Source organism: Virgibacillus sp. 6R, from assembly GCF_001895305.1.
Classification (GTDB): domain Bacteria; phylum Bacillota; class Bacilli; order Bacillales; family Amphibacillaceae; genus Virgibacillus; species Virgibacillus pantothenticus.
Genome location: NZ_CP017762.1, coordinates 3,344,218 through 3,401,888, shown reverse-complemented (window position 1 = coordinate 3,401,888; position 57,671 = coordinate 3,344,218). Strand labels below are relative to the sequence as shown.

Annotated in this window: 48 protein-coding genes, 1 pseudogene and 3 CRISPR repeat arrays; of the genes and pseudogenes, 5 read left to right on the top strand and 44 right to left on the bottom strand. The window is 35.1% G+C overall.

Going from position 1 to position 57,671, the window contains the following annotated elements; all coding sequences use genetic code 11:
• Nucleotides 1-15: 15 nt before the first annotated feature.
• The 28 genes and pseudogenes from BKP57_RS15485 to BKP57_RS15355 form a co-directional block, all read right to left on the bottom strand.
• Nucleotides 16-1,104 carry an NAD/NADP octopine/nopaline dehydrogenase family protein gene (locus tag BKP57_RS15485; protein ID WP_050351223.1) on the bottom strand — a complete coding sequence of 363 codons (1,089 nt, stop codon included), beginning with the start codon at nt 1,102-1,104 and terminating at the stop codon, nt 16-18.
• Between the two features lie 422 nt (nt 1,105-1,526).
• Nucleotides 1,527-1,691, bottom strand: coding sequence for a hypothetical protein (locus BKP57_RS15480; protein ID WP_175609437.1), 165 nt, complete (start codon nt 1,689-1,691; stop codon nt 1,527-1,529).
• A gap of 866 nt (nt 1,692-2,557) precedes the next feature.
• The gene (locus BKP57_RS15475; protein ID WP_399479486.1) at nt 2,558-3,166 is read right to left on the bottom strand and encodes a DUF2798 domain-containing protein; all 609 of its coding nucleotides are present in this window, start codon (nt 3,164-3,166) and stop codon (nt 2,558-2,560) included.
• A gap of 518 nt (nt 3,167-3,684) precedes the next feature.
• Entirely contained in the window at nt 3,685-4,929 is a 1,245-nt protein-coding gene (locus BKP57_RS15470) for an HAD-IIA family hydrolase (RefSeq protein ID WP_050351225.1), read from the bottom strand.
• Between the two features lie 75 nt (nt 4,930-5,004).
• On the bottom strand, nt 5,005-5,769 hold the full coding sequence (locus BKP57_RS15465) for a class I SAM-dependent methyltransferase (protein ID WP_050351226.1): 765 nt from the start codon (nt 5,767-5,769) through the stop codon (nt 5,005-5,007).
• A gap of 33 nt (nt 5,770-5,802) precedes the next feature.
• Complete coding sequence (locus tag BKP57_RS15460; RefSeq protein WP_050351227.1) at nt 5,803-6,801, bottom strand: thymidylate synthase; 999 nt, start codon at nt 6,799-6,801, stop codon at nt 5,803-5,805.
• Nucleotides 6,802-7,269: a nucleoside 2-deoxyribosyltransferase gene (locus tag BKP57_RS15455; RefSeq protein ID WP_050351228.1), complete on the bottom strand. Its 468-nt coding sequence runs from the start codon at nt 7,267-7,269 to the stop codon at nt 6,802-6,804.
• 677 nt (nt 7,270-7,946) lie between these two features.
• Complete coding sequence (locus tag BKP57_RS15450; RefSeq protein ID WP_050351229.1) at nt 7,947-9,131, bottom strand: saccharopine dehydrogenase family protein; 1,185 nt, start codon at nt 9,129-9,131, stop codon at nt 7,947-7,949.
• 16 nt (nt 9,132-9,147) lie between these two features.
• Nucleotides 9,148-10,560, bottom strand: coding sequence for a Na+/H+ antiporter NhaC family protein (locus tag BKP57_RS15445; RefSeq protein WP_050351230.1), 1,413 nt, complete (start codon nt 10,558-10,560; stop codon nt 9,148-9,150).
• Between the two features lie 489 nt (nt 10,561-11,049).
• Nucleotides 11,050-12,768 (bottom strand): methyl-accepting chemotaxis protein, encoded by a 1,719-nt coding sequence (locus tag BKP57_RS15440; RefSeq protein ID WP_072741908.1) that lies wholly within the window; start codon nt 12,766-12,768, stop codon nt 11,050-11,052.
• 507 nt (nt 12,769-13,275) lie between these two features.
• Nucleotides 13,276-13,473 (bottom strand): annotated as a pseudogene (locus tag BKP57_RS15435) (PhzF family phenazine biosynthesis protein); the annotation flags it as partial.
• 206 nt (nt 13,474-13,679) lie between these two features.
• Complete coding sequence (locus BKP57_RS15430) at nt 13,680-14,729, bottom strand: serine hydrolase domain-containing protein (RefSeq protein WP_072741907.1); 1,050 nt, start codon at nt 14,727-14,729, stop codon at nt 13,680-13,682.
• Nucleotides 14,695-15,696 (bottom strand): GNAT family N-acetyltransferase, encoded by a 1,002-nt coding sequence (locus tag BKP57_RS15425; RefSeq protein WP_050351234.1) that lies wholly within the window; start codon nt 15,694-15,696, stop codon nt 14,695-14,697. Before BKP57_RS15425 ends, BKP57_RS15430 begins: the two co-directional genes overlap by 35 nt.
• Before the next feature lie 247 nt (nt 15,697-15,943).
• Nucleotides 15,944-16,123, bottom strand: a complete 180-nt coding sequence (locus BKP57_RS15420; protein ID WP_050351235.1) for a hypothetical protein — start codon at nt 16,121-16,123, stop codon at nt 15,944-15,946.
• A 316-nt stretch (nt 16,124-16,439) separates the two neighbouring features.
• Nucleotides 16,440-17,297: a MurR/RpiR family transcriptional regulator gene (locus BKP57_RS15415; RefSeq protein ID WP_050351236.1), complete on the bottom strand. Its 858-nt coding sequence runs from the start codon at nt 17,295-17,297 to the stop codon at nt 16,440-16,442.
• A 254-nt stretch (nt 17,298-17,551) separates the two neighbouring features.
• On the bottom strand, nt 17,552-17,770 hold the full coding sequence (locus tag BKP57_RS22940) for a hypothetical protein (RefSeq protein ID WP_232231191.1): 219 nt from the start codon (nt 17,768-17,770) through the stop codon (nt 17,552-17,554).
• Nucleotides 17,771-17,911: 141 nt separating this feature from the next.
• A complete protein-coding gene (locus tag BKP57_RS22935; protein WP_325999588.1) occupies nt 17,912-17,992 on the bottom strand; it encodes a hypothetical protein in 81 nt (26 codons plus the stop codon).
• Nucleotides 17,993-18,543: 551 nt separating this feature from the next.
• Nucleotides 18,544-18,753 (bottom strand): hypothetical protein, encoded by a 210-nt coding sequence (locus BKP57_RS22930; RefSeq protein WP_128743360.1) that lies wholly within the window; start codon nt 18,751-18,753, stop codon nt 18,544-18,546.
• A gap of 369 nt (nt 18,754-19,122) precedes the next feature.
• On the bottom strand, nt 19,123-20,271 hold the full coding sequence (locus BKP57_RS15400; protein ID WP_072741906.1) for an exo-beta-N-acetylmuramidase NamZ family protein: 1,149 nt from the start codon (nt 20,269-20,271) through the stop codon (nt 19,123-19,125).
• Nucleotides 20,272-21,134: 863 nt separating this feature from the next.
• Complete coding sequence (locus tag BKP57_RS15395; RefSeq protein WP_072741905.1) at nt 21,135-22,274, bottom strand: hypothetical protein; 1,140 nt, start codon at nt 22,272-22,274, stop codon at nt 21,135-21,137.
• 11 nt (nt 22,275-22,285) lie between these two features.
• Nucleotides 22,286-23,542, bottom strand: a complete 1,257-nt coding sequence (locus BKP57_RS15390; protein ID WP_050351241.1) for an ABC transporter permease — start codon at nt 23,540-23,542, stop codon at nt 22,286-22,288.
• Complete coding sequence (locus BKP57_RS15385; protein WP_072741904.1) at nt 23,542-24,423, bottom strand: ABC transporter ATP-binding protein; 882 nt, start codon at nt 24,421-24,423, stop codon at nt 23,542-23,544. Before BKP57_RS15385 ends, BKP57_RS15390 begins: the two co-directional genes overlap by 1 nt.
• Nucleotides 24,424-25,182 carry a hypothetical protein gene (locus BKP57_RS15380; protein WP_050351243.1) on the bottom strand — a complete coding sequence of 253 codons (759 nt, stop codon included), beginning with the start codon at nt 25,180-25,182 and terminating at the stop codon, nt 24,424-24,426.
• Complete coding sequence (locus tag BKP57_RS15375; protein ID WP_232231188.1) at nt 25,179-25,742, bottom strand: RNA polymerase sigma factor; 564 nt, start codon at nt 25,740-25,742, stop codon at nt 25,179-25,181. Before BKP57_RS15375 ends, BKP57_RS15380 begins: the two co-directional genes overlap by 4 nt.
• Before the next feature lie 1,196 nt (nt 25,743-26,938).
• Entirely contained in the window at nt 26,939-28,327 is a 1,389-nt protein-coding gene (gene ltrA / locus BKP57_RS15370) for a group II intron reverse transcriptase/maturase (RefSeq protein WP_072740903.1), read from the bottom strand.
• A 494-nt stretch (nt 28,328-28,821) separates the two neighbouring features.
• Nucleotides 28,822-30,225: a PTS transporter subunit EIIC gene (locus tag BKP57_RS15365; protein WP_050351244.1), complete on the bottom strand. Its 1,404-nt coding sequence runs from the start codon at nt 30,223-30,225 to the stop codon at nt 28,822-28,824.
• A gap of 4 nt (nt 30,226-30,229) precedes the next feature.
• Nucleotides 30,230-30,973, bottom strand: a complete 744-nt coding sequence (gene chbG / locus BKP57_RS15360; RefSeq protein WP_050351245.1) for a chitin disaccharide deacetylase — start codon at nt 30,971-30,973, stop codon at nt 30,230-30,232.
• A 203-nt stretch (nt 30,974-31,176) separates the two neighbouring features.
• Nucleotides 31,177-32,502 carry a 6-phospho-alpha-glucosidase gene (locus BKP57_RS15355; RefSeq protein ID WP_072741903.1) on the bottom strand — a complete coding sequence of 442 codons (1,326 nt, stop codon included), beginning with the start codon at nt 32,500-32,502 and terminating at the stop codon, nt 31,177-31,179.
• Nucleotides 32,503-32,660: 158 nt separating this feature from the next.
• Between BKP57_RS15355 and BKP57_RS15350 the strand changes: the two genes are divergently transcribed.
• Entirely contained in the window at nt 32,661-33,380 is a 720-nt protein-coding gene (locus BKP57_RS15350) for a GntR family transcriptional regulator (protein ID WP_050351247.1), read from the top strand.
• Between the two features lie 268 nt (nt 33,381-33,648).
• A CRISPR array of direct repeats spans nt 33,649-34,085; the repeat unit is 33 nt; unit sequence GTCGCACCTTGTATAGGTGCGTGGATTGAAATT.
• 303 nt (nt 34,086-34,388) lie between these two features.
• On the opposite strand, the gene BKP57_RS15345 is transcribed toward BKP57_RS15350, so the two are convergent.
• From BKP57_RS15345 to BKP57_RS15290, 12 genes are all read right to left on the bottom strand, one after another.
• Nucleotides 34,389-35,573: a MalY/PatB family protein gene (locus BKP57_RS15345; RefSeq protein ID WP_072741902.1), complete on the bottom strand. Its 1,185-nt coding sequence runs from the start codon at nt 35,571-35,573 to the stop codon at nt 34,389-34,391.
• A gap of 21 nt (nt 35,574-35,594) precedes the next feature.
• Entirely contained in the window at nt 35,595-36,605 is a 1,011-nt protein-coding gene (locus BKP57_RS15340) for a PTS fructose transporter subunit IIC (RefSeq protein ID WP_072741901.1), read from the bottom strand.
• A gap of 15 nt (nt 36,606-36,620) precedes the next feature.
• Nucleotides 36,621-36,929, bottom strand: a complete 309-nt coding sequence (locus tag BKP57_RS15335) for a PTS fructose transporter subunit IIB (protein ID WP_072741900.1) — start codon at nt 36,927-36,929, stop codon at nt 36,621-36,623.
• Nucleotides 36,926-37,393 (bottom strand): PTS sugar transporter subunit IIA, encoded by a 468-nt coding sequence (locus BKP57_RS15330; RefSeq protein WP_072741899.1) that lies wholly within the window; start codon nt 37,391-37,393, stop codon nt 36,926-36,928. Before BKP57_RS15330 ends, BKP57_RS15335 begins: the two co-directional genes overlap by 4 nt.
• Nucleotides 37,394-37,399: 6 nt before the next feature.
• Entirely contained in the window at nt 37,400-39,352 is a 1,953-nt protein-coding gene (locus BKP57_RS15325; RefSeq protein WP_156875351.1) for a BglG family transcription antiterminator, read from the bottom strand.
• Nucleotides 39,353-39,856: 504 nt separating this feature from the next.
• A CRISPR array of direct repeats spans nt 39,857-40,223; the repeat unit is 32 nt; unit sequence GTCGCACCTTATATAGGTGCGTGGATTGAAAT.
• Nucleotides 40,224-41,136: 913 nt separating this feature from the next.
• Nucleotides 41,137-41,805: a transaldolase family protein gene (locus tag BKP57_RS15320; RefSeq protein ID WP_072741897.1), complete on the bottom strand. Its 669-nt coding sequence runs from the start codon at nt 41,803-41,805 to the stop codon at nt 41,137-41,139.
• Nucleotides 41,806-41,986: 181 nt separating this feature from the next.
• Nucleotides 41,987-42,352 carry a PTS glucitol/sorbitol transporter subunit IIA gene (locus tag BKP57_RS15315; RefSeq protein ID WP_083547287.1) on the bottom strand — a complete coding sequence of 122 codons (366 nt, stop codon included), beginning with the start codon at nt 42,350-42,352 and terminating at the stop codon, nt 41,987-41,989.
• Nucleotides 42,353-42,445: 93 nt separating this feature from the next.
• Nucleotides 42,446-43,444 carry a PTS glucitol/sorbitol transporter subunit IIB gene (gene srlE, locus BKP57_RS15310; RefSeq protein WP_072741896.1) on the bottom strand — a complete coding sequence of 333 codons (999 nt, stop codon included), beginning with the start codon at nt 43,442-43,444 and terminating at the stop codon, nt 42,446-42,448.
• A gap of 15 nt (nt 43,445-43,459) precedes the next feature.
• Nucleotides 43,460-44,005, bottom strand: coding sequence for a PTS glucitol/sorbitol transporter subunit IIC (gene srlA, locus BKP57_RS15305; protein ID WP_072741895.1), 546 nt, complete (start codon nt 44,003-44,005; stop codon nt 43,460-43,462).
• A 25-nt stretch (nt 44,006-44,030) separates the two neighbouring features.
• Nucleotides 44,031-44,456, bottom strand: coding sequence for a transcriptional regulator GutM (locus BKP57_RS15300; RefSeq protein ID WP_072741894.1), 426 nt, complete (start codon nt 44,454-44,456; stop codon nt 44,031-44,033).
• 80 nt (nt 44,457-44,536) lie between these two features.
• A complete protein-coding gene (locus tag BKP57_RS15295) occupies nt 44,537-46,474 on the bottom strand; it encodes a BglG family transcription antiterminator (RefSeq protein WP_072741893.1) in 1,938 nt (645 codons plus the stop codon).
• 81 nt (nt 46,475-46,555) lie between these two features.
• On the bottom strand, nt 46,556-47,356 hold the full coding sequence (locus tag BKP57_RS15290; protein WP_072741892.1) for an SDR family oxidoreductase: 801 nt from the start codon (nt 47,354-47,356) through the stop codon (nt 46,556-46,558).
• Between the two features lie 491 nt (nt 47,357-47,847).
• Nucleotides 47,848-48,344: direct repeats of the CRISPR family, unit length 32 nt; unit sequence GTCGCACCTTATATAGGTGCGTGGATTGAAAT.
• 147 nt (nt 48,345-48,491) lie between these two features.
• Here BKP57_RS15290 and BKP57_RS15285 point away from each other — a divergent pair.
• The 3 genes from BKP57_RS15285 to BKP57_RS15275 all read left to right on the top strand — a co-directional run bounded on the left by BKP57_RS15285 (nt 48,492) and on the right by BKP57_RS15275 (nt 51,015).
• Nucleotides 48,492-49,622, top strand: coding sequence for a serine hydrolase (locus tag BKP57_RS15285; protein ID WP_072741891.1), 1,131 nt, complete (start codon nt 48,492-48,494; stop codon nt 49,620-49,622).
• 773 nt (nt 49,623-50,395) lie between these two features.
• Nucleotides 50,396-50,677, top strand: coding sequence for a hypothetical protein (locus BKP57_RS22530; RefSeq protein ID WP_139325383.1), 282 nt, complete (start codon nt 50,396-50,398; stop codon nt 50,675-50,677).
• Between the two features lie 140 nt (nt 50,678-50,817).
• The gene (locus BKP57_RS15275) at nt 50,818-51,015 is read left to right on the top strand and encodes a hypothetical protein (RefSeq protein ID WP_050351254.1); all 198 of its coding nucleotides are present in this window, start codon (nt 50,818-50,820) and stop codon (nt 51,013-51,015) included.
• A 275-nt stretch (nt 51,016-51,290) separates the two neighbouring features.
• Here the strand turns inward: BKP57_RS15275 and BKP57_RS15270 are convergent, their stop codons facing one another.
• The 3 genes from BKP57_RS15270 to BKP57_RS15260 form a co-directional block, all read right to left on the bottom strand.
• Nucleotides 51,291-52,625 carry a CitMHS family transporter gene (locus BKP57_RS15270; RefSeq protein WP_072741890.1) on the bottom strand — a complete coding sequence of 445 codons (1,335 nt, stop codon included), beginning with the start codon at nt 52,623-52,625 and terminating at the stop codon, nt 51,291-51,293.
• A gap of 182 nt (nt 52,626-52,807) precedes the next feature.
• Complete coding sequence (locus tag BKP57_RS15265; RefSeq protein ID WP_050351256.1) at nt 52,808-53,539, bottom strand: response regulator; 732 nt, start codon at nt 53,537-53,539, stop codon at nt 52,808-52,810.
• A gap of 13 nt (nt 53,540-53,552) precedes the next feature.
• Entirely contained in the window at nt 53,553-55,181 is a 1,629-nt protein-coding gene (locus tag BKP57_RS15260; RefSeq protein WP_072741889.1) for an ATP-binding protein, read from the bottom strand.
• A gap of 333 nt (nt 55,182-55,514) precedes the next feature.
• Here BKP57_RS15260 and BKP57_RS15255 point away from each other — a divergent pair, with 333 nt between their 5' ends.
• The gene (locus BKP57_RS15255) at nt 55,515-55,958 is read left to right on the top strand and encodes a hypothetical protein (RefSeq protein ID WP_198034999.1); all 444 of its coding nucleotides are present in this window, start codon (nt 55,515-55,517) and stop codon (nt 55,956-55,958) included.
• 794 nt (nt 55,959-56,752) lie between these two features.
• Here the strand turns inward: BKP57_RS15255 and BKP57_RS15250 are convergent.
• A complete protein-coding gene (locus BKP57_RS15250; protein WP_050351259.1) occupies nt 56,753-57,631 on the bottom strand; it encodes an SMP-30/gluconolactonase/LRE family protein in 879 nt (292 codons plus the stop codon).
• Nucleotides 57,632-57,671 lie beyond the last annotated feature (40 nt).

Here is a 57,671-nt window from a genome sequence, read left to right as displayed (position 1 = left end):
AGCATAAAAAACTTTCTATGCTTCGGCTACCTTTTGCTTTCTGTCCTCTAGTATTTTTTCTATATTTTTCTTTCCTAAACGTTCAGGAGTTCTACCATTCTTGCGCATATCCATTTCTAAAGCAGCGGAAGCAATTTCAATTAAGGCAGTACAAACCGGTGTTTTTATACCCAACTGTTTCGCTATCGATTCGAGCATAACTAATCCTTCTGGTACATCTTCTGTGATATATCTAGATCTTACGGAAACAGGACCTTTAGACCTATTCGGCATCATTGCGTACTTAAAAAATACTTCCTTAGCATCCAATGTATCGTCTAAGGAATTTCGGTATTTACATGCTTCCACATATGAAATTCTTTCAAAACCAAGTTTCTCCAATACATTCATTTTCTCTTCATCTAATTTTTCTAGAATATTCCACACACTAGGGGTAAAGACTTCATAATACATGACATAATCCCCGTTTGTTTTTTCAATACGTGGGATACTCATTATTGCACCTACTGTATGAACAATTAAATTAGGATTATGCAAAGCTGCCTCTACAGTGGATGATAAATATTTAAATGGATATCCTAAATTATCAAGTTTGTTTCGTGCAATAGATAAATTCTCATTTGGATATACCCCTAGAGGGTTTCTTACATTTCTAAACCCAACATTGATAACACCAGGCTCAATAATGCGACAATCAATAAATGAACTTTGTGCTTCTACAATCGTTATATTATGCTTGATGCCATGTTTAAGCATATAAGCAGTGGAAAAATATCCAGGGTTAAAAAGAATAATTTGTTCGTCTTGAATATAATCCTTCATTTTGCGTATTAAATCCTCATGGTACGTCGTTTGAATGTAAACAATGATAATCTCTGCTTTTGATAGCTCTGATAAGTCTTTTGTTATCTTATTTATTCTTGTCGTTTTTGTTACTTCATTTTCTCTTAATGTAATTTTACCGTTGTTTTTTAGTAGATAATTAAAATTTTCATTATGCATGGAATTAGAAGTTTTAATCAGAGTTACGTCATGACCTTTAATCGATAAATCACCTGCGACTGCACATCCTGCATGTCCTGCACCTAAAATTGCTATTTTCATAATTATATTCCACCTTTTCTGTTAATTGATAACCTCTTTCTATTCCGTTTTTGGCTGTAAAATTAACTATTCGGCGTCATTTTTTATGAATTATCTGAATTAAAATATTAGTTCATCCCCCCTTTTGCAAGTAATATTACTTTACGCCTGCTTTCTATTATACCATTAAACTGTTTCTTTTAAAGGTTACCTGATATAGAACACCACTTATTCATGCTTTTATATGTCTAAATGAGTGCATTTTATCTTGTTCCGTTCTGAAATAAATAAACAAATTTAGACAGTTTTTGGGAATAACTATAATTATAAAGTGAACCTTCAATTAGGGGGCATTCTTCCCTCCTGATTGTTAGTACTGTATTGGGATACGTAAATCAACGAACGTTCGTAAAAGATTTTATGATATTTGTGAACTAAAATTTTTAATAATTATTGGAGGTTATAATCCGTTCTGCATAGTTTTTCTTCTCATCATAAAATGTCGAAGAAAGGATATTTCCTTCAATTAGACGAATCGAATCAAACCATACTGTCCCAGCATTATTTCCTTTAAACGTTGGGTAAATTTCAACAGATTGGACAGCCATTGCAGGATGTATATAAACAGCCGCACGGTTCCACTCCTGTGTGCCGAGAGGAAACATGGCTTGTTTGTCTTCTGACGTTCCAATTGGTTAATCCATTCTCAAACACGCTGTTTAAGATCGGATTATACGATGACGACACATCTGCTTTCTCTAACTGGATGCGATCAAACCATGCTTCACCAGATGCCGTCGGATGGTTGTGGTCAATTTCTAAATATAATCTGACCTTTATTCACATTCGACGCCGTAATGGCCGCCAAAGCACTAGGAGCACTTCATTTAATCAATTCATCTACCATTTCCTATGTTTGAGCCAATACGAATGGGCAGATTTTAGAGATACAAATCCGGGGTAAAGATGCACACTTCTATTATCTTTTGCGAGAAAACTGATCTTGTGTACTAACACGTGCATATCCAAATTTCAACAAGAATCTCCCCCTTTTTAATATCCTAACTATACCAAAAAGGGGTTTGTAATAAATATATTGGTATTTAGATTTTGGTTATATTTTTGGTTATCTATTTTAAGTAGTTTTTGAGGTTTTTGTTACTTTTCAATTGTTTTGTCGTTTTTTGTCATGGAAAAAGACGTATAGAAAGGGTACCACAAACATTTGTACGCTAAGCAAATTTTCAACCTAAAAGGCCGATTCCCTAAATTCTTAAGGATTCGTTTTTTTGATTTGCCTAGTTAAACAATCGCTCCCTATTATTGAAGAACAGGCATCTTTTATTAACTGGTTTAGTGAAATAAATCCAATAAGAAGAAAAAAGCCGACTACAATTGCAAACAGCTTTTTCCTTCTAATGAAATATTAGATCTCCACAATTTATGAGCTTAATTTTTAGTAAAATGTTACATTTTAGTTTTCTATATTCAATCCTATATCCACCCTATTCGATTTAATATACTTAGTAAATATATAACGCACTAGTGGTCCCATAATAATGATCTGTAAAGGTAATGCCACAATCAAATTTTTACCAAAAACTGCAAAATAATCTGCAACCACTGAGTTGAAAGTAAAACCATTATGAATATAGGTTGAAGCTAATCCGTAAATAGACATAAAAAACGCCATTCCTAAAACCATGCATATTGATATGGCTAGGACTGTATAGCGTTTTTTAGTTGTATTTACAGTTAATTTCAATGCTATCTTTTTAGCATTTGGCCCAACCATAAACATATCAAGTATAAAAGCAATGACAAACCCAATAAAAAAATCAGATATTCCTTCGATAAAAGTCATTTTCCCGATTGTTCCATTAAGGTAAAAATTATATATAGTCATAACTAATACCATCCCAAAACACATTATTAAACCAAATTGTAAACTTTCTTTCTTAGTTGTTGGCAATTTCATCATCCCTTCTTTTTTTCCTACCTTTGTAGTATAGGGATAGTAAGAACCTTCTCGTAAGTGAACAATTTGTGAACATTTTATGAACAAAGATTTTGAATGATTCATTTATTTTAGCCTTACCTTTTCTCAACAAAACTGCACTCTAGCTCCACCCCAACATTTGACATAGAACCAATATTAACGCATCAATGACCTAAAGGCCTCTGAAGGAAGCGGGCATTTTGGTTCTGTTCTCTCGCACTTAGACTTGTTGCTGTACAGATCCTGAAATGTCAGTCTTACAGCACCTTATATATGGGATAAAAGTTATTTACCATCATTGACTATCCATACCTTTTTTCTTAAAAATAAGGAATATATCCAAATGCCATATAATTTCTATGTAAATAGTTGAACATGGAACATTCTTAGTATCTTGTTTCAATGATATTAGTAAAGTATAGTTTATGAAAAGAACTGTAATGAGACTGGCATAGCATAATAAAACCGCTTGGCAACAAAACCAAACGGCATTTTCAAGTACAAGCTCCTAAAAAATAATTGAACAAATAAATAGCATACTTATTTGAGCTTTGATCCTCTGATAAAAACATCGCGTGTTATTTCATATTTTATAAGCCCTACTACCGAATATAGGAGACATTTTGTTGTATGATGGCATCTTTAATCCACTTTGGATGCATACGAAGGAGGTCGTCTGGTAAATCGTTTATATTAAAGTAACTGACATCTAAAGTTTCTTCATTTTCCCTGACTAAATTCCCTCCAATTACTTCGCATTCAAAGCAATTCGTAATAAATTGACTCACTTTTCCATTAGGATATGAAAAAACTTGCAACTCGGGATCAGAATAAACTCCTATTAATCGATTTACTTTAACTTCCACCCCCGTTTCTTCACGAATTTCCCTAATAATTGCTTCTTCCACCGTTTCACCTGGTTCAACATGTCCAGATGGTACACCCCACAGCCCATTGTCTGCTCGTTTCATCAATAGCACACGCTGGTCGCTATCAAATATTATTCCTGCTACGCCAGCTTTAATCGCTTCAGGCCAAGCAAAGGTTGGAGAGGCCCAATTTTTCATAGCGATGCTTGGATCAAAAAGACCTTTTAAATTCGATATTGTAGCATCTGGATTACGAAAATCTTTTGCTGATGGAAATGCTTTAACATGTTGATTTGATACTAAAATAGCTGGTATCCCTGCCTGATGCGCACCTAAAATATCCGTGTAAGGATTATCGCCGACCATAACAGCTTTTAACGAAACATCAAAATCCTCAAGCGCTTTTTTAAACATATATGGGTATGGTTTTCCAACAATAAATGGTCTTTTATCTGTCGACACCCGAATTGCTTCTACAATCGCTCCAACTGCTGGCAAAGGTCCATTCGGCGTAGGGAATGTTCTATCTGGATTGGTTGCAACAAATTTTGCTCCCCTATGAATAAGTCCTGCGGCTTTTTGAATATCATAAAAAGACAGATCATCGTTCCATCCGATCACAACTGCTTCCACATCTGTTCGAGCTTCTGTATAAATATTAACCTGTTCGCATTCCCACTTTAAATTTTCATCACCCAAAACAAGTGCGGATTTTATGTTTTCACTTTCTAAATATTGTGCTGTCAACCAGGAAGATGTGATTACTTCCTCTTCCCTTGCTTCTATCCCCAGACTAGTTAATTTCCTTACCGTTTTTTCTTTTGTTGTACATGGATCATTAGTCAAAAATCGAATTCTCTTCTTTGCTTGCCGAAGTCGCTTAAGCGATTCCATTGCGCCGTAAAGCGGCTCTGAACCTATATAAATAACCCCATCCAAATCAAATAAAAATACATCAAACTCGTCAGCTATCGTCATTATTCCTCCCCCTTAGAACAGTTAGTAGAATTTAGTTATTAACCATTCTAATAGAAAAAGTAAATAATTTCACTACTACTTCACTAGTTTAATAGATTTATATATAACAAAAGGTGGAAATTCCCATTCACTTTTCCAATGATGATCATGATGCTTTTCTTGAATTATTTTTAATTCATCTTCAGGGATATCTTTCAACGTCGGTTCGAGTTGTTCTATTTCTTGGAAGCCTGCTTCAGTTAAAAGTTCCTCGTACACTGACTTCGGCCAATGGAAATCATGTAAGACAAGATCCTCCTGATCATTTATATGTAACCATTCTTGTCGTGCTTCACCACTCATGTATGTTTTTCCTTTTATACCATTTCGAAACGTTGAAAATTCGATTCCCGTAGAGTCAGGATTTGTATCTAATATAACAAAGGGAGAATGAGGGGCTAAAACCCGGTAAATCTCCTTCATCATCCGTAAAATTTGTTCTTTTTTTTCGGTATTAATAAATACGTAACATGCCATAGCTCCGTCTACTGAATTGTCTTTGAGAAAGGAAAGGTTATCATTTTTTATAAGATGATAGTTTATATTTGGATGGCTCCGCTTTTTAGATGCTATGTTAATCATTTCTTTAGACTCGTCCACAGCCAAAACATGCACACCCGTTTTTTTAGCCAATCGATACGACACTTTTCCTGGACCACAACCATAGTCAAGAACCCTTGTTATCTTTGGGTTTGATAGAAATGTTTGAAAAACAAACCGAAAACCTAATGTTTGTTCAAGTATATCATTATAAGCCTCAAATTTATTCGCAATCATTTCTGTTTTAAAAGAAGTCTTCATACTCATACCTCGCTATCATTATAATTGATTTATTTACTTGCTTTGTCGAAGCAGGGGCCACTTGTTATCTACTAAATGCTGGTAAACTGGCCACAAATGATGGTATAGAGAAAAATCAATTGGTCTTTTATAGGCTATATATTGGTACAAGCTAAAAAGTAATAAAACCTGTTTCCAATATTCGGGGAGGTCCAGCTGTTCGATTTCACTGCTAGTCATACGTATTTGGTCTTTTCTTAACAAGGCTTCATATTTTAATACACTCTCTATCGAAGACCAGTTATTTACACATGGCATTTTGGGGAACTCATACATTGCTTTCTTATGCTTTGATATAGAATTAGCTTCTTGAAGCACTTTATCAGTCCAATTGTCATCTGGTTGATAAATGTGGATAGAACCAACATTATGAAAAAATTCTCCTATTTCTAAATCGAGTTCCCTTGCCATTAATTCTTGAATAAATGTAAAGGAAAAAATATCACTTACTATTCCACGAAACGCATCATTTGCACGCATATATGAAGCCATATACAGTTTGCCTTCTCTTACAAAAAACTGCAATCCTAATGTACAAGAAATATCCATGTTATTTTCTATTACTAGCTCTGTTGCATCAAAAATCTGTATAAACGCTCTTTTGGAATCGGGATCTTTATTTGTCAACAACTCTTTCATTTGGCTCCATTGATTTATTTTGGCATTACCAAACTCAAAAATTTTCGGTCCATATGCTGTACCTGTTAATGTTTTTCCATTCATAGAATATTCGTGCATTTTCTTGTTATAATAGCCGATAAAATCAAGGCTGTTGTCACCTGATAAATACCATAAAACTTCAGCAAAATTAAAAACAATATTTGTTTTTCTACTAGGTAAATAGCAAACTCTTTCTATTGGATTTTGAATAGTCAAGTGATAATTTAGTTTCTCACGACTTTTATTTCCACGTGGCGCATTATAAAATTGTGGCTTGTGATATACATCATCAAGCGTTTCTATATACGCCTCATGGAAGTTGTTAAATCGCATTTATTTCATCCCCCATTTAAACTGCAAGTGCAATTGTTCAAGTTTATCTAAATAATCTTTTTCTTTTTGAAAATAGATAAAAGTTACATTAGCCACAGTTCCAAGGCCTTGGATCAAAAACGCATAGTCTTCTCCTTCTTCTAATAGCAAAATGATAGGTTTCTGTAGAGCGGATGCCCAGCCAATTTCAATATGGGTACCCGGAGAAGGCGGAGTTCCTGGAAAGGCGACAAAAAGATCACAGGTACGAATTTCTTCAAAATCAATTGCTGTACATTCATCAGGCGTCATAAACTCTTTTCCCCATTCCTCACGCTTATGAGCATTATGAACAGCAAATCCTTTCTCCTCAAAAAAAGTGATAAGCTTTAGCAGCTTTTGCTTTTCACCATGATTCATTTCTCCCGTTTTTGGATGAACAAGACTTTTAAATGGACCTGCAAGAAATACTTTTTTACGTTGACTCATTTTTTCACCCCTTAAAATAAACACCTCAATCAAAAGCAATTATTGCTTTACATCCACTTTTCCTATACTGACATATATTAATCATGTTCAAAAAATGAAAGACTTTAATCCCTTCTCAAGCTTTCCAGAACAGCGCCCCTCAGAGTATTTTTTACACTATAGGAAAGCATAAAATGACGAGGACGGTACATGCTTCCGTCATTTTTTGTCTTGCTTCTTTCATTCATTCCTTTGCTTTTGCTAGTCGCTCAAGTCCTAAATATAGAAATCGAATAGTTCAGTACCGCAACCATTACATTTAACTTTTAATCGTAAAAAATATCTGTGGACTATAGGCTTTTAAAACATGATATGAATTTGCGCTATTATTTTTTTTGGGAGCTTTCACTTGAAGGTTGTGCCGTTTGATTGATGTTTTATTTTGCTATTAATTATAGGTCTGCATGTATCCTCTCCATCTTAATAGTAGGGACAATAAGATTATTTTTTTACTGACTAGGTTTTATCCCAGTTTTTGTTTATAGAACCATTTGATTTTCGATTCAATTCAACCTACCTCAAATTAGCCTCATTTTAAATGAATACTCTCAACTGTTGATTTGATCGCTTCATTGTTTGGCACCTATTTCCGTCCTATGAAGGAATAGCTGCTGGACTAATATATTAATGAAAATATATTAAGTACCATTCCAGATGTTCTTCTGTTCATTAATTTTTATTCCTCTCTTTTCTATCGCTTTAATAAACATTTCATATGGGATATCTGTTGTAGGGGAGAGCACACCCGGCTTTGTGATTGTTTTATTTCCTACCATTTGTGCTACGATACTAGCTGTGTATCCAACTGTCTTATTCATAGCAAATAGTCCAGTTTCCAAGTCCCTTTCATCTACCATTTCATAGATGAGCTCAACACTCTTGCCATTTTTCTTACCTCTTATTATATTTTTCATTAACACAAGGTCTTTTTCATTTCTTTTATACTGAAGGCGAGGTTCCAAATGTTTTAGTAAAAATTCATAGGGGGTTACATCACAGTCAAGCCCTGGAACAGGATCTGTTGTCAAAAACCCTAATTGAACCATACTACGCCAAAATGAAGCATGCCCAGCCCATCTTATTGTTCTGCGTTCCGTATTTATTAATTCTTTTTCAATTCCTAGTAAGCTTGCAAACTGAATGGCATCTCCGTTTGGTATCGTCTCTAAATCTGATCGCTCTCCTATAGTTATAGTCTCTACCCATTCTTGGTCATGCTGATGGCTAACCGGAATATCAATAACCTTTCTATCTCTTAACATGCATGCTTTACGCTGATACGACATTAGTGTGCTATTAAAGTTCCAGCTAATTTTATAACGTAAAGGGTTATAGGACGCCTCTGGTTCAGGAATGCCTCCACAGTAAGAATATAATTCATGTACTTCATCTAGCTGACTAACTCCATAACCGCATAAGACTAAATCAATTCCTGGATCTAAGCCAGCCTCCGGCATAATAGTTACTTGATTTTCCAGAGCTTTCTCGTAGGTCTCTTTAGAAATCCCATTAGCATAGGAGCAATTCACCATCGGTATTCCAAATTCGACAGCTGCTTTTGCGATTGTATCATTGAATTGTTTTGGTAACAGATCAATAACTACATCAGCCCCCTCTCTAAATAATGATGCTACATTTTGTTCAGAAGTAATGTCTACTTTTCTGTAAAACATCTTTTGTATAGCAAGGTGATCTCGAAATTGATTTACTCCGGCGAAATTAACATCCGCACACACTATCTCCGTCACATCATCACTTTTTCCTAAATCTTGTAAAGCTGCTCTTCCTTGTAACCCAGATCCCCCTAATACAATAACCTTCATTTTATAACCTCCCACCCTATAATCCTAATAATCCTAGTGTTAAATAGATGACCAATCCAATAATCCCTACTAATACAGCATAAGGAATTTGTGTCCTTACATGATCAATATGATCTACCGCAGCACCTGTCGACGCTAAAATAGTAGTATCAGATAGTGGTGAACAATGATCACCAAATACTCCACCACCAGCAACTGCTGCAATTGTAGATAAAACAATCATATCGATCTCCCCTCCCGAAAAACCAATGGCAAGTGGTACTGCTAGTGGAATCATAATGCCGAATGTTCCCCACGACGTACCTGTAGAAAAGGCGATAACTGCTGCTAATAAAAATGTGATAGCTGGTAGTAATCCTGGATTTAACCAAGCTTCTGTAATTTGAATCAAGTAAGTAGCTGTTCCCATTTGTTCACTTAATGCATTAATGGTGTATGCAAAAACTAGTATCATTACAGCAGGCATAATTCCTTTAATGCCGTTAAGTGCTGTGTCCATAATATCTTTGGTTGGAATTCCTTGAAACCGCATGATGATTCCTAAAAATACAGTCGCAGCTAAGAAAGCCTCCATTGTTTTAGCTGAACCGAGCCCGATATAAGTACCAAGTGCAATTGTAATAATAATCAGGACTGGTAAAAAGAAATTCCATCTAATACTAAGCAATTTGTTTTTAAAATACGGATCAATATTCGTTAATTCCTTTGATATTAATGGTGTTGATCCGTCACGTATTAATTTCCCCTCCTGTTGTGCACGTAGTTCAGCTTTTCGCATTGGCCCAAAATCCTTAATAATTCCAGAAGCGATAAGCCCTACTAACACTACAGACAATACAGCATAGAAGTTAAATGGGATTGATTTAGTAAATACAGCTAGCGCATCGGTTTCATTTTGAATGGGGCCTAGACCAATTAACAGACCAGAGATAAATACAGCCCACCCAGTTATTGGAACAATAACACTTACTGGTGCTGATGTGGAATCGCAAATATATGCCAGCTTTTCACGCGACATTTTTACTTTATCTGTAACTTTACGCATTGTAGTTCCAACAAATACTGGACTAAAGTAATCACTAAAAAAAACGAAAAGCCCCATAAACCACGTTGATATTTCAATTCGCTTTCTTGATCTTTGTCTTCTACCGATGATTTCGGAAAAACTTTGAATCGCTCCTGTCCGTTGAAAAAATGCAATTAGTATCCCAATAAATATTTCTAGAAGAAAAATCCAAGAAAAACCTTCGTTACCTAAAGCCTGCTTCATTAGATTAGGAAATCCTAATAACCCCTCTCCCGCTAAAAACACCCCAATCACACAAGCAATTCCTAACGATAAGATTGTATCCCTTGTCCAAAAAGCGAGTACAATTGCAATTAGCGGCGGTAATACAGACACGAACCCCAAGGTTGCAACTCCATGCATTTGAACATCCCCTCATAAAGAAAGCGTTTACATTTATATATGATAATATCCTGCATTTAGAACAATGATTTGTTTTTCTTTACAGATTTTTTTGCGTTATCACAGATTGACCCAGAACTTAAAAGGAGTACGTATTCATAATATATTGTAAAGGGTTCAAAAAATATCAACAACCCCCGGCTACAACTATCTCAACCAAACCAGCAGAACTCGAGGTAATAGCGTTGAAATCGGGGGTGGAGTTTCTAGAGCCTCCTAAATGGAGTAAAAATGACGAAAACACAGGTGTTCTCGTCATTTTTAAGTGGCAACAAATAGAGAGTTCTTCTTAATCTATATTAATAGAATTTGGGTTAGAACAAAAAAGTAGTTGACCGAAATCAGGTGCTTGTTGCTCGGTTCTAACAAGTTGTTGTACGATTTTCATATACCTGGCTCAGTGCTAACAGGTTGTTGTGCGATTTTTATATGTGTCTCACTCATTCGCACTTATAACTTAAATTTACGTACAAGCTCATTTAAATTCTCTGCCAAGGCTGCTAACTCCGCAGAACTATTAGAAACTTCCTCCATGGAACTACTTGCTTGTTGAGCAGAAGCAGCGGTTTGTTCAATACCGGCAGCTGATTCTTCCGCTACGGCTGCAATTTCCTTTATAGATGCATCCATTTCTTTCCCGCTTGCTGAGATTGAAGCTAGGTTACTCGTAACCGTTTGAATCTTCACAACCATATCTTGTACTGCCTTTTGGATATCATTAAAGGCTTCTCCAGTTGTTTGAATCTGATTTGTCCCTTTTTCCACCTCTACATAGCCCTCTCGCAAGGATTTAGTAACCTGACTAGATTCGCTTTGTATATTTGCCACAATAGTTGTGATGTCTGATACAGAGAAGGATACTTGCTCTGCTAACTTTCTAACCTCATTCGCAACAACTGCAAAACCTTTGCCTTGTTCTCCAGCACGGGCAGCTTCGATGGCGGCATTTAATGCTAACAGATTCGTTTGTTCAGCAATATCTTTAATAACTTCAACTAATTTTGAAATCTCCTGTGATTGTATATCAAGCCCTTTCACTTTTTCCACTGCATTTTTAACAATTTGATTAATATCACTCATTTGTTGAACAGATGCTCCCATAAGTGTATTCCCCTCATCTGTCATCCCAAGTACGCTATTAGAATAATCGTGAACTGCTTTTCCATTTACACTCGCCTCATCTACTTTAGAAGAGAAAGTATCCATCACTGATGATAAATCGCTAGCATTATTCGCCTGTACTTCAGATCCAGTGGATAATTCCTGCATTGTTGAAGCAATTTGCTCTGTCCCTGATCGGACTTCACTTGCAGACTGTGTTAATTCCTCACTATGACTACTTACTGTTTGAGAAACTTCATGAACTTGATAAATAATATCTCGAAGATTTTGACTCATCGTATTTATGGACGAAGCTAAATGACCAATTTCGTCTTTTCCATGATAATCAATTGTTCCTACAGCAAGATTTCCATTAGCAATTTGATCACTTGCTTGCACCACTTTATTAAGGTTATGGGATATCGTCTTACTAATAACAATAATTAAAATTACCCCAAAGATAACCGAAGCAGCCATCGATCCCAGTAATACATAAATGGTCAGCTCTTGACTACTATTCACTTTTTTTATAGCTGTATCGCGCTGTTCATTAACAATTTCTCGCAATTCCTCAAGTACGTCTACGTTTTCTGATCGAATAACACTAGATTGGTCTACAAGACTTTTTGCTAAGCCCATATCTCCTTTATCCACAGCAGGTATGATTCTATTCACAAACAGATTATTCATTTTCTTATCTAATTCAACGATTTTATTAAAGAGTTCTAATTCCTTTTCGGAGTCCATTTTTGTTTTTACATCGTCTTCTAGATTATTAAATGCCTTCCGGTAAGCTTCATATTCATCAATAGTTTTCTCTCGCGGACTTTCCACGTAACTAATAATTCTAATACTTTTTGTACGTGTTATAGAGCCCATATCGGTTAGTTGTATAGCTCTATCCCCTCTTCGTTCCATAGCTTTTACATCTTCTCCAGCATTAACGGCAAGAACGGTTACTACAGCAGTAGATATTCCAAATAAAGTAAAAATAATTCCTATTGTTAAACCATATTTCCAGCCGATCTTCAAGCTTTTAAATCTTAATCTTTCTAGTAGGTTAAGCAATGGTGTATCCTCCCTGGTCGCGTCATATATATAAAGTTGCTTATCGTATAAAATATCGACATATCTTTTAAATTCATAAAGTCCATTTTTGATTTAATTACAACTATACTAGAAATGCCGCAGTGACGAATTCCCGAAAAAGTGAAGTTTCTTCAACTCAGGGAGAAATCTTTCCTCCACCTACTGAATGTTAGATAAACCAATCGGGCATTTAGAAGACGTTTTATCTACACTTAGACTTGTTCAGTACACAACACTCCCCTCTGGAGGTGTGAGTGATAATACTGCAGGCCTTTTTTCCAGAGAGAGGGTTAGGACACTGATAGACTTTGCTTCTACTAAAACTAGGTTCTTTATAGTAGTATGCTGTATTTGAGGAGGAAACTTAGGCATAAAAATAAGAGCTCATTTGTAAAGCAAGCTCTTGTCAGATAAAGTGAATCTTCACAGTGGGAGGTTTTGATTCATCCCCACTGATGGTTAGTATCGTAATGGTAAAACTTAAAGACCTCTTACGAAATATATTCTAAAATCAGCTACAGCGGATTTAATCGGAAAGGCTGTTTCATTAAAACCAACTTTGAAAGCAACTTCTTGCATTTCTTCGTCTGCCAATTCATCGCCATTTAGCACTACCCCCGCTGGATTTCCCATACCTGGTTCTTTACTAAATGCATCATAATGACAAACTGTTATCGGCTTCATACCCCATTCCCCCTAAGTTTAAGCTATATATTTTTTATTATTCTACATTATTCCAACCTCTTCGCTCAAAAAATCCATCTCCATTGTATATTATGGTTAACCTTAAACTTACTTATTTTTTTGTACGAGAAAAGACGAGTAACTATCTAAGTAAATGTGTAAAAACAACTCACTAGTACCGCCTGCAAACTTCCCACTTTCACACCTCAATTTAAGTGTGCTCTTATCAAGTTATGTAAGCGTGGACGTAGTCTAATAATATGTGGCTGTCTTCCATAATGGACCCGATTAGTCAACAGAATAACATGTAACTGAATTTCAGGGTCGAACCACATACTTGTTCCGGTAAAGCCTGTATGACCATAGGACAGATCAGAAAATAGATCGCCACAGGATGATAATGCAGGACTTTTTAACATCCAGCCAAGCCCCCGATGCTCTTCTGCCAAACAAGTATAATTCTTTTTGGACAAATCTAGAACCCTTTCTGACAATATACGTCTTCCTTTATAGATGCCACCATTTTCAATCATGGAGGTAAAATGATTTAAATCGGATATAGTAGAAAAAAGACCCGCATGTCCACTTATGCCTCCCATGGATTGAGCGTTATCATCGTGAACGATGCCTTGTTTATAATTTCCAAGTTGCTGGCTGTATTCGGTGGCAGCATATCGTTCAGGAGCACAGGTAGGATTATACATCGTTTCAGTCATTTCTAAAGGATGAAAGATTTCTCTTGCCACAAAATCATAAAAGGCTTCCCTTGTTATTTCCTCCACTACTTTGTAAAGCATCATAAAGTTAAGATCACTGTATACCACTTTCGTATTCAGTTCAGACTCCATTTTTTCTGTATAAATACGCTCCAACACTTGCTCACTCGTAAGTCCCTCCTTATAAAAATGCCTGTGTGCCCTCAATCCAGAAGTATGTGTTAACAAATGCCGAATTTTTATCTGTTCTTTTCCATTTTGAGCGAATGCCGGAAGAAAGAAGCTGACTGGATCCTCTAACCGTACTTCGCCGTTATCTATTAGCTTTAGAATAGCAGGTAATGCAGCAACTACTTTTGTTAATGAGGCAAGATCAAAAATCGTGTTAAGCTGCATCGGAGCTGATGTTGGATAAACAGCTCTATTCCCTATCGCCTCTTTTAATAAAATCTCTCCTTGAAAGGAGACTTGAATAACTGCACCAGGAATATGCTTGAGATCGATTTCATTTTGCAGGAATTCTAGAACTTTCTTCTTCATGCTTGACCACCTGTTCTTCGATTGATTTTTTAAATGATTCATAGCTTTTCCAAACGTCAAATCCAAGCTTTTTATAAAAATCCACAAGCCCTGTCCAGTCAATTACAATGTTTTGAATACCTCGTTTTCTAAGCTCAGCAATGCCTGCTTCAACCACTGTCAAACCGTAGCCGTGACCGCGCTCTGCAGCATCCACACCTAATGGACCTACTCCGCCAAGAGATGCTTCAAATAATGGAGCCCAATAGACATTTTGAGCAATAATCGGTGACTGAGGATCATTAATTCTACAAAAACCGATAATCTGTCCGTATTTTTTCATCACAATAAATTCACGTCCTGTCCCACCAAGTTCAAAATACTTCATTGCCTCATATTCCCAACGTCCTGGAAAGCATCGATTTAAAAACATCAGGAAATCCTCTTTTTCCTCGATATCCAGTATAGAGAACTCCACTTCCGGAAGATCAGGTTTAGTAATAGCATTTTTCCGAGTATAGGTTTGCAGTAAATCATGTTCAGTTCCGTATGATTCATATCCTCTTGCAGCAAACCAATGCTTTGTTCTTTCATCATTTATAGGAACACCTGGAAAGTAATGCCAAGGATCACGGCCTAGTAAGATTTGCTTTACACCTCTATTAAATAAAACTGTTTCTGCTTGTGAAAGCAACTTTGTACCAATTCCTTTGTTCCTGTAACTTTGATCAACGAGAAGCACTTGAATCCAGCCTGTCGTTTCAGACATTTGAACTGGCAGTTTTTCCTGCCAAATTTTCGCAACAATGAAACCAATAACATTTCCATTATCCAAAGCGATTAAAGAAGCATCGGGGCATACATTCTGATCTTGAAAGCTATTTTGTTTAAAAAGTGTTTTTTTCATTGGAAAATCACTCCCCAACTCCCGATTCCATAGACTAACTATTTCTTCTAAATAAGAATAATTCCAGGCCAATATCTTCAATTTTACTCACCCTCTTGATGGATTATAATTTTTGACAAACATTTTTTCGTCAACAGCGATACCTTTCACTTTTAATACAGCAAAAATTGCCCCCACAAATTGAATGACATCCGGCGATGGTTTTCTTGATAATGCTCCACAGTTCTAAAATAGTTGGCTTTTGCATGCCATCATACGCTTGAAACGCAACACTTAATACATCTCTCCCAAGACTAAAGCCACTTCCCCTCTCATCAATAAAATGCCCCTATCCACAGACACACTCATGAACGCCTCTTTGATTAATGCCATATGTAATTGGTCCAGTTCCAGATATTTGTACGATTCCTGGTTGTCCAAGTGTTCCAGAATATAAAGCAGTTACGGCATCGTTATCCACGTATACGTCACATTCATAATTTACAAGCGATGAAAGCAATTCTTGCATCTATTGTTTATCACCTAATCTGCTAACACCTGAGAGACCAGCGAAAACAGCATTAAGCTCACTTAGATGATGAATTCCCGCTTTCTTGCAATATTACTTACAAACAATTTTTCAAACTCATGTCTCATCGTCGCCGCATCTAACCCATTATTGTCGCTCCCACTGTTCCCTCTGCCTTAACCATTCCTAATTTGTTTTTGTTTTGGTTCAACCTCCGTCAATACCTAAAAAATACATAATATCCGCCTCCATTAAACGAAAGGATTAACCCATAACGAGCTAACCCTCCATTGTCTATAATCGTATTTAAGGTTTTTTACCACTGCCATTTAAAAAAGTCAACTGCATCTCTTGTAGCCCCTAAATGCTTCACGCTATCCTCATATTGTAACGAAGCGACACACATAAACAGAATATCAATGACTTGTAATTGAGCAATCCTTGAAGATGTAGCTCCACTTCGAAACGTCGGTTCATTAGTCGCTGACGTATACAAATTAATCTTCGCTTGGTCGGACACATTTGATTTGCCATACCTCGTTAAACTTATTGTAGTAGCTTGATTTTCGTTTGCCAATTGCAATATTTTCGTAATTTCTTGTGTTTCTCCTGAAAAAGAGATACCTACCACCACATCGTCCTCAGATGCGTTAGCCACAAGCGTTGCGGCCATATGCATATCTTTAAATGCATATGCTGTTTTATCAATGCGTAAAAATTTATGTTGAGCATCTTCTGCAGCGATGCTCGAAGCCCCTACACCGATAAAATGAATCTGCCTAGCTCCTCTCATCACCTCCACTGCTTTTTGCAATTCCTCTGTATTAAGCAAATTAGCTGTTTCACGAATAGTTTGAATCGAGTTATCGGTCATTTTTTTAATAATAGAACTAGCCGATTCGTTTGGCTGTATATCCTGATATCCTACTTGATCATCAGGCTTCTGCAAATCCCCAGCAATTCTTAACTTTAAATCTTGAAACCCTTTCAAATTAAGGGATTTACATAAACGGATGACTGCGGCTCCACTGGTTGAGCTCCTTTTTCCTAGTTCATTTGCTGTTAAAGAAATTGATTCTTGTGGATGATCTAGAATATAGGATGCAATCTTCTTTTCTGAAGGAGGCAATTTATCCAGCATTTCCGCTAATATAACTAAACCACCATTTGTCATAACCTCAACTCACTTTACTATTAAATTTCTTTTTTCATTACATAGAATCTACGAGTTATCTGGAAGCTTGTTTTGAGTAAAGATAGCCTGCAGACGTTTTCTCCCCCGTCCATAGAAACGAAGCCCTGTGCAGACTTTCAGCTTTCATATGTTGCAAGCATAAAATTTGGTATAATTTTCTCCAATTTCTTTCCTTGCTGATCAGGGGCCCGTCCTAAAGGTCCAATCCTTTCTGGAATTCCTTCATAACCGCCTTATATACAGAATCCAACAACTTTACCTTTTTGTCTAGCAACAAGGATCCTTTTCCATGGGTAGCCCTTGTTAGCAAACCTTCTCTCAAATCTCCCTACAGTATTAACAAATTGAATTAATTCATACAGATCCTGATGCTCTACTTGATTAAACTTATCCCCTTCACTCTCTCTTTGTTGGACGAGCTCTCTAACTTCATTAGTCAGCTTTAAATCCACTGGATTGTAATCGGGAATAAAGTTGCTAAATCGCTAAGATAAATTGATACGCTTCTGGATAAGCCCTTTCGCCAATACCAGGCATAATATAATTTGGAGCATAAGATGCAAAGAAAACAGCGTACTTCCTCCTATGCTTTTTTACAAAGTTAGTAGCTTCAGTATAAGCCGTGAACCAACACCCGATTTACGATAATGTTTATCCACAAAGAAGAAGGGAATCCAGCCCTTATCTGGTTCAAGATCGGTTCCAAGTATGGTGGATAATCTTCTGACAGCGCATTCACACCCAATAAGTTTATATTTTGATCAAATACTAATTAAAGGACTTCTGGATAAAATTAATATCCGATAACACTAAATTTCTAAAGCGGTTTGGAATGATTGGATCTTTCCAAAGGGATTCATTCCATAAAGTAACGATCTGTTTTTCATCACCAGTTTGATATTGGATAGGAAATCACTATTTTATTCCTCTTTTATCAGCTAATTCAAATTGCCTGGCATACAAAACCATTTGCTTCATTTATATAATTATTTGCTAATTCTATCGAAACACCTGTTTTTATCATAACAATTGCTGGTTTGATTTCCTAATTCGTTTGTTTTAAAACTTCTTCGGGTATTCTACTGATGCATTCGTAGTATTTAAAGCAATATTTTTAACTCGAACTTTTTAATTTCTCATTACTTATCTTTATATCATCCATAAAATTTTCATACACTTTTCCCAGTTTTATCATCACTGTGATTATAATCATATTTAATAGCATTTATGGGCTGTAGCTGCTTTCGATACGTGTTGATCCTGTCAACACTTCTGGTTTAGTTACTACTTCAATTTTAATATCTGCATATTTGCTTATAACTGAATTTTTATTACTTGTAAGACTTACAGAGATCGCACTTAGTTGTTTTGTATATTTTAATGCACCTATAACGTAGGGGACTCCTGCTCGCAGCAATTCCAACGACCAAATCATGCTCCGTCAATTATGATTCATCAGATCGTTGAACCTAAGAATTCATCATCCTTCGCACCTTCAACAGTTTTTTATGTTTCATCGATAGTTTGCACCATATCTGCTGGCGCGTACTATAAAGTAGGAGGGCATTCCACAGCATCCAAAGTACCATTACGTCCACTTGTGCTTGCTCTATATAATATAATTCCCCACCTTTTTCAATTGCTGCTACACCGCTTCAACAGCCTCTTCTACTTTAGGAAGCACTTTCTGTACGCTATATGCAACTGACATATCTTCATTATCATTGTTAAAACTTTTATAGTAGACATGTTATCGATTGTCATGTTTTCGCATTTCAGTTGTAAAATTGACAATTTATTCATTCTATTTGTATATGAGATATGGTTCTTTTAATTGTTGGAAATACTGCAGTTTATTTTCGCAAGAATTCATAAACTCTCTTCCGTTTTCTTCTATAATTAATTGCTTTAAAGATTTTGTACCAGCCAATAAATCAAAAAAGTATTTATTGTTTTCATTTTTTATAAATGAAAATTCATTAGGGTAAAGAGCGGCGATGGTTTCAAGTAAAATAACCCCTGCTTCTAAAGAGTTTAACAGATGTCGATTTTCCACATGAAGCTGAACGCCTCCACATAGTTCATCTTTATACTTTTGATAGAAAGGTTTGAATGATGTCGATCTTGCCAATACACCATTTATTTTTTTCTGATTGAAAACCTTTGCTAACCTTTGCCCATCTATAAACGGAGCACCAATAACCTCAAACGGTTTCGTTGTACCTCTGCCTTCTGATAAATTTGTACCTTCTACTAAACAAGTTCCTGAATACAATATACTCATATCCAATGTAGTAGTATTTGGGGATGGAGACACCCAGAACAAACCTGTCTGGTCAAAGTACATCTCTCTTTTCCAGCCATCCATTTCAACAACTGTTAATTCACAATCATAACCAAATTCATTTTTAAATAATAATGCAAGTTCACCTACTGTCATCCCATGTCTATTTGGAATTGGCAAAAGACTTACAAAAGAACGAACATCTTCCTCAACCAAATTACCTTCCATTTTCGCTCCAGATATTGGATTAGGTCTATCCAATACAACAAATTGCTTTCCCAGCTCCATACATGCTTCCATCACATAAGCCATCGTATAAATAAACGTATAGTATCTGGAGCCGATATCTTGTAAATCAAAAACTAAAACATCTACTGGATCTAACATCTCCCTTGATGGTTTTCTAGTAGCGCCATAAAGACTATACACTGGTAGTCCTGTATAAGGATCCACGGTTGATTCAACTTTTTCTCCTTCTTTAGCATCACCACGTATACCGTGTTCTGGTGCATATAAAGCCGTAAGTTCAATAGCGGAGTGTTCATGAAATAGATCAATAGATGAAATTAATCTTTTATTCACCCCTGTAATATTAGTTATTAGACCAATTTTTTGACCTTTAAATTGTTTATATTCTCTGTCTAAAAATACATCTAAACCGAGTTTCATTAATTATCACTCACTTTAATTTCATATCTTGAAAATGACCTTGTTGCGATCCACATAAGTACCAAACTTGAGAGACTGCCCACTTTGACACGATTATCAGAGCTATTATTTACATCTAACAAGGATCTCGAACTTATACCTATTACTTGTTTTTAATCCCAATATACGAGCTGAACATATGAGATAGCAGCCACGATCTCTTCAGGTATCTCTATCTCGAGGTCATAGTAGCACCTGTTTCTGATCCAATTCGAAAACATAGGTTTCAGCCAAGTTTCTCTGTAATGGAGACTACTTCATCCATAATTACCCCCTTAGCTTTTTCCTGCCATTAATTGCAATCGCTTTCATCAGATATTGTATAATCTCTACTTTTTATCAATTTCATAGTACCATAGAAAGTTAATATTTGAAATAGATAATCAAAATAATATTAAAAATATTGTATTATCATTTCATTTTATTCAAACATCGCTTTATTAATTCACTCATTTCTTAATTCCTTATTTGGGATAGATTTACCGTCGCATCCTGTTTAGATGTGTAGATTGAAATTGATATGACCTTGTTTTTCTACATTGTTTTCACATCGCACATTATACAGGCGAGTTGAAATCACGTTTTATTGACATTTTTTTACAATGATTTTCCGTTGCATCTCACATAGGTGTGCGGATCAATTAGCGGAGAAAACATCAAAATTGAAGTTTAATTAAGCACTAACAATGAAAAAGATTCCCGTCATCAAGGATGATTGGAATCTTTTATTAGGTACTGTTTATAATTTTAGATCCTTTTTTGAAATTTGTCTTATATTCCATCGTTTTTGCATATCTGTTTTAACTATCAACGGTAAACTTACTTTATACAATATCTATTTTTCGCTCTTTTTTCCACCTTACTATTAAAAAGGATGCTCCAAGGACTAATAATCCTAAATAAGTTCCGATTGTAATCCACATAGGATACGCAGTGTTAAATAAGTTTGACACCAGATATTCAAATATTAGAATAATTAATACGACTGCTATTGGAACCTGTACACCAATTAGCGAAATATAATTACTAACAACTCTTGATAAATAGGTCGTTACGGCAGCAGCTACTAATGCTAGCAAATATACACCAATGATGGTTAGGTATATATACTGCAAGAAAGTCATATCTAGCCAATTAAAAGTAAAGGCATTAAAGGAGTGCAAACTTGATTCAAAAAAGATCTGTGTATCATTAAAAGAATATAGTATTAAAAATGCACCAATATACACACTTGTAATAAGAAAAGATGTTATCATGGATGCCATTAGTTTTTTCTTAAACAGTTTGCGTCCGATATTGGTCGTATATTGCAAGTAAATTGCATTATTTTGCTGGTCAATAATGAAAATTCTTCCGACTACGATCATTACACTAAGAATGATAAGGATGGACAACATAGTAATTAAATTATTATAATTTTCAATTACAAAACTCGGTAATATTTCATTAATAGATCCATCAAGAATTTTCTGTTTCCATTCTGGAGCATCGATCGAAGCTGTTTCTCCATTAAAAAACTCTTTTCTTACCTCATAGTACTCTATAATTGCTTCTCTAGATTGCAATTCCCAAAACACATCTATACCTTTATCAAACATAACATCATTGAATAATTCATTAATAGTTTCATTTTCATTTTCTTGATCCATATTAGTTAATTGTTCATAGGTGGTTACACCTACTTCAGCAAAATCATCCCGAGACTGTAAATAGGCATTTGCTTTATTAACCTCTTCTTTATAGGTTTCTTTAAAATCCTGAAATTCTCTCTCATCCATTTCTTGACCATATTTGTTGATCATTTGTTTCGTAACATTAAAAGTATCCCCTTCTGGTCGACCATTTGGAAAATGCTCAAAATCAAATCTTAAAAACTGTTCAAAAAATAGTAAGCTAATCAGTAAAACTAAACCTAGTACTTTCCAATTTAAAAGTTTTCTAATCTCATACCAAATGATTCTCATATTCTCACTCCTTACTGTAATTGCTGCCGGTAAAAACGATAAACGCTATAGCTACCTACAATTCCTAAGAGAAATACCCATAGAACAATTGTAACTATTTCATAATAGCAATGGATTGTGAATGGTCCATTTCCCATCAGCCATTCATGCGGATTTAAAATAAAAGCAAACGGATTAAAATGTAGTAGAAACACCAACTTGCTATTCATCGGAGCAAAACCTGGGATTGCTATCCCTAAACCAAGTAAAATCAGAAAAGCAAAAAATACCAAGTATGTGTTCTTTAAATAGATAGATAGAATCAAACAAACTCCCATGAATAGTAGCTGAGTAATGACAATGAAGAGAACAAAAAAGACAACGTATTCGATAAACGATAAGTTCCACCATGAAATATAGGGAAGTGGCATTTCCGTATTAAAAAAATTGCTTATGGGGACATTCCATAGCCCTGAATAATCATAAGTCAGAAAAAAAGCACCAAGTGTCATGCCAATTAATCCAAACATGACACACCCATTTGTAATCATGGCTGCTATTAGTTTATCGATGATTAATTTCCGTCCTCTTTTGGTTGTATAGGTAACAAGAGCTGTTCGATGTTCAAACTCGTAATTTGTTATAGTAGCAGTAATTAATACAACCAAAATCATTAGCTCAAAGATTAACGCCCTTCCAATGTCTTTAAAAAGGAGCGAATGCATTTTATATATTTTTCCTGTAAAAAAAAGGTTCTTATGTTCCCCATTATCAATGAGTTCATCTAGTCGTAGTGCTAATTTTTGATATTGCGCTCTTATCTCCTCTGCAGCACTATCTGTAAATCCATACATACGAATCAGATATTCTGCACTGCCATCCAGATCTATACTGTCATATGCTTTATCAATATCCTGTGCCGTTAAATAATAACCCTCTATAATGCTGTATTTCAGCAGTCTTTGATAGTCGCTATTGCTAAGTCTATTTTCATAGTGGATTGAATCGTCCGATAGTAATTCAGAGGAGTGTTGATAAACCTTATTATCATCAGGGGCAACCTCATTTACCCAAGCAATCTTGTCTTGATAATCCTTTCCAAACTCTTTCATCATGTTTTCATTTATTTCATATCCATAAGTATCAACAAGATCGGTTAAGACGGACAGGTCTTCCTTAAAATAGGAATGACTCATCACAATTACAGTATTTAAAGCCATAAAAAACAGAATAATTACCGGAATAATTGGCATTTTAACTAGTTTTAATAATTCCTCTTTGATTATCATTACACACTACCTGCCAGCGTCTCGTCATCTTCATAAACATACAGAAAGACGTCTTCTAAGGTAGGCGTAACCCTTTTCCACTTTTCATTCGTTTGATCACTAGTAATAAATCGAATGGTCATTTTTTCTCTCTCTTGTCTTTCCGAGAGGATCTGATATTTCTCACGGATGACATTCAAATCTGAAAAACTTACTTCTGCTTCAAAAACTTTCCCATCTAGAGTATTACTAATGTTAGCTACTGTATCTTTGTATAGAATGGTTTTATTCTTAATCATAATAATTTCCTTGGCAATTGATTCAACATCTGAAACAATATGAGTAGAGAGAATAATAATTCTATCGCGCGCCAAGGTTGTTAATATCTTACGAAAACGTGCTCGTTCCTTCGGGTCTAATCCTGCAGTCGGCTCATCGAGAATAAGAATCTTCGGATCGTTTAACACTGCCTGTGCAATTCCGACACGCTGTATCATTCCACCCGAAAACTTTTTCATTTTTTTTCGCGTAACATCTCCTAGACCAACAAGTTCTAACAGTTCTGAAATTCTTTTTTTCGTCTCTTTCTTGTCCAGTCCTTTTAATGCGGCTAAGTAATTTAGATATTTTTCCGATGTATAGTTTTTGTAATAACCGAACTCTTGAGGAAGATAGCCTAGTACATTTCTATATTGTTCATCAAGTGACGTAATCTCGGTTCCGTCATATTCGATTTCACCCTTAGTAGGAAATAAAAGCGTAACAAGCATTTTAATTAATGTTGTTTTTCCAGCCCCATTAGGTGCTAATAAACCATAGATTCCATTATTGAATTCCAGATTTATATCCTCTAGTGCTGTAAAGTTACCGAACTTTTTGCTTACATCCTTTAAAACTAGCACTTAAATCAATCCCTTCATTTTTTGGGTAAATAATAATCCTTTTAAACTTTTCACATAAAAAACGATCGCAACTATAGTAATAACTCCGTACACATAAAACGGAATTTGTTTTAAGAAATTCAGATAAAAGCTCGTACTATAATAGGACGCGAGCAAATTGCTGAATAACCACATAATTAGTAGAATTATTTTAGAAGCACGAGTTTTTGTATGAAATTGCACATATAAAAATACTAGCGCGAACAAAAATAATGACGAGCTTGATAATAAAAATGCATAGAAATAATTTAAAGCATGTTGAAACATTAATGCATATATAAACAGACCATTCATAATCATACTAATCACACTAAACATGAGCATACGAAAAGCTGCTAACTGGTGGAGATTATATTTACAAGTCATTTCCACTTCATACGTTGTCTTTTGCTTCTGATTCACAAAGAACAAATACGCCATCACCATATACGTCATCGGAGACCAAATAAATACAATCGTATACAAATTAACATTTCTTATATGGATATATTCGATAGTGCTGAGTATAAATGCGAGAACAATAATAACAGATATAAGTAATGTGAAAATTATTTCTACAAAGTCTTTAAACATAAATTTAAATCCAATCTGTTGATAAATGGTTGCTAAATAGGACCAAAAAGAAGCTTTAGGGTCTAATCCATTTATAATAATGGTTGAAATTTCTCTTTGCATTGACTTTTCATCCAAATACGGAATATCTTTTGAATTATTTTTCATCTCCATTCTCCTTTTAATATATTTTTTAGTTTGCGTATCGTCGCATAATATTTCGTTTTTACTGTTGACTCTGGAAGCTCTAAACTCGCTGCTATCTCCGAAAATGTATACTCACCATATATTTTCAGTCTTACAATCTGTTGAAGTTCTCGATCAAACCTGGCAAGCACTTCTAACACTTTACGAGCCTCATCCTTCGTTTCTACATCTATCGTAAATTCAATCGATTCGTAAACCGTTTTTTCATCAATGGGCTCCGTCTTTTTGTTTTGCTTATAGTATTTTGATCGATAATGATCGATCAGCCTTGAGTTAGCAATTTTATACAACCAAGTTCGAAATGATGCCCTGCCATCAAAGCTATGAATGGTTCTTAGTACGCTAATAAATATATCTTGCGTGATATCTTTTGTAAGCTCGCGGTCTAACGTCTGTTTATAAATAAATCCAAAAACTTCGTGATAGTACTTGCTTATAAGTTGATTTGCTGCCTGTTCACTTGATTTTTTCTTGATTGCCTTTATCCACTTCATTTCCTGTGTCATTACTCTTGTGATCACATCCGTTCATCCGTTCACTATCTCCATCTTGCCTACTTATATATTCGTAATGAAGCGAAAAATAGTTTTCTCATTTTAAAAATAAGCTTTTTCAGACAATTACTGTTGCCCCCTTTGCCAGTTGTATCCCTCACCATTTCGCCCAAAAATACGTATAAAACTTCACTACACAACAAATCACCCACAGACTCTCCATCCATTCCGTGGGGACTTGCAAAATTTTTCATAATGCAACTAACGGCAAATTAGCTGTTTTTTCATTCAAATTATGTTTTCACATATTTAACGTTATCTGAATTTGCTCCCTACAACATTATAATGAACAAAGGAGAGCAAGGGATGAAGACAATTCTCTTGCTACTGCAGAAGAGTTAACTAAAAGAGAAAGTTTAATTATAATCAACATATTCTCAGATCGTCCTTTGAAATCTTTTTAGAAGAGAAAGGTTTTGAGGATTTCATAAGTGATGTAGATGCCCACATTTTTCACAAGTGCATAATAACTTCATATATTGCTATGGGTTCAGGTACAGCCAAATTGAATGTAAATGGGTGATAAGAAATAGTATTAAAATTAGCTTGATGCGAACCTGAAGTTCACATAGAAATCCCGGGGACTCACCAATATTTATTTTCTTTATGTAAATAAGTGGAATAAAATTAAGGAAATAAAGCTTGTTTTTTGACTTTCCCTTTTGCAATAAGTACTTTTCGTTGTCTTTGTAAACTTTTAGAGGAACGCAGTCGCACCTTATATAGATGCGTGGATTGAAATGTATTTTTCCGCCTGCGGTTCGCCCTGATCGTAACTTGTACAACCGTGCTAAACGCACTCGTTAATCCTAGCAGACATGGAGAGTACATATGTCTAACATCCCTGTTTGTTGACTTTAAAAGTCTAACTTTACTCTTATTTATAACGTCATATTATTGAGCGGCGACATACACAATCTATGGTGTACATGTTCATTTTCTTGTCTTGACGCGTTTTTTTTCTATTTTGATACGCGACTTTCTTGCTTTATTGCCCAACTTTCTCAATGCAATGCGCGTTTATCCTTACACGGATTCATTGCGCTCTTAAGCATTACTCATTTTATTACAATACCTTTCAGATAACAATCGAGTAGAGGGAAAAGCTAAATAACTTTTCGCCCCTCTCACACCACCGTACGTACGGTTCCGTATACGGCGGTTCAATAGTTTGAGTGTACGAACTGGTATTGAAGAGCGATATCTTTATATCCTCTCGACGCCAGTTCTTTATCTGTCAATGAACGATGGAGTACATAGCTACTTGATATAGTCCAGTAACCTTTTCTTGTATTCGACCATTCATAAGCTTTACGTTTATCGATGCCTAAATGAATTAGATTCTTTCTTTTCGTACGTGGATTTTTCCACTGTTTCCAAATATATTGTCTAATTCGTCGCTTCAACCATCCATTTAGATTCTTCATGAATCCTTTCATTTCCCCTATGCCATAGTAATTTATCCACCCTGTCATAAGTTGCTGGATTTCTTTTAGAATCACTTCAAGATTCCGCCCACGATTGCGTTTGGTGATTCGCTTGAGTTTCTCTTGAACGGTCACTTTCGCTTTGTTATGAGGACGAATTTTAACCCCATTCTTCGTGGCTAATAGACAGAAGCCAAGAAACTTCCGTTTCAAAGGGCTTCCAACCGCACTCTTTTCTCGGTTAACGGTTAGACTCAAATCTCTCTCAAGAAAGGTAGTAATGTTATCCATTACTCGATATCCTGCTCTTCTACTTTTCACATAGATATTACAATCATCTGCGTAACGAACGAATCGATGACCACGCTTTTCCAATAGTTGGTCTAGTTCATTTAAATAGATATTACTGAGTAACGGAGATAGGTTTCCGCCTTGCGGCGTTCCTTGTTCTGATTTTTCGAAGATACCGTTAATCATAATTCCACTTAATAAGTATCGTCTTATCAAGTGAAGCACTCGCTTATCAGATATCTGTTTTTCCACGAAGTACATGAGTTTGTCATGATTTACCGTATCGAAGTAGGATTTCATATCCAAGTCCACTACATATTTGTACCCTTGTTCGTAGTACGATTTCGCCCGTATGATGGCATGATGCGCACTACGTTTTGGACGAAACCCAAAACTATTATCGGAGAACGTTGGTTCAAATATCGGTTGTAACACTTGGTTGATAGCTTGTTGAAGCATTCGATCGATGACTGTAGGAATCCCCAGTTTCCTCTTTCCACCATCTGGTTTCGGAATTTCAACCCGCAGAACGGGTTGCGGTTTATACTTTCCTTGACGTAACTGGGTTAATAGTTCCTCCTTGTGTTCCTTCAAGTATGGAAGTAGCTGGTCGTACGTCATACCGTCGATCCCTGCTGCTCCCTTATTTCTGACTACTTGAAGGTAAGCTTGATTTAAGTTGTTCCTTGATAGGATTCTTTCAAACAGATTGGATACACCATTTTGATTGTTCTGTTCACCATGAAAAGTACTATGCGCTTCGACATACCCTTCATGTTCCACACTATCTCTCTGCCGATAGCCAGATTCTCCTGTTTTCTGCAGTTGTCGCACCTTCCACACCTCCTAGAGCTTTCAAAATTTCTATTGTTCGGTCCTTCATGTTTCGTCAGTTAACATTACTATGACCTCTGCTGACTTCTTGTGATTCACCAAAACGTCCCCGCTTTGGTTGTGCTGATTCGTTATCATTCAACTCCCACTGCACCCTCACAAGACCTCCCCCGGTAAGAGCGAAAACTTTCCTCCCATGTAACTGTTAGATTTACTGTATAGGTTTCGGGCAGTATTGGACTTTATCTTGTTGCGCAGATTTATCCGACCTAATTCAGCCTTCTATCTAATTTCTGTTCGTCAGTTCAGGAGTTTGCGTCCAGCTTCCTTCAGCCACTACCTCACGATAGCCACCTTGCCTTCCGCTAACAGTTCCTACTGCCAAGCCTGTAGTGGACTTTCACCACCAAGTTTTCGCCCATGCAGGGCGCACGCAAAAAATAAGTGTAAAATTATAGTTCTCACCCAATTTTACACTTATTTTTTATACGACCTTACTTCTCTATGTGCTTTTTAAATTCAGTCAAAACTGTTCCCGCCTCAGGCCCGATAATAATTTGGATATGTTTATTATCGACTTTAACTACGCCATGTGCACCCGTCTGTTTTATTTTATCTTCATCAACAAGAGAGGCATCTTTAACTACCAACCTTAGGCGTGTCATACAGTTTTCGTAATCGACTACATTTTCCTTGCCGCCTATATTTTCCAATATCTTTTTTGCCATATATTCAAATTTATTGTGCGAGAGCTTCAAGGACTGCTCCTTTTCATCTGCCTGAAAACCGAATTCCACATCATCTTCTCTACCGATAACTTTTATATTTTTCTTAACAATAATCGTATAAAATGTAAAATAATAGAGTAATCCAAATGCTAATCCAATAGGAATGATCATTAAACCGCTGTCAGAAAGACTTAAATTTAGACCATAATCAATGACGCTTCCTCCCCACGAAAATCCGTGCCTAACGCCGAATAAATATAAAGTCGCTCCTGCTAAGCCGGTATATACGGAATGAATAAAGTATAGTAATGGTGACGTAAATATAAAGGTAAATTCAATTGGTTCTGTCAACCCGGCAACAACTGACGTCAATGCTCCAGAACTCATTAACGCTTTTGTCTCCGCTTTCTTTTTCTTATGAGCGGCTCTCGCTATAGCTAAAGCTATTGCTGGAACCCCAAAAATCATGACGATAAAAAATCCACCAAGGAAGTATCCAGCAGTTGGATCTCCATTCATAAATCTAGTAATTTCTCCGGTTACAACTTCCCCAGATGCATTTTCATAGCTTCCAAGACCAAAATAAATATACGTATTTAGCACATGATGTAATCCAAACGGTAAAAGAAAGCGATTTAAAAATCCAAAAATAAATATCCCTACTGCACCTAGACCAACGAGAGCTTGAGCAAATGAATCAATACCTTGTTGAGCATAGGGCCATATGAGAGAGAAAATTCCTGCGACAGGTATCATCGTTAAAATAATCATTGTAATTGGAAATTTTTCTCCACCAAAAAACGAAAACATACTTGGCAATTTTGTATCTTTAAATCGGTTATAGATGCCTGCTGCAATTAAACCAGCTATAACACCTCCAAAAACACTCATATCTAAGTCGGGATTCATTAGGGTTAATCCTTCATTTAAAACAGTTATTGCTAAGAAGCCTGTTAGCGCAGGTATGCCACGATCCTTTGTTTTAGCTAGTCCCATTGCGATACCAATGGCAATCAGCATATCCATATTCGCAAAAATGACCCCTGCAGCTTGAAACAACTTCCAATCCAATAAATCTCCTGCACTTAGTCTAAATAAAATACCAGCTATCGGCATCGCAACAATTGGAATAAGCATGGATTTACCAAGCTTCTGCATAAACTTTCTCATCGTTTTAAGCCTCCTCTTTTTCTAACTCACGATACGTCATTAATTGAAAGTGTTGTTGCAATTTTTTCTTTACATCTGGATGTATAAGCATTGCTAATTCTTCAATCCGTGGTGTCGCATAAGATGATCCTGTCATTAACGATTTATCTAAATAAGCAGGATGACACATGATTTCTATTGTTTGTGCTTCTTTATACTCCTCTACTATTGTGTTTACATCTCCTAATAGTATTTCAGGATTGTATTCAAAATGATCTGTTGTGATTAGTGTTCCAAATTCGGGTTTTATTTTAAAATTGTGGCGTACTGGTAACTTATATTCCTTCGCTAATTCTAGGAATACAGGCAATATAGGTTCTAAGTTGTTAATATGATGGTGACTATCTAAGTGAGTAGGCGCAAGCCCGGAATCTAAAAATGCTTCAATTTGCGCTTTCCATTCTGCATATAATTCATTTGTATCAATATGGAATAGTTTTTGGTAATGGTAAAGCTTTTTAAAATTTCCATCCGCATCTACTAATGTGTGGTGATTCTTTAAGATTGGTTTTCCACATGTAAGTGTCAAATGGACGCCAATTCCTAGTGTTTTATGTTTTTCTCCTAATTGATAAGCATGTTCTGCACCAGGCATATTGGTCATTAAAGTTGTGGACGTTAGCACGCCATCTGTATGCGCATCAATTATTCCATAGTTAACTGAGCGTGAATATCCAAAATCATCAGCATTGATAATTAGTTTTTTCACTTTTAATCCCTTCCCTTATGTTGGTGATTTTATTGTTAGAAAATTGCATTTACTAACATTACCTGTATCTAATCAAAAAAATGAACGCGTTTTACCACAGCAATTACGTTGTCAATTTTTATCCCAAAAGCAAGAACCACCCCCTTATGTCCTAACTTTTATTCGTTAAAAAATTTCTAGTTTACAAGAACTTACCGTCTTTCTTATTGCAATTCTGGCCAATAGCCTTTATTAGCCTCAATTAAATCATCAAGTATAGCTTTTGCAGTAGGAACGTGAACAACCGTTCTATTTAAGGTTAACGCTTGTAGAGCTTTGGTATAACTGTTTTCAAAGTATGCATCTGCGACTAACTTTTCGTAAGCAAACTGATTTTCAATTAAACCTTTATAAAAAGTTGGGATTTTACCAACAGAGAAAGGCTTAGGACCACTAGCTGTTAACAAGGCCGGAACTTCAACCGTAGCATCATCTGGTATGTTAGAAATAATTCCGTTATTTTCTACCATGACAATATATGTTTGTTTTAAGTTATAAACTAACGAAGCTGCTGCTTTGACCATGTAAACTCCATGAATATCAACATGTAGTTCAACGTTTTTAGTAGATTTGTCTTGAATAATTTGGTTACAAAGCTCGGTTATTCTTTTTTCCCGCCCATTTATTACTTGGCGTGCACGAGTATTCGTAAGGCTTTCTTTTTTAGCTAAATCGTCTGGATAGAGATAGTATTGCAAGTACGTATTTGGTAGAAACTCTGGGAAATCAATCAGCATTTTTCTTGCTTGTTCAAATGTCTGCTGCCATGATTGATCATTAGCAATTTCCTGATCTGTAGGTACAAATCCTTCACCCATAATAGTATCTTTGATGATTTGGGTTAAATCATTCCCTTCACTATCCTCGATTTTCGTAAACCAGCCAAAATGATTGAGACCGAAGTAAGATGGGACTAAATCCCATATGTTTTTGTTTAGCATCGTTGCAAAGCTATGCATGATAGCAATTGGCATATCGCAAATGTTTAATAGCTTAGGATCTTGCGGGAATTCTCTTTTCAACGCTTCTGCTACAATGGCTGCTGGATTTGTATAATTTAGAATCCAAGCATCCTTGGAGTACTTTTTAATATCGTAAACAAGCTCTATCATATCTCTAATAGAGCGTAATCCATATGCCATCCCACCTGGACCACATGTTTCCTGTCCGACTACCCCATATTTTAATGGGATTTGTTCATCCAGCTCGCGCATTTGAAGTCCACCAGTTCTGATTTGTATAAAAGCAATATCAATTCCAGTAAAAGCTGTTTCTTTATCCGTTGTATAATGGAAAGATTCTAATTCTGGATAATATTCATCTAAAATGATGGAGGTTGCTTTAGCAACTTTTTCCTGACGTTTTTCATCATTATCATAAAATGTTATTGAATTTAAGGGAAAATTTTTCTTTTCTGCAATTAGACTCATGATCATTCCAATAGTATAAGTACTTCCGCCACCGACGATTACTAAATTTTGTTTCTTCATATGCGAAACCCCTTTCAGATGTATTACATACATAATAGCATAAAACTAATACAAAAACAATACAATTTTAATACAACTTCTAAGCTATATTGTTTAGTTATGAGAATTCGTATTCAAATGGTAAACTAAATGTAGCATTATGAAAGGTAGGGAAATGAATGTGGAATAATTCTTTGCCACTATATAGGCAAATAGCAAATAAAATTAAGGAAGATATTATCGGATCTAAACTTGCTAAAGGTGACGCCATCCCAGCTGAAGCAAAGTTAGCAAAGACTTATGAAGTTAGTCGAGTCACCGTTAGGCAGGCGATAAAGCTTTTAGTTGAAGAAGGATTACTTTATAGCATACAAGGTAGCGGGACGTATGTTGCCCACAACAAAGTAGAGCATAATATTCTTCATTTACAGGGCTTTACTGAAGAGATGCAAAAATTGCAAAATAACCCCAAAAATGAAGTATTAGAATTTAAGTTGACGGATCCTACAGATGAAGTTCAAGAGATTTTAAATATCTCGAATAATGAAAAGGTCTACTATATGAAGCGACTACGTTATGCAGATCATGAGCCGTTTTTATTGGAGGAATCTTTTCTACCCGTTGATTTGTTTCCTGATTTTTCTATTGAGGTGATAAAAAAATCTAAATACAATTATATTGAAAATAAAGGATACACCATTGACAAGAGGTACGGTGAATTAATACCAATTCTTCCTAATGAAGAGCTAAAAAAAATCCTGCAATTGCAGGATAATCAACCATTGCTATTTTTAAAAGCCTTTACAGTGTTTGAAGATGGGAAGCCCTTTGAGTATTCTAAAGTATATTACCACCCGAAAAAATACTCCTTTAAATTCATCTCAGAAAAGAACCATTAACTAGGTAGTGATTCTTTTGTTGATTTTATCATAGTTAAGTGATCTTTATTTTAAACTGTCGTATAATAGAGGTGCATAATTAAAATTAGCTTATTTTTAGTGCGAACCTGAAGTGCACATGAAAACCCCGGGGGATTCGCACCTCTATTTAACCACTTTATGGGAATTTATGGAATTAAAATAACGATTATTTAAGCATTATTATTGATTTTCTCTTTAAAATAAGCATTTTTATACGACTTTTGTAAATTTTTAGGAAGAAATCGCAGTCGCACCTTGTATAGGTGCGTGGATTGAAATTACACAAGCTTTATCTTGCAAAACAATAGAACCATGTCGCACCTTGTATAGGTGCGTGGATTGAAATTCTCTTTACCCTTATGGCAATATTCACTTTCTATTTCAAGTCGCACCTTGTATAGGTGCGTGGATTGAAATCATCAATGCCATAATGCTGTAATTTGCTAAATCTAGTCGCACCTTGTATAGGTGCGTGGATTGAAATCTTCAAGGTAAATAAACACATCCTCCGCCACCAGAGTCGCACCTTGTATAGGTGCGTGGATTGAAATTTAAACGCGCAGACTTAACATTAGAAGATTACGGTCGCACCTTGTATAGGTGCGTGGATTGAAATTATCCATTTGCATTACCTCGGCGACTTGACTTGTCGTCGCACCTTGTATAGGTGCGTGGATTGAAATTTTAGCAGCAGAGTTTCGAAGGCTAAGTATAGGTGTGTGATTGGAAGAAAAAGAATCAACTGCTTTATCAAATAGTGGTAACACGGAAGTAATCTAACCATGCCAATAAAGTGAATCTTCAATCAGTGGAGGTTTACATTCGTTCCCCCACTGATTGTTAGTATGGTATGACCTAAAGGCCTCTGCATAAATCGAGTATTAGGTGCTGCTGTTATCTCCCACAGATTATCCAACTCCTGAAGTGGGAGACTTAAAGCACCTTATGTACAGGATAAAAACAGAACTCTGTAAAACACTCAAAACATTAAGCGTTTAACATGTGATTCACCGAAAACTTTAATTTTTCTAACCCATCATATAATTTCTCTTTTGGACAACCTATATTCATTCTTAGAAATTTTTCAGTTTCTCCGTATACTTCACCAGACATAATACCTACCTTCCCTACATGAACCAAATAATCTTGAATCTTCTTATTACTTGCGTTTAGTTTGCTAGCATCGATCCAAGCTAGGTATGTAGATTCAGGTATTGAAAAGTGTAGTAATGGAAGCTCTTTTTTTAAATAGTCATACACTATTTCCATATTTTGATATAAATATTTACGTAACTCGTCAACCCAATATTCGGCATAGTTATATCCTTCTATTAGTGCAACCATACCAAATATGGGAGCACTTCCTAAACCATCCCGATCTTTCATTAAAGATAAATACTTACTTCTCACTTTATGATCCGGAATGATAACATATGATCCACCTAAACTAGGTGTATTGAATGTTTTACTACCTGATGTACATATAAATACATTATTTAGTTCTGAGGCAACATTAATAATTGGAATATACTTATTTTCCCGATAAATAATATCCATATGAATATCATCAGAGATCACTTTAACACCATAACAATCGCATAATTTAACTATTTTTATTATTTCTTCTCTCCGCCATACTCTACCAGTTGGGTTATGGGGGTTACAGAGTAAAAATACTTTTGATTCGGATTTTGCAAGCTTTTTTTCTAGATCTATCCAATCTATCTTATAATAACCATCTTCATATAACAGAGGATTTTTTATTAACTTTCTTTCAGATTGTTTAATCGTTTTGAAAAATGCATCATATGCTGGAGTTTGCATAACAATGGCATCATTTTTTCTTGTTAATAGCGCTATAAGCTGTGAAATTGAATAAATAACACTAGGACTATATATAATCCATTCACTAACGATATCCGCATCATGTCTTTTTTTATACCATGTTACAATTGCATTTTTATAATCGCTATTATTCCACCTTGTATATCCAAAAACACCATGATCTGTCCACTCCTTTATACGATTTCTTATCTCTACTGGAGTTTGAAAGTCCATATCTGATATGGAGAAAGGTAAAATGTTTTTTTCACCAAACCTGTCTTCAATATAATCCCACTGTGTACAGTACGTCCCTCTTCTCTCTACTACTTTATCAAATTGTTTCTTCATAAGTACCACCTATAAATTTATCTATTCAAACATTAATTGACCCTCTTCTTCTTCATTTACATCACTTTCTTTTCTAATTAGACCTACTACTAAAGCAATAGTAACAATGGATATGAGTAGTCCTACTAGGAGCATAAGTGGCTTTTGTACAAAAGGGAGTCCCCAAATTCCAATGGCAGCAGGGATTGGTGCTTTTGCTCCTAATACCAAAGCAATTCCACCACCTATTCCTGAGGCTAATGTAATAACCGGTATAACTTTTAATGGAGTCGCCACTGCATATGGAATTGCTCCTTCTGTAATACCTAAAGATCCCATAATAATAGCTGGAACAGAATTCCCCTTTTCAGACTTCGAAAACTTTTTAGGAAAGATCAAGGTAGATAACCCCAACCCTAAAGGTGCAGCCATTATTCCTATCCAACATGCTGCCATTGGAGCATATATCCCTTCTGCCAAAGTAGCATAAGCAAATGCCAGTGCAATTTTATTTACTGGTCCTCCCATATCAAAGGCCATCATAGCAGCTATAATAAATCCAAGAAATAATAAATTGCTTCCTTCTAATGATACGAGCCACTTCTCTAATCCTTCCATAGCAGGTGTTAAAGGAATGGAAATGATATACATAAAAAGTGCTGAGGCTCCAATCCCTAACAAAGGAATGATCATAATTGGTTTTATTACAGCTATATGGTGGTGCATAGGTATTTTTTTTAATTGATTTGTTATCCAACCTGCAAAAAAACCAACTAAAATCCCGCCTATATATCCTGTTCCTAATTCACTAGCAAAAACACCACTTGCCAAACCAACAGCTACACCTGGTCTATCAGCAATTGAATAAGAAATATATCCAGCAATCATGGGAACCATAAGACCTAAAGTCCATACACCATAATTAACTAATTGTTCACCAATCGCAGTTTCTTCTCCAATAATTACGCCTAAAGATAATAATATTCCTCCTGCAACTACAATAGGAATCATATATGATACGCCAGTCATTAAATGCTTTTTTACATTATTCATAAGATCACCCCATTTTTAAGCTAATTCTTCTGTGGCACTGTCAATAACTTTAGAAGCATTTTTTACTGCTGAAGATACAGATGTCTCATATACATTTTTCTCCATAAAACGGTTAGCTTTTTCAATTTTAGTATCAGCAGCAATTATAATAACATCGGCTTTATTAATTTCCTTTTCCTTTAATTCATTTTCTATCCCCATAGAACCTTGAGTTTCCACTTTTATTTTGTACCCTTTTTCTTTTGCAGCTTTTTCCAGCGCCCTTTTTGCCATATACGTATGAGCAACTCCCGCCGGACAAGCTGTAACTGCTAATATATTCATGTTAATTCCTCCATTATATTTTTGATCGTTGTACATATACCGTCTTTATTTGTTGAATATAATAATTGTTTTCTAAATTCTTCTTCCATTAGGTTTTCTGAAAGATTAGCTAATAACTTTAAATGCATCGTTCCTTTATATTTTTTGGGAATTGCTAATGCAACTAACATTTTTACAGGTTTATTATCAAGAGAGTTCCAATTGACTGCATTGTTTAAACGAACTACAATAATCGTTGGCTGTTTAACTATATCTTCTTTTGCATGAGGAATAGCGAAACCGTTGCCAAATCCAGTTGTAGATTCTCTTTCCCTATCTACTAAGCTTTTATAATAAAGTTCTTTATTAGTAACCCTTTCTGCTTTGTAAGCAATTGTTGCCACTTCATATAACGCTTCTTCTTTAGTTGTTGCATTACTCTCCATTCCAATCAGTTTTTCATTAATTAACTCTATGTTCTTCATAAATGTTCATCCCAACTTTGCCGTAATATCTTTTATAAAATCATCAAAATTATTTTTTGTTTGTAAATCTCCTATGCTATCATAAGAACTAGTTAGACTATATAATTCAGAAAAAATTTCTTGGAAATATGGTGCCCATTTATTTTCTAATACAATGATAAAGACTATTACCACCTTTTCGTCTTTGTCCCAATCCATTTCATTGTTTAATATTGCCGTACAAATACAAGATTTACTTACTTCAATATTGATAGGGTGAGGAATTGCTACTTTATTTCCGATAGCAGTTGAAGCTATACTTTCTCTTAGAAATATAGAATCTTTAATTTTATGAGTTATATATCCAGCATCTATCATCTTATTTGTCAAATAGTGAAGCAATTCTTTTTTATTATTCATGTTTACATCGTTAAAGAAGAGATTTTTTTTCATAAGATGAACTAATGATTTTTCACCTCTATGATACTTATCCAGATCCTCTCGCAGAATGAGAATATCTTCTTCCCCTAAAATGTTTGAAATAGAGATCACAGGAATATTTATTTTTTGTAATAATGGAACTGTCGTTAATATTAAATCAGGTTTTTGAGCAAGTAGTTCTTCTATCTGATGAAAAGAATAAACTCCCATCATACGGTAACCCGGCTCTAAAACATGAGATAATTTAGTTAACAATAAATTGGAAGTGGCGGTTCCAGAAGCACATACTAATGCAATTTTCTTTCTTTTCACAAGCTGTTGGTATTTCTGTTTTTCAATAGCAGCACCAAAATGCATTGCCAAAAAACCAATTTCATTATCACCAATTTTGAAATTAGTTTCTTTCATAATTCTTTTAGCTGCTGTAACCCCCGCTTCAAATGCCAATGGATATTTAATCTTTACTGTATTTAAAAATGGATTACTAATGTTCATTTGAAAATCTAATCTGTTTAGTAACTGTTTCAAATGTATTCCCAAGCTGTAAATAAGCTCTTCATCTTTAAGTAAATCTAACCCTTTTAGATTATTATTTACTTCTTCGATGACCGAAAGTGAAAGTTTGAGCATTTCATCACTTATTAGTTCGTGTAGATTTGAGGCGATTTGATTTTTTTTAGCTATTCTATTTCCAATAAGATGCATCGTTATATAAGCTATTTCTTCTGGAGAAAAGAAATACATTTTGTATTTTTGACTAATTGAGGCAATTATTTTTTCGGCTGTTTTAAATTCCTGTTCATTCGTAAGTTGGTGTAACCTTTCAGAATTAAACTCAATATATTGACCATTTTTAATTCGATTAATAGCAATCACGATATGAATCGTAATTTTCTTTAAGGTATAATCCGATATAGTCATATTTTCTTCTGTTAAGATATCTAATATAGTTTTCTTTATATCTTTGATTATTTTATTAGTTGCCTCATTTTCAATATACATATAGTTGATAATGACTTGCTCATCAATCTTAGAATTTTGGTACAAAAAATCCGCAATACAAAAACGCTTATTTATTTCATGCCCTACAGCATATAATCCTGTGACACCTTTTCTGATTTTGATATTATATTTATTTAATATTTCTTTTGCATGTTTTATATCATTTTTAATTGTAGATTCACTCACATATAATTCCGTAGCAAAATCAGAAATAGTTACACAGTTGTTTGTGTACAATAACTTCTTTACAATAAAGCGCATTCTTTCTTCAGGTGTAACAGGGTTTTGTAATGCTTTAGAGATAACGACATTCGTATCGTGAATAAATCTTTTGGTTAACTCATCTTTATTTTCACCTATAAGCTTATAACCACTCCCCCTCTTAGGTAAAATTACCATGCAAATGTTTGATAATTCTGAATTTAGTTTCTTAATATCTTCTCTCACTGTTTTAGCCGAGCAGCCAACCTGTTTTGCTAAATAAGAACTAGTCAGGTATCCATCCGCATTTAAGAAGCATGTTAATATTTTTTGCATTCGCTTATTTATGTGTAAAGGCACCTCAATCCCTCCCACTAGTCATCATTATATCTCAGTTAAAAAGGCTTAGACAGACATACTTTTTCCATTATAAAGTGGAAGAGTGTTATTGAAAGATGATGCTTAAACCGTTGTTTGCTAACTTAATTATCACGTTTTTATTTAGATTTTCTCCAATGTTTAGCGCTCATTGACAATTGAATCTAACTTCATTGCAACTAGTTTGGACAAATAATAATTTTATTCCTTTTGTTGATTTCATCATAGTTAAGTGATCTTTATTTTAAACTATCGTATAATAGAGATACAAAATTAACATGAGCTTATTTTAGTGCGAACCTGAAGTGCACATGAAAACCCCGGGGGATTCGCACCTCTATTCAACTATTTTTATGGGAATTTATGGAGTTAAAACAACGACTATTTAAGCATTATTATTGATTTTCTCTTTAAAACAACCACTTTTATACGACTTTTGTAAATTTTTAGGGAGAAATCGCTGTCGCACCTTATATAGGTGCGTGGATTGAAATTATTTGTTTTTTGATTTGGCTTCGTGTATGACTTAAGTCGCACCTTATATAGGTGCGTGGATTGAAATACCTCACCATATTTGTAAAAAACATTGTCTATCGTCGCACCTTATATAGGTGCGTGGATTGAAATACCTCACCATATTTGTAAAAAACATTGTCTATCGTCGCACCTTATATAGGTGCGTGGATTGAAATACTACCATCCATTACCGCCGTATTCATATTCAGCAGTCGCACCTTATATAGGTGCGTGGATTGAAATTCAGTATTTAGTTATCTATAAGGAGGAAACGGAATGACGTCGCACCTTATATAGGTGCGTGGATTGAAATCTTGTTAAAGTTATCAAGTGTTATTTTATCGCCGTCGCACCTTATTTATATAGGTGCGTGGATTGAAATTCCGGCAAATCCCGTATAAGTCAGAGAGTGTTTTGTCGCACCTTATATAGGTGCGTGGATTGAAATTCATCAATATCGGTTGCTTGTACAGTTATCTTTTTGTTGGATAGGTTACACTTGACTAGACAAAAAAATTAAGGTGAAGTAGACTAGACGGAATATAATAATGGTTCATGATAAAAAAGGAAATTAATCATACAAAGTGTCTTTACCCGGAGAAGCAGGCATGGTACCCTGCTTCAAATACTATTTCTTCTATTTAACATCCAAACTTTTTAACTCACCACATAGTATGGACAAAAAGGATAAGGCTAGAAGCGGATATCGTCTAAAGACGGAGGAATTAGACCACTCGTTTGTAAGTTAAATCAATCAATTTTTAGTTCACATTACATCACAATCTATATCGTAATTATTATAAACATTAATTTAAAATGGTTAACAGCAAGTAAATTCTTGATCTTTTTATTAATCATAATCATGTAATATTGACCGTTAACCCCGCTTTTGCACGCTTCAATCATTTTGCTATAGTTCACGCAATATAGCCGTTTTCCATAGCAAGTAAAAACTTCCAAAACTGTAGAAGTTTAGTACCAGTGACGCCCTCCATCAGTGATCGCTCGCTTTTGTAAAACTTGTGCACGAAAAATAGCAAAAGCTCTTGGCACAACTACCAAGAGCTTTTAAGACCGATTCTATTTGTTGTTAAAAAATCAGTTTTTCTTCAAAAGAATTACCATACATTTTCACTAGAATAAACATCTTTAATTTACTACAACTTCTAACTTCAAAGCAATACCGTGTTATATCTTATGGACTATGGAAATGCTTTAATTCTCTTCTAATTAGAATCTACCTCATCTCGTACTGTTTCCCAATCTAAATTAAACTGCTGTACATCTTCTTTTATCGACGGGACCTGTAAAAATTTTTCAATTAACTGAGGATTCACTGTTATTCCATCTGAACCAGATAGACTAACTGCTTTTATTTGCTGAACATTTTTAAAGCTTGCGCTAATTATTTCGCTAGAGAATTTCGCGTTAGAAAAAATCTGTCTAATCTCTTTAATAACTTGTGTTCCATTTCCGTTTAAATTCTCAATCCGATTAACATATGGAGCTACAAAGTTGGCCCCAGCCTTAGCCGCAATGTAAGCATTCATAGGTGTGTACACTGTTGTGGCTAACGTTTTAACTCCATGTTTTTTTAGTATTCCTATTGCTCTAATCCCTTCTACTGTTACAGGAATTTTAATAATTACGTTTCGATTTAGATTTTCCCAAATTTGAAGTGCTTCGTTGACAATTGAATCTGAATCTACGGAAATAGTTTGAACGAATAATAACTTTGTTTCACCGATAATATTTCTAATCTCGTTAATCAACGGGAATAAACTTCGATTTTCTTTTGCTATAAGAGATGGATTCGTTGTCACGCCATCAACTGGATAGTCATTGTTTATCTTTTTTATTTGTTCTACGTTTGCCGAATCAATAAATAATTTCAATCTAGAACCTCCCTAAAAGGATTTCATTTGTTCAGAATTATATTATTAACCATTCGTTAGTTAAGTAAAGAAATGACATTAAAGTAAGGCCCTCATAACGATAAGCTCCATAACAAGAAAATCGTATCTTGAATATAAAGAATTTGTTTCAGAAGAATCTTTAATTATTCATCAATATTTTTTAACGCTCATATATCTTAATTTCATCCCCAATATCCACTTCTGAAATTGGACGGTCTTCAAGATATAGTGTACCAGGCAATTCTGGGATCTGTGAGCCATCAAAATTTAATGTAATATGCCCTAGTGTAGCCAAATTTTTCTCTACGGCTTCACCAACAGCAGTAATACGATATTCTCGGTCATTTAATTGTAAAATATCACCAACATTTATACTCTCTTTTAAATCATTGATTACAATAGATAGACAGTAATCCTCTAGTTCAGCTGGTGCATCTTTACCAAAAAGAATAAGCATCTTTTCCTCTAAAAATGTTGCAGCATGAGCTCCCACTCTATCTACTGTTGTTTCATATTTCAAAATCACACTCAAAACTCCTTTACTTCTTTTACTTTCATTTAAATTATGTATCAAGGAATTATAACCAGATTCCTTGAACAATTATCATGACTTAAACTATTATCCATCATACAATCCAAAACTAGCTAACCAGGCAATAAAAACGGTTGGAGCTCCGGTTAAAAATCTTCCATATAATACAGAAGGAACGCCTACTTCCACTGTCTCTGGTTCAGCTTCTGCTAGTCCCAAACCCACAGGTACGAAATCCGCCGAAGCTTGAGAGTTAATGGCAAATAATGCTGGCAAAGCAAGATTCGGAGGTATATTCCCTTTTCCAATTTCTACGCCAATTAAAGTTCCAATTACTTGAGCGATCACTGCCCCAGGTCCTAAAAATGGAGAGAGTAGTGGGAAAGAACAAATTAGCGCTATAACGATTAACCCCCATATCGAACCAGCAAACGGTGATAGGAATTTAGCAAACAGATCTCCAATACCAGATTCAATGATAACTCCAATCAACATAGATACAAACGCCATAAAAGGTAATATTGTTTTTATTACCGTATCAATGGCATCTCTTCCAGCTTGATAAAAAACAGTAACAATATTTCCCATCGTGATTCCTATTTTCGCCATTAAACCTTTTGGCTTTTGTTGTTCACTTATTTTTTTATCAGCGGTATAATTATATTGCTTTTTTGCAGCTTGGGAGGTTTCCATCTCTTGTTGTTCATTTTCCTCTTCAGCAAGCTGAATATTTCCCTTTTTTACCCCAGAAACATAGATATCTTCTGTTATATGCTTAGCTAATGGGCCGCTCTTTCCTGTGGACATAATATTAATGGTAGGAATCCTTTTTTGTGGATACAATCCACAGCGTAACGTACCACCACAGTCAATGATGACACAGGCAATCTCTGATTCTGGAACAGTTGTTTTAAATCCATTTACTAATTCACATCCTGTTAGTTCAGCAATTCGATCAGCAATATCAGGCTTCTCCCCTCCGGTTATGTAGACCACTTTATTTTTCTGCTCAGTAGGCGTAATCCATAATGGTCCACCAAAACCGTTTGATCCTCTTGTTATTTTAATAGATTGATATTTTGACATGAAATCAGCTCCTTTCTATAACTCAACTGTTTGTTTTAATTTAACATTTTGTTGTTTGGAAACATACGACGTCATATAATCTGTAATCCACCCTCGAAAAAAGTTAGTTACAATACCGACGAGAAAATAACGTAGAGCTAATTCTGCCGTATCGAAACCTAATGTTGTAATACCTGCAGCTACCCCTAAAAAGACGAATAGTTCTCCTGGGTTAACATGCGGGAACAAACCGTTATGCGTATGACAAGAGAAAGAAGCAGCTGCATAATAACTAGGCTTATGTTTTTCCGGCAAAAACCTTCCTAAGGATAGTGTCATTGGATTAGCAAGAACAAACGTTCCAATTACTGGTAAAACAAAGTACCTTGTGAATGGGTTCTTACCTGATTTTTTAGCTAACTTTTCTACTCTTTCTTCTCCAACTAATCGAACTAGAGAATTCATCGCAACTAATAACATAATTAAAAGTGGTACTATATCAGTTATAAGTCCGACAAACACATCCCCGCCATGGCGAAAAAAATCCATGAATTTCTCGGCACCTGTAATTATTATATCCATGTTTTGAAATCCCTCTTTTCATAGATTATTTCTTTTTAGAAAACAAACGTTCAAGCCACCCTTTTTTGACTTGTAATTCGCCTCCTTTTGATAGAATGTCATAACTATTTATAGCATCTTGAATAGCTATTTTTGTTAATTTATTCACGTGTTTGTAATCACTTTCTTTCATTTGCAGTAATTTCTTTCCTGTAAAACCAGTCAAGTCTTTCACTCGTGACATCACCGTAACCCCTTGCATTCTTTTAGCCATTAAAATTCTATCTTGTTTATCAATACAAAACATGACAACTGTACCAGCACGAAATAATCCTGTTCGCTTGCCTATAGCTACTCTACCTAACGCCCTTAATTCGGCATAGTTCCTATTGAAATGCCTAATTTGTAAAAACCCAAATATACTTTGTGCTAACCAAGCTACACCAATTAAAATGATTAGATACCAAAACACTTTTCCCCCTCCCTTAAACGCTATATTTGCTATTAATCATTCACCTGGGATACGCTTTCAATTACACTTAAAATTATTATTTATACATTAAATCTACTCACATGCTTCAGAAATTGAATCGCTTTTTCATAATTGGTAGATTGGGATATCTTATCTACTAATTGCCTATCATTGGATATACGAACAATTTCATCATAGACATTCACTAATTGTTGTTCATAATCCTCTAACTGAGCTTTTAAATTTGGTAAGCCCAATAAAAATATCAATTTTACTTCTTTATTATCGGCTTTAATTTTATTTGGTAACACCCCTAAGGCAACTTCCAATTGATCCGAATTATTATTTAATGTGTGTGGTAAAGCAATAAACTGATCAAATACCATGGACCCCTTCTCAGCTCTAGCTTGCAAACGGTTTTTAAACCCATTATCCAAATAACCTTTTTGAATAAGATCCTCCACCATATAATTCAAATTGGCTTCATATGAAATGGAACTGTCAAGTACAAAAAATCTATCTTCCGTTATAAGGTGATACAATAAAGAATTTCCCCCATCTGCTGCTTCTAAGTTAAAGCTTTGCATATATGCTATTTCTTCTACCTTCTTCTTCAAATGATGTGCGTCAAATATTTCATTGATTTGAACGACTGGTTTGTCTACTTTAATAGATAGATGAACTGTAGTAAAAATAATATCATAACTATTTAATCCTTCTCGTCTTACATCTATCTCTGAGAAGATATCTAATTGTGTAGCTGGATGGAGAACTTCTTCTAATTGAATTTTAATGATTCTAGCTGTTCCCCTGCCTGTTCCACAAATCACTGCTGCCCTTTTAAAACGATTCACCTTAGAATCACTTTGAGATATAAAAACTTCAAAATAAAATGCTAAATAAGCTAGTTCTTCATCAGACACAGCAATAGAATATTCTCGAGAAATAACCTGTCCAGCAACTTTTGCCATTTTAAATGCTACTGGAAATCTATCTCTTATATCTTTTAACATCGGGTTGTTAATCCGTAAACCAAACATTAAACGATTTAACATAAAGGTGAGATGATATTGCAAATCTACAAAAAAGGCTTCATTTTGTTCTATTGCTTCCTGCTTAAACCCGATTTCTTCGACAATTTTATTTAGTAGGTTTTTTACTTCATCCGTAACTTGAATAGCTGTCATTGTTCTATTATTTGTCGGTGTTCTTCTTCCTGCAATTGGAATACTAATAAATAATACTTCCTCCTCAGGAATTTTTATAGGCAAACTGCGTTCGATAATGGAACTGATATCTTTGGCAATGTTTAAATCATGTTGATGTATTAAACTATAATGGTCTTTCTTCACGTATTTTAATGCATGATTTTTTGATAAGCGGTCAAGCATAACGACGATAAACTCAAGTAGCTTTTTCTTCGTATTGGATTCTAAATCATAGCGATTGGCTACATTTGCAATATTTTCAACAACGTCACAATCTAAAGGATAAGCCCCATATAATATGTCAAAAATATTTTCGATAATAAAAAATCGCAAATCCATTTCTTCATAACTTAATTGCATCCCCGTGTTAGGCTTGCCAAATATTTTCAAGTTATATGTTGCCAAGGACATCGAGGCTTTCCTTAATTCGGTTACTAGTGTAGTTCTACCAAGATTTAATTCAAATGCCATTTCGTCTAATGTGTAACTCTTCTCTCCATTTATAAGCAAATCAATAATCAAACCAATGCGTCGCTTGGAGGAATCTATAAGAGTGTGATTTTGTTCTATTTTCTCTAATAAATGCTCGAATTTATACTTATCTATAATGGATAGACGATATCCTTTCCCTCTTACGTTCTCAACCTTTGCCATACCTTTTAGTTCTTGATTTATCTGTCTAATGTAATTTTGAATCGTTCTCGTACTTACTTCCATTGATTCAGCTAAGAATAATAATGAAGTATAGTCTCGTTTTCTAATAATACTTAATAAACGGGCACTATTTTCAGCTAATATGAAGTCAGACACAGTGATCACCCCTCAATTATCATGAATACCAAACCTTACTTACAATAAATGAAATGATATTCATAATAGGCATTCTGACTTTTAACCTCTTGATTTTCCTCCTGAAATATTTACGGTAGTGCCAGTAATGTAACTTGACTTATCTGAAGCTAAAAATGCTGCTAAATGAGCGATTTCCGTAAGTTTGCCTTCTCTCCCTAACGGTATAGATTTACTATAGTCAGTAGATAATTCATTAACTTTAACATTTCGCGTATATGCAAGAGCTTCGTTATATGCATCCGTTCTTAATCCGGTTGCTTCTATCACCCCAGGCGCCAATCCAACGACACGAATATTGAATTTCCCTAATTCCTTTGCCCAAGCCCGGGTAAATGAAATTACTGCTCCTTTTGTGGCAGAATAACAACTTTGACCAGCAGATCCCTCTTGCCCGGCTTCAGAAGCAACATTTATAATAACACCTTTCTTTTGCTTTAACATCTGTTTTGCTGCTGCCTGAGAAAATAAGTAGGTCCCTTTTTGATTTACCCCCACCATTAAATCAAATTCGTCTTCAGTTAGTTCATATTCTGGCTTTTCTTTTCTATCATCTACAAGCAATCTAGGTAAATTGACTCCAGCATTATTGATTAAAATATCAACCTTTCCAAATAACTCTACCGTTTTACCCACTGTATCAATGACCATTTTTTTGTTAGAAACATCACAAGGAATAAAATAGGATTGGTTTTCCTGCTCTCCTTCCTCTCCATGCAAATCAGCCACTACTACCTTTGCTCCATTATTCAATAACTCGTTAACAATTTGAAAGCCAATCCCTGAAGCCCCTCCTGTAACAATCGCTACTTTTCCGTCTAAATCAAGCCAATTCTGGTTCATTGCTAGTATCCTCCTATAAATATCTTCTTTTTCTAACAACTTCAGTTTACACGGTATTAATCGACAAATTAATACCGCTTTTTTCATTCCATGATGAAAATAACCGTATTAATTCACTGTTTTATTTTAGGTTATATAATGTTGCTTGGAAGAAATCATTTGCTGTAAAAGCTAAATGTTTTACCATTGAATGAAAATTAAATCGTTTTCAAATATATCACCGAGGTCTTAATAAAATTCTATTACACCTTAAATGACTAATTATGAATTATGCCTTATAATGAATACAGAATTATTAATGCCATTTCAGTTGATTTTTTTGGTGCGAACCCCAAGCGCACATAAAAACCCCGGGGGATTCGCACCAAAATTCACTTGTTTTTGTGGTAATATATGTAATATAATTCAACACAATTAGCATTATTTACGATTTCCAAGCTAAAAATATGCTGTTTTTTGATTGTTTTTGTTATTTTTAGGAAGAAATCGCAGTCGCACCTTATATAGGTGCGTGGATTGAAATATAGTTAATTCTTTCCAATTGACTTTCCCCTTTTGTCGCACCTTATATAGGTGCGTGGATTGAAATTGTCCCAAACCCTTCTTGTGATGTAGCTATTTCAAGTCGCACCTTATATAGGTGCGTGGATTGAAATCATACCGCTTGTACTTCCTGCTCTGTGTACTCGGTCGCACCTTATATAGGTGCGTGGATTGAAATTGGGCTGAAATGATGACTGATATTAAATATATACAAGTCGCACCTTATATAGGTGCGTGGATTGAAATTATTTCTTCTCGATACAATTTATAATTTTCCTTGGTCGCACCTTATATAGGTGCGTGGATTGAAATCCACTTTTCGTTGGTTATCACGCCTTTACTAAGCGTCGCACCTTATATAGGTGCGTGGATTGAAATCACATCCTGAAGCAAAACCTACACCCTAATAAGCCGTCGCACCTTATATAGGTGCGTGGATTGAAATATAACGGCGACCGGAATAACCTAACTCGTTTAAACGTCGCACCTTATATAGATACAACAAGCTCAGAAAAAATGAAATCGCTCGCACACACCCTATTGCTACCAAATCTCTAAAAGACATGAACCAAATAACCTAACGGAGGCGCGTATGTTTATTTATATCCTTATATCTTTAAGTATCATTATCCTAACCGTCATAATTAGCGTTCTTTGGCTAATTTCATGGTCAAAAAAGCCTGATGCAGATTACGTTTTAAAATTTATAGCTAAAAATCCGCAAAGATCTTCCTTAATAATTATAAAGAACGGAAAATCGCTCGCAAACGTTAACGCGAATGAACGAAAACCATTAGCTAGCACGGTAAAAATCATGATTGCCATTGAATTTTCCCAACAAGCGGCTAATGGTAGCATAAACCCAGACGAAAAAGTTCATCTTGATGATCTCGCTCGTTTTTACGTATCTCACACTGATGGAGGCGCGCATGAAAAATGGTTAATAGAAATGGAAAAACACGGATTTTTGCAAGATAGATCCGTATCGTTAATGAATATTGCAAAAGGAATGATGTCACACAGCTCCAATGCTAATACAGAATACCTCATGATGCGCCTTGGTTTGGAAAACATTAATAAAAATGTAAACAAACTTGAGCTTCCTCAACATGAAAAACTGTTTCCTTTTGTTTCAGCCCTATTTATCCCCTATGAGGTTGCGCTCAATAAAGGTCTAGACATTACTAATAAACAAGATACTAAAAAAATACTTGCACATATACAGGAAATGTCACAAGAAGCTTATATAAATGAAGCGATTAAAATCCATCAGAAACTATCCCAAGATGTAAATGGTGAATATAAGGAATGCGTTAATATCAGAGAATGGTATAATTCGGAGTTTGACAAAATTAATTCTAAACGATTCACTCATTCTACCACATCAGAATATATTTCTATCCTAGAACAAATGAACAGAGGCTCTTATTTCCCATCTCATGTTTGGGCTTATTTACAACCGATTATAGAATGGCCAATGAAATTCGAAAATAATCAAGCCAGGTTTAAACACGTTGGAGGTAAAGGTGGATCCACTGCTTCTATACTTACATATGCTTTTTACGCTGAAGATAAAGAAGGTAATAAAATGGAGTTAGCTGCTTTTTTCAATGATATTGAGGGCTATGAAACAATGAAACTTTCAAATAGTTCTTCCGCCTTTCAATTAGCCATGTTCACTGAAGGAGCAAAGTGGAAAAAGAAATTGCAACAACTTCACTGAAGAACTTTCCACCCCACGGATATTCTACAGCTTGTAGAATATCCATTTTCGTTTAAAATAGTACATCCAAAAATATGCACCATCCTTTAAGGAATATGTTCCTAGTTTCACCCCGTCAATTCATTAGTAAATTTTACACAGAGCTTTTGTACTGAAAATTTTTCATTTAATTAACTTGTATTCCTTAAAATGGAACTAATTACTCTATTGTAAAAATTTAATTTTAAGTTTAACTCACAGTTACTCTGTTTAAACCGCCTAATTAGTGCCTCCAACATGAGAATTCGGAAAAAAGAGAAAAAATAAGACATTTGAATGAGCTTTTAAGTTACAACAAAATACAAATGATTTTATGAACATTAAAAATGCTTGTATACAGCCTGAATTCACTACAAAAAGCTTCCATGGTAATCTGCCAAAGAAGTGCAAAACTTCAGAAAAAAATTAACTGAAAATGAGCTTTTTAGGTATCCAAAGAATATATAATCGAAGCGGAAGATCAAATAAGGCAAATAAAAAGCGATTTAGCTGCTACAGAAAGCAATATTACTTCATGGAGAAGATAACCTGCTTTTGTTACAAAACATGAGTGCGAGTTGAAAAGCCAAATATGAACGTGCGAAAATATGATTGCATGAAATAGTAAAAAAAACTCACCAATTGAGGAAACGGACACAAGTATATTATAGGATTTATACAGAAAACACTTTAATGCTGTAAATGATACCATAATGTAGAGTGGATAGTAGTTCAATACGCATAAAGAAAGGAACATGTATATGCTTGTTTTATATCCTTTAGGACAGGGAGTTTTTATAGGATGCATTGTTGCAGCCTTAACCATCTTATTTGTCAAGACCGTTAAATCTAAAATTGTTATTTATGCACCTAGCTCTCTAGCAACTATTATTTTTCTTGTCATACTGGCGGAAGCATATACTTCTTCGTGTGCTGCTCCTAATTGTTATACCGCAATGGTAAATACTATTATTTCTATTACAGTATTAATCTTTTCGATCCCCTCTTTCATTTGCGCCTATTTAAAAATTGGTTAAAGAAAAAGGTAAAATTTGTAATATTTTTGCAATATATAGATGCAAAGGTAACTACATTGTGCTTACTAATTACCTTAATCTTTTTATCTCTTTTTTCGTTCATTTTTATTGGGGGACTACCTTATCCGACCACACTAATTATGTTAATGGGCGTAACGAATGGAATGGTTGTCTTTTATTCACTAATTTTTCACCCTATTGCTGTAGGTTTATATAATGCAAATGTGTATCCTACGTCTGATAGTATAACGGGTTATATTTTTAAATATGTTGCCATTTTCTCTTCTGGGCTTAATTATCACGCCCGAATGACACTTGGGCGCATGCCGCTTTGGTAAATAAGCCATTTGCGATCCTTTTCCTAATGGTATTGATATTCGTTACGATACAGTAGGAATCATATCTTACTTCAATAAATAAAAAAAGGAGCTTTTTATGTTAAAAACGCCTGTATTAAAATTGACAGTTAAAGAATAGTTGCTACTTTATCACTTAGTGGTTTTGAGTATATAGTTAATCAAACCATTCAAGATGATGGACTCAATAAATACTGAAGAGCAGTTTAAACGCTTTGAATCTTCAACAAAAAACCGCACGAGATGTGCGGCAAGCTTTAAACAGTAATTAACCCGATAGCTACGGTACTAGCTAATAATACAATACTAAGTCCCCATAGCCAAAACAAGGAATAGCGTATGTGACGCCCCATTTCCAAACCTGCTAATCCTAGAGCCAACCAAACTGCTGGCGAAAATGGACTAATGAACGTTCCAACAATATTTCCAACGATCATCGCGTAACCAGTAGATAGAGAGTCAATTCCAAATCCAGTTGCAATTTGTTCAACTACTGGCATTAATGCAAAATAATACGCATCGGTGCTTAATAACAAATCAAATGGAACACCAAAGAATCCGATAATTAAATGAATATACGGCGCAATGAATGCAGGGATCACTTTGACCACATCTTTTGCAATAGCATCCAGCATTCCAGTACCAGTGAGAATCCCTAAGAAGGTTCCTGCAGCGAGTATAATTGTCGCCATCATTAAAGCATTTGGAGCATGGGCGAAAATGCGATCCATTTGATCTTCCATGTTTGGATAATTTAGCGGCAGCGCTAAGCTTACCCCAATCATAAATACAAGTCCTGCTGGGATGATACCCCATACTAATGTGCCTACAACAGCGATGGTTAATAAAACATTAAGCCAAAATTTCCAAGCAGCAGATTCTGACGCTTGGTTTATACTTTCTGACGAACCACCTACACTTGGTACATCAGGCTCCATAGCTGAAGCTGCTTCAATAGAGCCATATACTTTCATAATCCGCTTTTTTTCTCGATAACCAAGAACAATAGCTAAAACGACCATGAGCATAAGCCCAATTACTTGGATAGGTATTAATGGTCTCCATAATTCCGTTACATCCATATTTAACACAGAAACCGATCTGCCCAACGGCCCTGCCCATGGTAGCATATTCATAATACTGGCACTTCCAGCGATAAGTAGCAGGAGTAAATACGGATTCATCTTAAGCTTCTTATAAAGTGGTAATAAAGCCGGTATCGTAATGAGAAATGTCGAAGCTCCGGACCCGTCTAATTGCGCAATGGCAGCAATCAGTACGCTACCAACACTAATGGCAATAATGTTGCCTTGGGATATATTAATCATGCCGCGGATTAGTGGATCAAACAATCCTACATCCTGCATAATTCCGAAAAAGAGAATAGCAAAAATAAACATGATCGCAACATGTACTACATCAGTAATTCCATCATCAAAAAATGTTCCGATTTCCTTAAGCTCAAATCCAGCTATTAATGCCCCAATAATTGGCGTCAGCACTAATGCTATAATCGGTGCTACACGTCCACTTAGTAATAGAAGTACAATGATAATAATCGTCAAAAATCCAATGATACTTAAAAACCCCATGATATCCCCCTTCTTTATAAGCAGATCAGCTTTATAAAATCCGCTTATGCAAACGCTAACAATATATTTTGAATTTAAGAAAAAACAAACGCTTATCTCTATGAAAAATTAGTGATAAGCATAAGATTAATAATAAGATATCACGGAGTGTAAACGGTTTAAATGTTGTGATAATAAATGAATTAATTCTTATTTGTTACATTTTGTTCATAAGTTTCACGGAGCACGTAAAGCCTCTCTGGTCTGCCAACATTTCCATACAAAAGGGTTGTCTTAATCTTTTTTAAAGAAACAAGATATTCCAAATACCTTCTAGCGGTCGACCGACTTGTGCCGATTTGTTCACTTAAATCCACAGCAGTAATCCCTTTTACCTGCTTGTCTTCTAATAGATTTGTCACTTCTTGTAAGGTGATTGGATCAATCCCTTTTGGCAATTCACTATTTCTTTTTTTTGCATTAGGAAAGTTGCTAGTATTTTTTTGGATTACATCATCAATTTCCTGCTGGTTTAAAATCTCCTTAGTTGCCAGAAAACGACGCCTTTCTTGATAACGTCTAAGCATCTCGGCAAAACGGTTAGCATCTACTGGTTTTATAATATAATCAAAAATCCCCCCACGAAGTACATCCTCCACAATGTTTGCTTCTGCAGCAGCGGAAACAATCACAATATCTACTGCTTTATATTTTGAACGCAAATTCCAGAATAAGTCCAGCCCTTCTACATCAGGAATATAGATATCTAACAATATTAAGTCTACTTCTGTCATTTGCAGATACTGATAGGCTTCTTTACCTGTTTTAACGCTTTTTACTACGCGGTATCCGTCTATCTGTTCTACAAACTGTTTATTGATAGCTGCTACACGAAAATCATCTTCAATGATTAGAACATGTATCTGCTTTCTCATAGCTTTCCCCTCCTCATTTTGGAATGATTATTATAAAGCGTGCCCCACCTAATTCTCCTCCTTCTACTAGAATATCTCCTCCTACACGGTTTAAAAGATGCTTACTTAACGCTAAACCAACCCCGCGATGCTCTCCTTCTTTTTTCGTATATCCTTGTTCAAAGATATGATCCAAATCTTGCGAGGAAAGACCCTCTCCCGAATCATCTACCTCCACAATGACATCATTGCCAATATCAGTTAACAGAATAGCAATTTCCCGCTTGGGCTTTACTTCATGTTTAACTGACTCTATAGCATTTTCAAGCAAATTGCCAACAGCCGTCAAAAATGCCCTTTGCTTCTCTCCGCTAAAGCAAGCAATGAGTTGACTGTTAGGATGAATCGACATCGTAATCCCAAGTTCATTAGCTTGGTTAAGCTTCCCTTGTAATAAACCTTGAATCATTGGATCTGTTATGTTTTCTAATAAAAATTGAGAAAATGTACCTTGAATTTTGTTTTCTTGTTTAATAAAGGAAATCGCTTCTTCCTGTTTTCCAAGCTGAAGCAATCCGAGAATCGTATAAAGTTTATTAGAAAATTCATGGGTCTGCGCACGCTGCGCATTAGCATATTGTTTTATTTGGGAAAGTTCTTTTGTAATACTCTCTAGTTCTGTTTTTTCACGAAAGGTAGTAACTGCTCCGATGATAGATTGTTGATGAAAAATAGGCGTTCGATTCGCCAGAACAACAGTATCTCCAAGTATCATCTCTTTATTATAATGTTTCTCTCCGGTCTCCAAAACATGAAATAAACCCGTGTGTGGCAAAAAATCCCGTACAGACCTTCCCATATATTGACTACTTTCCACCTCTTGCTTTAATAGAATGTTTTGTGCTGCAGTATTCATTATTATCATTCTTCCTTGATTATCTACTGCAATAATTCCTTCGTGTGTAGACTGCAGAATTGCCTCCTTTTGCAATAATAATTGTGTAATTTCCTCTGGCTCCATCCCGGATAAAAGCTTCTTTAAATAGGTAGCTATGACTATTGCACCGATAACACCTAGTAAAATAATGCCAAGCAGTGTTAACCATAAAGATCTGCTTTGCTTTTGAATAATACTTTGTACTTCTTCATTTAAAAACCCGACTGATACAACACCAATAATTGCTCCATCTTGATTTTTAATTGGCGCTTTACCACGAATGGATAAACCTAGCGAACCTTTCCGTTTCGATATATACGCTTCCCCTTTTTCTAAGGCGCGATTATTATCACCCCCAACCATTTTCTTCCCAATTTTATCTACTTCTGGATGTGAGTAACGAATTTCTTCTCTATTTCCAACTACAATAAATTCCGCACCAATATTCCGTTGAATGGGCTTTACAATATCCTGTATCACAGTCTCCGGGTGCTTTCGTTCAAAAGCCTCTTGCACGCTTGGCATATTCGCAACACTTTGCGCTACACTTAATGCACGTTTGGCTATTTGATCTTCCATTATCGTTGAAATAAATGAGCGAAGAAACAAACCGAAAATAATAAATACCCCAATAATGAGAATACTTATTAAACATATCATTTTCACTTTCAAGCTGAAATTCTGTTTAACTCTCCATCGTTGTTGCCATTTATGTATTACCAACATTCCCATTACCCCTTTTTAGACCTTCATAAAAAATTATAACGAAATCACCTTTCCGTTAGAAAATGGTATTAGCCTCTTCACACTTAAATTATATTACATCGCACTCTTAATACCCAAATTCATTTAGTAGCCTTATGAGGAACTAGCTTTGAAAGTGCTATTTCAATCAACGCACGGGACTATCTTCCTAAAATCAATTACTAATTTTATTTGTATTTCTATAAAATGGAACTTAATACTCTATTCTAATAACTGATTTTTAAGTACCATATAACATATGGAATTTTATTGTGCACGGAAAACGGAAGTATAACATTTTTATGTGTGGTGATTTTGATGTGGTTGGAAGTAAGTAATTTAAATTCACAGTTGATCCATTTAAACCAGCTGATTAGTAGCTCCAATATTAGACTACAGGAAAAAAGAGAAGAATTAAGACGATTAAATGAAACGTTAACCAAATTACAGCAGAATAAAAATGACTTTTTAAAGAAGAAAGATACTTGTATACAGCCAGAATTCACTACAAAAAACTTTCATGGTAAGCTTGCCAATGAAGTACAAAGCTTTAGAGAAAATCAACTGCAAATAAGTTTTCTAGCTATTCCAAGAAAATATTTAAAGAAAGCGAAGAACATCATCATGGATCAAATAAGGAAAATCGAACAAGAAATAGCTGCTATAGAAAGTAATATTACTTCATGGAAAAGAGAGCATGCCATGGTTACAAAACAAAAGCGCGAGGTAGAGAATCAAATAGGAGTTGATTTTAGATGATTTAAGCTCTAGGGAAGATCGATCTCCTAGATACTAGGAATTCAGAAATTACCATTAAAAAAATAGCAAATGGTACCTGGAAACACAAAATTCAAATGTAAAACGATAGAGAATCTCTTTAATTAAAATTATTTGATCCATTTCAAAGGCGATAGTAGCCTGCAAGAATTATAACCGCCGCCAAAATCTAACTACTATGAGATACTTCTATTAATGTAATATTAACTATAAGTGAATGTTACATTAATGAGGGTTTTCATTCATCCCTCCATTGATTGTTAATACCGTAATAGTATGACCTAAAGACCTCTTACGAAACAGGTATTTAGGTGCTGTTATCTCCTAGACTTGTTGCAGTACAGATGATCCAACTCCTAAAGTGGGAGTCTTACAGCGTATATACGAAAATGATTCCAATCCTATGAATTCAAGTACCTGAGCAAATGTAATTAGCCTGATAGTTAGCAAGTTCTTTAATACATACGCTATTATACAAACAATGCGGTATAAATACATTGGGTAACGTTTTTATAGATTAGTTGGAACAAATTTGGAAGGATAACAGTATGGGTAGAAACCTGACTATAGTGATGTGATAAAAGAAAGTTTAATAACCTATTTTAATTAAGCCATCGAACATTAGTATATACGATTGAAATTGAACTGTTCAAAAAAGATGTTTTTGAATAATATATCTTATTATTTAGCGCTAAAGCTAAATAAAATGTTTAAGAAAGCATAAAAAACGCTATTTCTAATGAAAATTCCTAGAAAGCGTGTTTTTATGCTTATCCCTAAATTTCGTATTTATATAGATTGGATTTTGTTCCTGCAATTGGCAACTTATAAGCAAACAGAGACCCTGCTTGCTTCTCTACATCTATCCTGTCATGTGGTACGCCTTCACGTGCCGTCGTAATATAGAGCGTTTGCAAATCTTTGCCACCAAAAGCACAACTTGTAACATTTGAAACTGGCAAAGAAATCGACTCCACTATTTCTCCCAGTTTTGGATCGACGCATATTACTTGTGAACCACCCCAAAGTGCAATCCATAACCGATCATTTTTATCAATAGTCATACCATCAGGTGCCCCATCAATCGTATTCAAATCAATTATGACTCGCCCGTTAACCAATTTAGATGTTTCCATCGAGAATGGGTAAGCCATTACTTTTTTAGTTGGCGTGTCAATAAAGTACATCGTGTCAGCCGATTGATTCCAAGCCATTCCGTTAGAGATCGTTACCCCCTCTTTTGCTTTCGTTATATTTCCATGTGCATCTATAACGTATAGGTTCGCTTTACCAGTTTCTCCTGTCTCACTCATAGTACCTACCCAGAACCGATTATATGGATCGCATTTACCATCATTAAAACGAATGGTATCGGTAGGAATAGGTAAAGTAAGAAAGTCTCTTATTTCTTTTTGGTTCTCATCATATAATATTACTTTATTTCTAGTTGTTAAAAGGAGTTCTGAATTATTTATTTTTGCTACACTAGTAACATTGGTTGGAAATTCGATATGGTGTAAAGTCTGAGAGTCTGGACTATAAATATTTAGTCGATTGTTTAGTATATCCACAAATAAAAGTCTGTTTTTCTCATTATCCCAAATTGGTCCTTCAGATAATTGACCTTTATATAACTTTTCCAGTTTGGCTTTCATTATTTTCTCCTTTATAATAAATTTTTCTTCCTATAAAATG

Coding starts and splice junctions, on each gene's coding strand:
- BKP57_RS15485 (WP_050351223.1), bottom strand. CDS start 1,104: ATGAAAATAGCAATTTTAGGTGCAGGACATGCAGGATGTGCAGTCGCA.
- BKP57_RS15480 (WP_175609437.1), bottom strand. CDS start 1,691: ATGGCTGTCCAATCTGTTGAAATTTACCCAACGTTTAAAGGAAATAAT.
- BKP57_RS15475 (WP_399479486.1), bottom strand. CDS start 3,166: ATGAATCATTCAAAATCTTTGTTCATAAAATGTTCACAAATTGTTCAC.
- BKP57_RS15470 (WP_050351225.1), bottom strand. CDS start 4,929: ATGACGATAGCTGACGAGTTTGATGTATTTTTATTTGATTTGGATGGG.
- BKP57_RS15465 (WP_050351226.1), bottom strand. CDS start 5,769: ATGAAGACTTCTTTTAAAACAGAAATGATTGCGAATAAATTTGAGGCT.
- BKP57_RS15460 (WP_050351227.1), bottom strand. CDS start 6,801: ATGCGATTTAACAACTTCCATGAGGCGTATATAGAAACGCTTGATGAT.
- BKP57_RS15455 (WP_050351228.1), bottom strand. CDS start 7,269: ATGAGTCAACGTAAAAAAGTATTTCTTGCAGGTCCATTTAAAAGTCTT.
- BKP57_RS15450 (WP_050351229.1), bottom strand. CDS start 9,131: ATGAAGGTTATTGTATTAGGGGGATCTGGGTTACAAGGAAGAGCAGCT.
- BKP57_RS15445 (WP_050351230.1), bottom strand. CDS start 10,560: ATGCATGGAGTTGCAACCTTGGGGTTCGTGTCTGTATTACCGCCGCTA.
- BKP57_RS15430 (WP_072741907.1), bottom strand. CDS start 14,729: ATGAAGAAGAAAGTTCTAGAATTCCTGCAAAATGAAATCGATCTCAAG.
- BKP57_RS15420 (WP_050351235.1), bottom strand. CDS start 16,123: ATGCAAGAATTGCTTTCATCGCTTGTAAATTATGAATGTGACGTATAC.
- BKP57_RS15415 (WP_050351236.1), bottom strand. CDS start 17,297: ATGACAAATGGTGGTTTAGTTATATTAGCGGAAATGCTGGATAAATTG.
- BKP57_RS22930 (WP_128743360.1), bottom strand. CDS start 18,753: ATGATTTGGTCGTTGGAATTGCTGCGAGCAGGAGTCCCCTACGTTATA.
- BKP57_RS15400 (WP_072741906.1), bottom strand. CDS start 20,271: ATGAAACTCGGTTTAGATGTATTTTTAGACAGAGAATATAAACAATTT.
- BKP57_RS15395 (WP_072741905.1), bottom strand. CDS start 22,274: ATGAGAATCATTTGGTATGAGATTAGAAAACTTTTAAATTGGAAAGTA.
- BKP57_RS15390 (WP_050351241.1), bottom strand. CDS start 23,542: ATGATAATCAAAGAGGAATTATTAAAACTAGTTAAAATGCCAATTATT.
- BKP57_RS15380 (WP_050351243.1), bottom strand. CDS start 25,182: ATGAAAAATAATTCAAAAGATATTCCGTATTTGGATGAAAAGTCAATG.
- BKP57_RS15365 (WP_050351244.1), bottom strand. CDS start 30,225: ATGAGAAAGTTTATGCAGAAGCTTGGTAAATCCATGCTTATTCCAATT.
- BKP57_RS15355 (WP_072741903.1), bottom strand. CDS start 32,502: ATGAAGAAACAAAATTTAGTAATCGTCGGTGGCGGAAGTACTTATACT.
- BKP57_RS15350 (WP_050351247.1), top strand. CDS start 32,661: ATGTGGAATAATTCTTTGCCACTATATAGGCAAATAGCAAATAAAATT.
- BKP57_RS15345 (WP_072741902.1), bottom strand. CDS start 35,573: ATGAAGAAACAATTTGATAAAGTAGTAGAGAGAAGAGGGACGTACTGT.
- BKP57_RS15340 (WP_072741901.1), bottom strand. CDS start 36,605: ATGAATAATGTAAAAAAGCATTTAATGACTGGCGTATCATATATGATT.
- BKP57_RS15335 (WP_072741900.1), bottom strand. CDS start 36,929: ATGAATATATTAGCAGTTACAGCTTGTCCGGCGGGAGTTGCTCATACG.
- BKP57_RS15330 (WP_072741899.1), bottom strand. CDS start 37,393: ATGAAGAACATAGAGTTAATTAATGAAAAACTGATTGGAATGGAGAGT.
- BKP57_RS15325 (WP_156875351.1), bottom strand. CDS start 39,352: ATGCAAAAAATATTAACATGCTTCTTAAATGCGGATGGATACCTGACT.
- srlE (WP_072741896.1), bottom strand. CDS start 43,444: ATGTCAAAATATCAATCTATTAAAATAACAAGAGGATCAAACGGTTTT.
- srlA (WP_072741895.1), bottom strand. CDS start 44,005: ATGGATATAATAATTACAGGTGCCGAGAAATTCATGGATTTTTTTCGC.
- BKP57_RS15290 (WP_072741892.1), bottom strand. CDS start 47,356: ATGAACCAGAATTGGCTTGATTTAGACGGAAAAGTAGCGATTGTTACA.
- BKP57_RS15285 (WP_072741891.1), top strand. CDS start 48,492: ATGTTTATTTATATCCTTATATCTTTAAGTATCATTATCCTAACCGTC.
- BKP57_RS22530 (WP_139325383.1), top strand. CDS start 50,396: ATGTATATGCTTGTTTTATATCCTTTAGGACAGGGAGTTTTTATAGGA.
- BKP57_RS15275 (WP_050351254.1), top strand. CDS start 50,818: ATGTTAATGGGCGTAACGAATGGAATGGTTGTCTTTTATTCACTAATT.
- BKP57_RS15270 (WP_072741890.1), bottom strand. CDS start 52,625: ATGGGGTTTTTAAGTATCATTGGATTTTTGACGATTATTATCATTGTA.
- BKP57_RS15265 (WP_050351256.1), bottom strand. CDS start 53,539: ATGAGAAAGCAGATACATGTTCTAATCATTGAAGATGATTTTCGTGTA.
- BKP57_RS15260 (WP_072741889.1), bottom strand. CDS start 55,181: ATGTTGGTAATACATAAATGGCAACAACGATGGAGAGTTAAACAGAAT.
- BKP57_RS15250 (WP_050351259.1), bottom strand. CDS start 57,631: ATGAAAGCCAAACTGGAAAAGTTATATAAAGGTCAATTATCTGAAGGA.